The sequence below is a fragment of the Paenibacillus lupini genome, assembly GCF_011761355.1.
In the GTDB taxonomy this organism is placed as follows: domain Bacteria; phylum Bacillota; class Bacilli; order Paenibacillales; family Paenibacillaceae; genus Pristimantibacillus; species Pristimantibacillus lupini.
On sequence record NZ_JAASRW010000001.1, the window covers coordinates 748,894 to 806,564 of the forward strand.

51 protein-coding genes, 1 pseudogene, 1 riboswitch and 1 other annotated feature (1 of these 54 running past the window's edge) are annotated in these 57,671 nt (G+C 44.4%); of the genes and pseudogenes, 41 read left to right on the forward strand and 11 right to left on the reverse strand.

What is annotated here, in order from left to right; all coding sequences use genetic code 11:
* The first annotated feature begins 213 nt into the window (after positions 1–213).
* From FHS17_RS03730 to abc-f, 6 genes are all read left to right on the forward strand, one after another.
* A complete protein-coding gene (locus FHS17_RS03730; RefSeq protein ID WP_167274730.1) occupies positions 214–825 on the forward strand; it encodes a hypothetical protein in 612 nt (203 codons plus the stop codon).
* Between the two features lie 446 nt (positions 826–1,271).
* Positions 1,272–2,261: a phosphotransferase enzyme family protein gene (locus FHS17_RS03735; RefSeq protein WP_167274734.1), complete on the forward strand. Its 990-nt coding sequence runs from the start codon at positions 1,272–1,274 to the stop codon at positions 2,259–2,261.
* Between the two features lie 111 nt (positions 2,262–2,372).
* Entirely contained in the window at positions 2,373–2,816 is a 444-nt protein-coding gene (locus FHS17_RS03740; RefSeq protein WP_167274737.1) for a GNAT family N-acetyltransferase, read from the forward strand.
* Positions 2,817–3,047: 231 nt separating this feature from the next.
* A complete protein-coding gene (locus FHS17_RS03745; protein WP_167274739.1) occupies positions 3,048–3,689 on the forward strand; it encodes an HAD family hydrolase in 642 nt (213 codons plus the stop codon).
* 167 nt (positions 3,690–3,856) lie between these two features.
* Positions 3,857–4,159 (forward strand): Dabb family protein, encoded by a 303-nt coding sequence (locus FHS17_RS03750; RefSeq protein WP_167274742.1) that lies wholly within the window; start codon positions 3,857–3,859, stop codon positions 4,157–4,159.
* Between the two features lie 461 nt (positions 4,160–4,620).
* Positions 4,621–6,378 (forward strand): ribosomal protection-like ABC-F family protein, encoded by a 1,758-nt coding sequence (gene abc-f, locus FHS17_RS03755; RefSeq protein ID WP_167274745.1) that lies wholly within the window; start codon positions 4,621–4,623, stop codon positions 6,376–6,378.
* A 203-nt stretch (positions 6,379–6,581) separates the two neighbouring features.
* Here abc-f and FHS17_RS03760 read toward each other — a convergent pair whose 3' ends face one another.
* Positions 6,582–7,565 (reverse strand): tetratricopeptide repeat protein, encoded by a 984-nt coding sequence (locus tag FHS17_RS03760; protein WP_167274749.1) that lies wholly within the window; start codon positions 7,563–7,565, stop codon positions 6,582–6,584.
* A 146-nt stretch (positions 7,566–7,711) separates the two neighbouring features.
* On the opposite strand from FHS17_RS03760, the gene FHS17_RS03765 reads away from it, so the two are divergent.
* The 18 genes and pseudogenes from FHS17_RS03765 to FHS17_RS03850 all read left to right on the forward strand — a co-directional run bounded on the left by FHS17_RS03765 (position 7,712) and on the right by FHS17_RS03850 (position 19,248).
* Positions 7,712–8,287 carry a TetR/AcrR family transcriptional regulator gene (locus FHS17_RS03765; RefSeq protein WP_167274754.1) on the forward strand — a complete coding sequence of 192 codons (576 nt, stop codon included), beginning with the start codon at positions 7,712–7,714 and terminating at the stop codon, positions 8,285–8,287.
* A 631-nt stretch (positions 8,288–8,918) separates the two neighbouring features.
* Positions 8,919–9,170 carry a hypothetical protein gene (locus FHS17_RS03770; protein WP_167274759.1) on the forward strand — a complete coding sequence of 84 codons (252 nt, stop codon included), beginning with the start codon at positions 8,919–8,921 and terminating at the stop codon, positions 9,168–9,170.
* A gap of 39 nt (positions 9,171–9,209) precedes the next feature.
* On the forward strand, positions 9,210–9,686 hold the full coding sequence (locus tag FHS17_RS03775; protein WP_167274763.1) for a hypothetical protein: 477 nt from the start codon (positions 9,210–9,212) through the stop codon (positions 9,684–9,686).
* Between the two features lie 236 nt (positions 9,687–9,922).
* Positions 9,923–10,492, forward strand: coding sequence for a dihydrofolate reductase family protein (locus FHS17_RS03780; RefSeq protein ID WP_167274766.1), 570 nt, complete (start codon positions 9,923–9,925; stop codon positions 10,490–10,492).
* Between the two features lie 204 nt (positions 10,493–10,696).
* Positions 10,697–11,107 carry a DUF4362 domain-containing protein gene (locus tag FHS17_RS03785; RefSeq protein ID WP_167274770.1) on the forward strand — a complete coding sequence of 137 codons (411 nt, stop codon included), beginning with the start codon at positions 10,697–10,699 and terminating at the stop codon, positions 11,105–11,107.
* Positions 11,108–11,810: 703 nt separating this feature from the next.
* Entirely contained in the window at positions 11,811–12,023 is a 213-nt protein-coding gene (locus FHS17_RS03790) for a hypothetical protein (RefSeq protein WP_167274774.1), read from the forward strand.
* Between the two features lie 60 nt (positions 12,024–12,083).
* Entirely contained in the window at positions 12,084–12,566 is a 483-nt protein-coding gene (locus FHS17_RS03795) for a DUF5412 family protein (RefSeq protein ID WP_167274778.1), read from the forward strand.
* A gap of 55 nt (positions 12,567–12,621) precedes the next feature.
* On the forward strand, positions 12,622–13,437 hold the full coding sequence (locus FHS17_RS03800; protein ID WP_167274783.1) for an ankyrin repeat domain-containing protein: 816 nt from the start codon (positions 12,622–12,624) through the stop codon (positions 13,435–13,437).
* 107 nt (positions 13,438–13,544) lie between these two features.
* Positions 13,545–14,174 (forward strand): GNAT family N-acetyltransferase, encoded by a 630-nt coding sequence (locus FHS17_RS03805; protein WP_167274786.1) that lies wholly within the window; start codon positions 13,545–13,547, stop codon positions 14,172–14,174.
* Between the two features lie 588 nt (positions 14,175–14,762).
* Positions 14,763–14,975 carry a hypothetical protein gene (locus FHS17_RS03810; protein WP_167274790.1) on the forward strand — a complete coding sequence of 71 codons (213 nt, stop codon included), beginning with the start codon at positions 14,763–14,765 and terminating at the stop codon, positions 14,973–14,975.
* 54 nt (positions 14,976–15,029) lie between these two features.
* On the forward strand, positions 15,030–15,341 hold the full coding sequence (locus FHS17_RS03815) for a hypothetical protein (RefSeq protein WP_167274794.1): 312 nt from the start codon (positions 15,030–15,032) through the stop codon (positions 15,339–15,341).
* A gap of 80 nt (positions 15,342–15,421) precedes the next feature.
* A complete protein-coding gene (locus FHS17_RS03820; protein ID WP_243865156.1) occupies positions 15,422–15,613 on the forward strand; it encodes a YciI family protein in 192 nt (63 codons plus the stop codon).
* A pseudogene (locus FHS17_RS30370) lies at positions 15,583–15,663 on the forward strand (TetR/AcrR family transcriptional regulator); the annotation flags it as partial. The gene FHS17_RS03820 and the pseudogene FHS17_RS30370, both read left to right, overlap by 31 nt.
* Before the next feature lie 143 nt (positions 15,664–15,806).
* Positions 15,807–16,472, forward strand: a complete 666-nt coding sequence (locus FHS17_RS03830) for a hypothetical protein (protein ID WP_167274798.1) — start codon at positions 15,807–15,809, stop codon at positions 16,470–16,472.
* A 187-nt stretch (positions 16,473–16,659) separates the two neighbouring features.
* Positions 16,660–17,142, forward strand: a complete 483-nt coding sequence (locus FHS17_RS03835) for a pyridoxamine 5'-phosphate oxidase family protein (RefSeq protein ID WP_167274803.1) — start codon at positions 16,660–16,662, stop codon at positions 17,140–17,142.
* Positions 17,143–17,189: 47 nt separating this feature from the next.
* A complete protein-coding gene (locus tag FHS17_RS03840) occupies positions 17,190–17,648 on the forward strand; it encodes a P-loop NTPase family protein (RefSeq protein ID WP_167274807.1) in 459 nt (152 codons plus the stop codon).
* Between the two features lie 285 nt (positions 17,649–17,933).
* Positions 17,934–18,344 (forward strand): hypothetical protein, encoded by a 411-nt coding sequence (locus tag FHS17_RS03845; protein WP_167274811.1) that lies wholly within the window; start codon positions 17,934–17,936, stop codon positions 18,342–18,344.
* A gap of 505 nt (positions 18,345–18,849) precedes the next feature.
* A complete protein-coding gene (locus tag FHS17_RS03850) occupies positions 18,850–19,248 on the forward strand; it encodes a hypothetical protein (RefSeq protein ID WP_167274814.1) in 399 nt (132 codons plus the stop codon).
* Positions 19,249–19,268: 20 nt separating this feature from the next.
* Here the strand turns inward: FHS17_RS03850 and FHS17_RS03855 are convergent, their stop codons facing one another.
* Complete coding sequence (locus tag FHS17_RS03855; protein WP_167274819.1) at positions 19,269–19,775, reverse strand: hypothetical protein; 507 nt, start codon at positions 19,773–19,775, stop codon at positions 19,269–19,271.
* A 405-nt stretch (positions 19,776–20,180) separates the two neighbouring features.
* Between FHS17_RS03855 and FHS17_RS03860 the strand changes: the two genes are divergently transcribed.
* The 8 genes from FHS17_RS03860 (at position 20,181) to FHS17_RS03895 (ending at position 30,870) form a co-directional block, all read left to right on the forward strand.
* On the forward strand, positions 20,181–21,119 hold the full coding sequence (locus FHS17_RS03860; RefSeq protein ID WP_243865157.1) for a phosphotransferase family protein: 939 nt from the start codon (positions 20,181–20,183) through the stop codon (positions 21,117–21,119).
* A gap of 136 nt (positions 21,120–21,255) precedes the next feature.
* Positions 21,256–24,555, forward strand: coding sequence for a fibronectin type III domain-containing protein (locus FHS17_RS03865; protein ID WP_167274822.1), 3,300 nt, complete (start codon positions 21,256–21,258; stop codon positions 24,553–24,555).
* Between the two features lie 172 nt (positions 24,556–24,727).
* Complete coding sequence (locus FHS17_RS03870; protein ID WP_167274827.1) at positions 24,728–25,252, forward strand: hypothetical protein; 525 nt, start codon at positions 24,728–24,730, stop codon at positions 25,250–25,252.
* A gap of 198 nt (positions 25,253–25,450) precedes the next feature.
* Positions 25,451–25,975 (forward strand): sigma-70 family RNA polymerase sigma factor, encoded by a 525-nt coding sequence (locus FHS17_RS03875; RefSeq protein ID WP_167274832.1) that lies wholly within the window; start codon positions 25,451–25,453, stop codon positions 25,973–25,975.
* Positions 25,976–26,000: 25 nt separating this feature from the next.
* Positions 26,001–27,185, forward strand: a complete 1,185-nt coding sequence (locus tag FHS17_RS03880; protein ID WP_167274839.1) for a DUF4179 domain-containing protein — start codon at positions 26,001–26,003, stop codon at positions 27,183–27,185.
* On the forward strand, positions 27,182–28,147 hold the full coding sequence (locus FHS17_RS03885) for an ABC transporter ATP-binding protein (RefSeq protein ID WP_167274843.1): 966 nt from the start codon (positions 27,182–27,184) through the stop codon (positions 28,145–28,147). The genes FHS17_RS03880 and FHS17_RS03885 overlap by 4 nt, the downstream gene beginning before the upstream one ends.
* Positions 28,144–29,037, forward strand: coding sequence for an ABC transporter permease subunit (locus FHS17_RS03890; protein WP_167274847.1), 894 nt, complete (start codon positions 28,144–28,146; stop codon positions 29,035–29,037). The genes FHS17_RS03885 and FHS17_RS03890 overlap by 4 nt, the downstream gene beginning before the upstream one ends.
* 84 nt (positions 29,038–29,121) lie before the next feature.
* Positions 29,122–29,312: riboswitch (Lysine riboswitch) on the forward strand.
* Positions 29,313–29,478: 166 nt separating this feature from the next.
* Entirely contained in the window at positions 29,479–30,870 is a 1,392-nt protein-coding gene (locus tag FHS17_RS03895) for an amino acid permease (RefSeq protein WP_208420241.1), read from the forward strand.
* A 49-nt stretch (positions 30,871–30,919) separates the two neighbouring features.
* On the opposite strand, the gene FHS17_RS03900 is transcribed toward FHS17_RS03895, so the two are convergent.
* The 4 genes from FHS17_RS03900 to FHS17_RS03915 form a co-directional block, all read right to left on the reverse strand.
* Positions 30,920–32,608 (reverse strand): DUF11 domain-containing protein, encoded by a 1,689-nt coding sequence (locus FHS17_RS03900; protein WP_167274856.1) that lies wholly within the window; start codon positions 32,606–32,608, stop codon positions 30,920–30,922.
* Positions 32,605–39,318 carry a DUF7507 domain-containing protein gene (locus FHS17_RS03905; protein WP_167274861.1) on the reverse strand — a complete coding sequence of 2,238 codons (6,714 nt, stop codon included), beginning with the start codon at positions 39,316–39,318 and terminating at the stop codon, positions 32,605–32,607. The genes FHS17_RS03900 and FHS17_RS03905 overlap by 4 nt, the downstream gene beginning before the upstream one ends.
* Before the next feature lie 209 nt (positions 39,319–39,527).
* Complete coding sequence (locus FHS17_RS03910; RefSeq protein WP_167274864.1) at positions 39,528–40,763, reverse strand: MFS transporter; 1,236 nt, start codon at positions 40,761–40,763, stop codon at positions 39,528–39,530.
* A 101-nt stretch (positions 40,764–40,864) separates the two neighbouring features.
* Entirely contained in the window at positions 40,865–41,734 is an 870-nt protein-coding gene (locus FHS17_RS03915; RefSeq protein ID WP_167274869.1) for an AraC family transcriptional regulator, read from the reverse strand.
* A gap of 138 nt (positions 41,735–41,872) precedes the next feature.
* Here FHS17_RS03915 and FHS17_RS03920 point away from each other — a divergent pair, with 138 nt between their 5' ends.
* From FHS17_RS03920 to FHS17_RS03940, 5 genes are all read left to right on the forward strand, one after another.
* Positions 41,873–43,168, forward strand: a complete 1,296-nt coding sequence (locus FHS17_RS03920; protein WP_167274874.1) for a Gfo/Idh/MocA family protein — start codon at positions 41,873–41,875, stop codon at positions 43,166–43,168.
* A 13-nt stretch (positions 43,169–43,181) separates the two neighbouring features.
* Positions 43,182–44,633: a glucuronate isomerase gene (gene uxaC, locus FHS17_RS03925; protein ID WP_167274878.1), complete on the forward strand. Its 1,452-nt coding sequence runs from the start codon at positions 43,182–43,184 to the stop codon at positions 44,631–44,633.
* Positions 44,630–46,138, forward strand: coding sequence for a tagaturonate reductase (locus tag FHS17_RS03930; protein WP_167274882.1), 1,509 nt, complete (start codon positions 44,630–44,632; stop codon positions 46,136–46,138). The genes uxaC and FHS17_RS03930 overlap by 4 nt, the downstream gene beginning before the upstream one ends.
* Positions 46,135–47,673 carry a UxaA family hydrolase gene (locus FHS17_RS03935; RefSeq protein WP_167274887.1) on the forward strand — a complete coding sequence of 513 codons (1,539 nt, stop codon included), beginning with the start codon at positions 46,135–46,137 and terminating at the stop codon, positions 47,671–47,673. The genes FHS17_RS03930 and FHS17_RS03935 overlap by 4 nt, the downstream gene beginning before the upstream one ends.
* A gap of 128 nt (positions 47,674–47,801) precedes the next feature.
* On the forward strand, positions 47,802–48,110 hold the full coding sequence (locus FHS17_RS03940; RefSeq protein WP_167274891.1) for a hypothetical protein: 309 nt from the start codon (positions 47,802–47,804) through the stop codon (positions 48,108–48,110).
* Positions 48,111–48,149: 39 nt separating this feature from the next.
* On the opposite strand, the gene FHS17_RS03945 is transcribed toward FHS17_RS03940, so the two are convergent.
* The 4 genes from FHS17_RS03945 to FHS17_RS03960 form a co-directional block, all read right to left on the reverse strand.
* Entirely contained in the window at positions 48,150–49,370 is a 1,221-nt protein-coding gene (locus FHS17_RS03945; RefSeq protein WP_167274894.1) for a CynX/NimT family MFS transporter, read from the reverse strand.
* Entirely contained in the window at positions 49,333–50,073 is a 741-nt protein-coding gene (locus FHS17_RS03950; protein WP_167274898.1) for a FadR/GntR family transcriptional regulator, read from the reverse strand. The genes FHS17_RS03945 and FHS17_RS03950 overlap by 38 nt, the downstream gene beginning before the upstream one ends.
* 122 nt (positions 50,074–50,195) lie before the next feature.
* Positions 50,196–51,092, reverse strand: a complete 897-nt coding sequence (locus FHS17_RS03955) for a sigma-70 family RNA polymerase sigma factor (RefSeq protein WP_243865158.1) — start codon at positions 51,090–51,092, stop codon at positions 50,196–50,198.
* Positions 51,093–51,182: 90 nt separating this feature from the next.
* The gene (locus tag FHS17_RS03960; RefSeq protein WP_167274905.1) at positions 51,183–51,632 is read right to left on the reverse strand and encodes a carboxymuconolactone decarboxylase family protein; all 450 of its coding nucleotides are present in this window, start codon (positions 51,630–51,632) and stop codon (positions 51,183–51,185) included.
* Between the two features lie 426 nt (positions 51,633–52,058).
* On the opposite strand from FHS17_RS03960, the gene FHS17_RS03965 reads away from it, so the two are divergent.
* Both FHS17_RS03965 and FHS17_RS03970 read left to right on the forward strand, forming a co-directional pair.
* Positions 52,059–53,255, forward strand: a complete 1,197-nt coding sequence (locus FHS17_RS03965; RefSeq protein WP_167274909.1) for an MFS transporter — start codon at positions 52,059–52,061, stop codon at positions 53,253–53,255.
* Positions 53,256–53,333: 78 nt separating this feature from the next.
* Positions 53,334–54,860, forward strand: a complete 1,527-nt coding sequence (locus FHS17_RS03970) for an FAD-dependent oxidoreductase (protein WP_167274914.1) — start codon at positions 53,334–53,336, stop codon at positions 54,858–54,860.
* A gap of 52 nt (positions 54,861–54,912) precedes the next feature.
* On the opposite strand, the gene FHS17_RS03975 is transcribed toward FHS17_RS03970, so the two are convergent.
* Positions 54,913–55,524, reverse strand: a complete 612-nt coding sequence (locus FHS17_RS03975) for a TetR family transcriptional regulator (protein WP_167274919.1) — start codon at positions 55,522–55,524, stop codon at positions 54,913–54,915.
* A gap of 135 nt (positions 55,525–55,659) precedes the next feature.
* On the opposite strand from FHS17_RS03975, the gene FHS17_RS03980 reads away from it, so the two are divergent.
* Both FHS17_RS03980 and FHS17_RS03985 read left to right on the forward strand, forming a co-directional pair.
* A complete protein-coding gene (locus FHS17_RS03980; protein ID WP_167274924.1) occupies positions 55,660–56,226 on the forward strand; it encodes a cysteine hydrolase family protein in 567 nt (188 codons plus the stop codon).
* Between the two features lie 39 nt (positions 56,227–56,265).
* Positions 56,266–57,471, forward strand: coding sequence for a multidrug efflux MFS transporter (locus tag FHS17_RS03985; RefSeq protein WP_167274928.1), 1,206 nt, complete (start codon positions 56,266–56,268; stop codon positions 57,469–57,471).
* A gap of 56 nt (positions 57,472–57,527) precedes the next feature.
* Positions 57,528–57,671, forward strand: a binding site (T-box leader) (it continues 120 nt past the right edge of the window).

Consider the following 57,671-nt stretch of genomic DNA (forward strand, 5'->3'; position numbering starts at 1 on the left):
TCCTCATGATTCCTTAAACGATCGTAAACGAACCAGGGAGTAGTTTGCCGAAGGCAGGCTGCTCCTTTTTTTTATATAAAATAAAGGTTAGCTTCAACAAAAAGGTATGAGATTTCACCCTTAATGTTGTTATCGTAAGTTGTTTATCAGTAATTTATCATTTGTCTTTTTCCAAATTTGTGAAATAATTGATTGTAGAGGGAGTGAACAAAAGTGAGGATATATTTTAAAGGCATCAGAAAAATAATTGGTGTGGTTTTTATCGGTAGTGTACTGGGAGGTGTAATGGTATACCAAAGCATAAATGCTAAAAGCGATATTTATATAAACCACACAAATCCTTCTAGCTATCCTATAAATTGGCAAACATACGGTCCTTATAATGAAACGGCCTCCCTAGAAGTGCTGCCTGACTTAATTGAAACGGGAAGTATTAATGATATTGCAGGATATGTTCTTAAGAAAGATTATTTAAGTGAATCTGGTCGTGACGTCCCATTGTATGATTTCAATGGGAAAACCATAATTGGATCTATTCATATTGGCGCTAAGAATATGAATTATCCTAAAAATAAAGACGGACAGACATATGGCTCTGCCACAGATACTAATTCTCCCGAGACAGAACCTGAATTAATCAGTGCAATAGGTATTGATGGTACAAATGGATACGTTCTGAAAAAAGATATAGACGGTGAGCTTCCAAAATCACCACAGGAAGCTATTGCGTTACAAAAAAGTAGACCACAAGGCGGTCGTGATATTCCACTCTATGACTATGATGGTGAAACCATAATTGGTTTGTTTCATGTTGGAGATAATTAGCCAATAAGTATCGGTTCAAGTGTTGCGAGAAACGATGGTTCAACGCATAAAAGGTTGTGGAGGAGGTAATAAATGAAGAATCAATTAAAAAGTAAAGTTATTGTTATTTTAATAATAATAACTTGTTGCATCCTCTTACTTTTATTCTGGTGGTTATTTAATATGGTGGATACTCCAAATCCATTGGATCCGTGAATATTGGTCCTATTGCTGCAGCCGGTCAATAATGACCGGCTGCAGTTGTTTCTCAGCAGTTTATCTTACTGGCTAATCAGTTATCATTGACTGTAAAATGTTGGGTTAGTAAAATTGCTATTAAAAGAGATTCAATGAAAGCGAGGCTTCACATGTCACCAGGCAATCATTTTATTAAATTGAGATAACAATCGGAGAAAGTGGAATATTTTATTCGATTGTTCAATTACGACTCATACCAAGGAGAAATTATGGATCCAAAAATAAAATTAATGTTACTGGAAGAACATGTTGTAGAAGGCGCAGTGCGATTTGGTGTGGGTCCTGAGAACATGACTTTCATTGGAGGCTTTCAGAACTTTATTTATTCCTACAATTCTAATGAAATGAAATATATTCTCCGGTTTACTCCTAGCACTCTTCGTACGTCAGAAGGACTTGCAGCTGAATTGGAGTGGATTCGTTTTCTTTCTGGGAATGGTTTAGCGGTTTCAGATCCGGTACTTTCGGTTGATGGAAAGGTCTTCGAACGAATCCATGGACATAAAATGGATTTCTACGTTACCTCCTTCAAACACGCACCAGGTCGTAAAATTGGATACCCTGAATGCCTAGGTAACCACACACTTTATGAGCAATGCGGACGCATGACTGGCTGTCTCCATGAACTGGCAAAACGTTACAAACCTATAGCCAAAAGGCACACGTGGGAGAGCAATGAATACATCTTGCAAGCCAGAAATTATATCCCGTTAGAGCAGCAACCCATTCTTCTAGCCCTTGATGAGCTCAAAGCATATTTGAATAATTTACCTATTACCGCCGATAATTTCGGTTTGATTCACGGGGATATCAATGTGGGCAATTTCACAGTCGATGATTCAGGGGGAATAACACTCTTTGACTTCGATGAATGTCAGTACAGTTGGTATGCTGAAGACATTGCAATCCAACTCTATTACTTACTGTATGTGTTTGGGGAAGATTCGAAGTCCGAACGGAAGGCACAGTACGAACTTTTCATTAAACATTTCGAACAAGGCTATACTGAGGAAGGTCGTCAAATGCCTGTCGGCTGGAAGGATCAACTGAAGCTCTTCCTTAGATTACGAGAAATTATCGTACTCGTTGGTATGCACCGAAGTTGGGATTTGAGTCAACCAGACGATTGGACTCGCGATTTTTTGCGAGATAGTAGAATGCGGATTACAAGAGGAGTTTCTTTAATTGACGAATATTGAAAACCCAAATTGGAGGCGGCAGCTGCTCTATTTTCAATGAGCTAAGGGCAGGATTGCTTCATTAATAATAGAATCCTTTGTTCGCGAATATTTTTAAGATGGGGGAAGGGAATGGAAATTAAGATACGAGAAATTGTGGCAAATGATTATGCTAAAGTTGTTTTTTTATGGAACGATGTACTTGGAGTTCGTAATGTTAATGATGAGAACTTTCGAGTTACTATGGAAGAAATGAATAGGGATGGGAATTACAAAACATTTGTTGCACTATTTGAAAATGATGTGGTTGGTTTTGTAACTATAGTTCAGGCATTATCCGTGGGGTCACCGGTTGGTTATCTACATATTCAAGGGCTTGCTATTAAAAAGGAATTGCAGCATAGTGGAATAGGTACAAAACTACTAAGACACATAGAAAACAATGCAAAGGAAATGGGAATATCAAGTATTATATTATGTAGCGGGTTTAAGCGAACCGACGCCCATGCTTTTTATGTGCATAATGGCTATGACAAAGATTCATACTGCTTCGATAAGGTTATTAAACTTGACTAATGAATAACTATTTTGCATTTCACCTCTAACGAAGAATGTTAGTAGAACAAACCAGGGAGCAGATTGCCGGCAGCAGCACACTATTATTAAAGGCAGAATAGTTCCAATATGAGGTGTTATACCCCCTTGTTATTATTTAGTAGATCCAGCGGACCGGAGGGCAATATGAAATGTATGGTTCATGAGTGATGGCACGTATGCTTGCCGCAGCTGACAAAGGAGAACGAAACAATGAAAAAGTACATCCTTTTCGATCATGATGGTGTTCTGGTTGATACTGAATTCTGGTATTACAAAGCGGGTGAACGCGCTCTGGCTGACATTGGATTTACCTTGGATAAAAATCAATACCTCCGCGACATGACCCAGTCTTTTGGCACTTGGTCCCAAGCTAGGGCGGCAGGTATTGATGAACAGACCATCAGCAAGCAGCGTGAGGTCCGCAACGTCTATTATCAAGAATATCTAAGAACAGAAGCTATAGAGATTGAAGGCGTAGTTGAAACTCTAGCCGAACTCTCAAAGTACGTCCGCATGGCCATTGTAACGACTGCAAAAAGTACTGATTTTCTACTTATTCATGAAAAGCGTCAGATTAGACAATTCATGGAATTCGTCCTTGTTCGCGAAGACTACGAGCGCACCAAGCCGCACCCGGAACCATACTTGACTGGCCTAAAGCGCTTCGGAGCTACGAAAGAAGAGACTCTGGTTGTTGAGGATTCCAACAGAGGGTTGAACTCAGCCGTGGCGGCTGGTATCGATTGTGCTATTGTCCATAACGACTTTACAAAAACACATGATTTCTCACAGGCCAGCTATCGAATCAAGACTCTGGCTGATCTAAAGGACATTATCCTAAATGTAACCTGAGAGAGCAATCACCAGCGTGTCCGTACTCACTTTCAAAGGGGAGAGCTGTGCAGGCGGCGCGGACTCACGTGATGCCCGTGGTTTTCACCTCTGACAGAGGCATATGCTATACTGGAGACGATATTTTACACGATAACAAATTGATAATATTTGGAGGTAAATAGGCTATGTACGAACATCTCGTCGTTTTCAAGTTCAATACTAATATCACACCTGCCAAGCAACAGGAACTTCTGGGGCAATTGCTAGGGTTTCAGGATCGTATCCCCGGAATTCTCGATATAAGTGCAGGACTCAATGTAACTGAAGAAAAGGAAAATATACACGGCTATACGCTCGGTTTACGGGTTACATTCGATAGCCTTGTATCACTTCGTTCATATGGACCTCATCCTGTCCATCAGGAATTTGTAAAATCACTAGATGGTCTGCTGGAAAATGTTATAGTAGTTGATTACCCAAAGGTCTAGTTCACGTTCACAAACGCAATACTGAGTCAAAAGAAGCTCCCTTCCTACTACGAAGCTGCCGGCATTATAGGCAGCTTTGACTAGAGTTTTTTTGGATTTTTTTACAATTAGAAGGATGCAAGCGTGAAGTTGCCATGCTATAATGGATTATCTTGAAAGTTGTAGGAGGTATCCAATAAAACATCATGTGGACCTAATTTCCTGTCGATCATGATTTTCGAAAATGACGATAAGTGATAAGAGCTCAGCCCTTGCGCGGAGCGGATTAGGTTACGTGTGTCTATTGGAGACGACTCCTGCCACCTTGATTGATGCCTTTTGTTGGCGTCTAATGAATGGTGTTTTCACGCTATTCCTATATCCGCATATCCTTAGCCGCAGGCGCGCCCTGCGGTTTTTTTGTCTTCGACAATCATACCCCCCCTGTCAGTTGTTCAACTAAACTAGAAGTGGTGATTGGTATGACATTATTAACATTACGCGGAATTAAAAAAAGCTTCGGCGATACGGATGTACTCGTGAAAGTAGATACCGATTTGGCAAGTCGAGAACGGATTGGCTTGGTCGGGATGAACGGAGCAGGCAAAACCACACTTGCCAATCTGATCTTCGGTACGATTCAGCCTGATAAAGGCAAGCTTACCTTCCATCGGGATCAGCTGCGAATCGGGTATTTGCTGCAGTCGACCTCTTATACCGTTAGTACCTTTAGCAAGATGATGGACCCCTTAGCTGCTGAGTCGTCAGAAACCGAAAAGTTTCTGCAGACTGCGAGCCATCTCGGTTTGCAAAAGGTGAAGGAGTGGGATGGAGCGCGTTTAGCAGGATTGAGCGGCGGAGAGAAGACAAAGCTGGCAATCGCCCATATATGGTCCTCCAAGCCGGATATTCTGCTGCTCGATGAACCGACGAATCACTTGGATTTTGACGGGGTCGATTGGCTCGTTCAAGAGCTTCAACAGTATAGCGGCACGACGCTTGTGATTTCGCATGACCGTTATTTTCTTGATCAAACAGTGGACCGGATTATAGAGCTTCAAGATGGGGTGTCGACGTCTTTTCCAGGCAATTACACATTCTATCGGGAGGAGAAATCCCGTCGGTACCAGAGTCAACTCCATCAGTATGAAGAACAGCAGAAATACGAGCAGAAGATTGAAACGGAGATTAATCGGTTGAAGAATTGGTCAGCTAAAGCGCATCGCGAAGCCGGCAAGGTTGGGAAAATGGCAGAAATGCGTGCAGGCGTGAAGGAATTCTACCGCAGCAAAGCCAAAAGCATGGATAAGCAAATTAAATCCCGCATTCATCGTCTGGAAAAGATTGATCTTGAAGGTGTGAAGAAGCCAAATGAGGAAGCAAAGGTGTCCTTTGGCTGGGATCAACCGGACAAACGCGGCCGTCGAATTGTAGAAGCACAGCGGATTGGCAAGTCGTATGGCGATCGCTCCTTGTTTAAGGATAGCTCATTCTATATGCAACGCGGAGAGAAAATCGGCTTGCTTGGACCTAACGGCTGCGGGAAAACGACGCTTATTCAAATGCTGCTAGGTCAGAAATCAGTTGAATCCGGTCAGCTATGGATTAGTCCAACTGTCAAAGTCGCGTATTTAACCCAGGATGTAACTGATCTCGAACAACAGCGGACCGTAATTGAACTGCTGCAGGAGAGCCTTGAAGTCCGAAGTGATGTTGGGAAAGCGCGGACGCTGTTGGCCAATATGGGCTTCGATGCCTCTATGCTGCAGAAACCGATTGCTCAGCTAAGTCTTGGTGAACGCACGCGGATCAAGCTTTCGCAGCTTATGATGCGCGAGCAGGATCTGCTCATCCTGGATGAACCGACCAATCATCTCGATCTGGCAAGCCGCGAGCAGCTTGAGGAAACGTTATCGGATTATCGGGGAACGCTGATTGTAGTCTCGCATGACAGATATCTAATGGATAAAATCTGTACGAAGCTGCTTGTTTTTGAGGACGGCGGTATTAAGCGGATCGAATCCGGCTACGAATTGTTTCGCGAGCGGCCGCAAAGTATACATGCTGCGAGCGAGATAAACGTGCAGCAGCTGGAAGAGGAGAAGCTGGTTATCGCAAACCGAATGGCGTTTGTGCTTGGGGAATTAAGCTTGATGAAGCCTACCGACATCCGGTATGCGGAGCTGGACGAAGAGTATAAGCAGCTGCTCGCTCGGAATAAGCGGCTGAGTACTCCTTAAAAGTAAAATTCTATACACTATTTTAGTTGTTGATTGTTTTTAGCTAACATAAATCTTTAGTAAAAGAAATAGTGGAGCATTCTGCCGGCAGCAGCTGCTCCATTTAGGGAGGATAGTTTTATATCAGGTGAACCATGCAATAAGTAACGGCAAGTTGGAAGGTGTTCCACGCCATTCTTACCCGATGTACTAATGAATCCTACTTATTGCATGGCCAGCCGGTTAATACGTCCATTCGCCAGTGCTATGAACATGGAATGATGAAGTTCTTGGGCAAGCCATAAAGCACGCTCATAACAAACGCGCGCTTCCTTCTCCTCTTTTTTGGCTAAATAAACATCACCGACACCTAAGAGGGAAGAGATGAGGGCTCCTTTTTCCCCTAATTCTTCAGATATAGAAACAGCTTCACTCGCATATTGAAAAGCTGTTTCCGTGTCCCCTTTCTTCAGGCAGATGTCACAGAGCAACCGATAATCTAAAGGCATGTAAGGTTTGAACCCGTTTTCTTCACGATAAGATAAAGCTTGAAGAGCATAATTGAGTGCCTGATCCAGGTCACCGCTTTGAAAAGAGTGAATGGCCAAATGGCGTATCGGCTCGGTTCTTACATATTGGTGAGAGTGCCGTTCAGCTATCGTAAGAGCCGCTACATGATGCTCTAGCGCCTGGTCTAAGTTCTGTAAACGCTCGTATATTTGGCCGATAAAGAAGTGCGACTCGCTAATTCCTCTCGTATCCTGAATATCCTCTCGAATATTTAGAGCACGCCGTTGTAAATCGAGAAGGGCATCAAATTCCGAAGAATCCACAGACTGTCCCCCATTCAACATTTCAAAATAGCGTCCTTGTCCAAGCAAGCTTAATATATCTGCAAGACCGTGCAGTTCATCGTGTACGGATTCAGCCAGTTCCTTTGTCTTCTGCAAGTGAGAGAACATAAGCTCCGAATCTGCGTTCGTAAGAAGGTGATTGTCTACGAGGATTCTTGCATAATGGAGATATGATTTAAGACGATCATGGGGGTGCACGTCACTTGTTTCCGACAATTGTAAACAAACGCGAGCTATACGATGGGCATCTTCAGATTTTCCGTTTAAGTGGTAGGCTGCAATGATGTCGCAGAGTGCATGTATCGCTGTCGCGTAAGTTTGAGTTAACGATTCGGCGTTTATCGACGATGTCATATCGGAATTCTCCTTTCCGTTCGTTCTGACCATATTTATAATAAATATTAAGAAAGAATAGCGCTACAAACAATAAACGATTTTGCAGTAATGTTGAATATTAAACGAAACGAGGAAACTGTTGAATATGTATAGGAGGAAGTAGGATGAAAGCAATGGAGAAAGGAAAAGATCGGCAAGTTCAGCGTACGCGCCAGCTGCTGCAACAGGCATTTATTGAAATTGTCCGGAAAAAGGGATTCGAGTCGACGCGCATTCACGATATTACAGAGCAGGCGAACGTAAACCGGGGAACTTTTTACTTTCATTATGCAGATAAATTTGAACTATTAGATGAAGTAGTGCGGAATCATTTCCAACAGCAACTTGCTAATACCCTCCCTGTGGAGCCTAAATGGGATAGAAACACGTTAAGGTTGCTCATCCTGGCCGTATTGGACCGCTTCGAGAGCAAGTATGGGCACCGACACCCTTCTTCTCGTATTCCATCCACCCTGCTTGAACGCTCGATTCAGGTAGAAATGACACGCCTCCTAATGACTTGGCTAGGGAGCGATAAAAGCGAACAAGACTTTGCAACATTGGAAACGTCGTCCCGTGTCATCAGTTGGGCAATTTTCGGCCCCGCTTTACAATGGAGTCAAGAGCCGAAGCTAATTAACCGAGAACAGATGGCAGACACGATTTGCTCCGTAATTGCTGGAGGGTTATCAAGTGATTAGGATATTGGATTGGCAGGTTTATTAAGTTAATGGCCATATGAACGTGACAATTTCGCTTTTTGGATATAACTGGAAAAACAAGAATCGGTGTGAATTAGAACGAAGGATCAATAATTTGCAATGGGAGCGAATGGAAGTGACAATAAAAAGATCGTTTGGCTCTGGGTCATTTGCAATAGTTATCTTATTTATGGGGTTCTTATTTAATTTTAAATTTCAAAACGACTTTATGTTAAGTCATTATCTTTTTAAGTTATTCAACTGGGATATATATACGAATAAAAGCCAGGGATATCACATTCCATTTATGGCCGCTAGTGTTTTTTGGTTGCCGGCAGTGATAATTTCAAAGAAACATCCAGATGATTTTGGAACAGCTTTGTGTTATAAGGTTGGAGGAGTTATGTTGATTCTTAGTATTATCGTGTTTACGGTTTACTTGTTAGGAACTCTTCTATAGATACAAAAGAAGCTTAATATTCACTATTTCGTTAAGCTTTAACAGGAGAACGATAGTTCAGAACAACAATATGGCGGCTGATCACAGGATCAGCCGCCATTGTAATTAAGTACTGCAACCCTGATCAAAATGAAGCGTCTAAAATATTAACTAATGATTGGAGGTATTATCTTGTTGAAAATGATGAGAAAGAAGCAAGTATGGATTGCATTATTTTTAATTCTTATTCTTCTATTTATGATCATGAAACCCTCGAAGAATGAATACATAACGCATTGGAAAGAAAACCACAAAGGTATGGAAGCCTATACGGTTCACACAAAGAATTATCTTATATACTCAACTTATCAAATGGGAGGGTATGACGATATAATGCCAATAACGATAGGGATTTGGGGGGAATTAATTGATACGAATATGTAATGAGAATAGGGCCACTGCATGTCGGGGAGCGTTAGTTGAATGTTTAAATGGATGAATATTTGTCGAGTTGGAGTCATCATTATTCTACTCATACTTTTTAGTTTAGGTTGTAGTGTTACACATTCAGTAAACACATCATCAACGGTTTCTTTATCTAATGAGTTAAAAAAAGAAATACCAGCAATTAAAAACATCAAATACACATTCACTAGACCTGTTTTAACAATAAACATTTTGATGGAAAAAGATACTCCTAACGAAGAAGTGGTAAACTCCATATTGACTAAAGTTAAGCACTTCTCAACTATTGAAAACATAAATGAAATTGCAAAATCCGTAAAATGGAAAAGTGAGATTTACGATATAAATCTTACTATTTATAGCCAATCAGAAAAAAAACCTCCCATAAAATATTCTGCAAGTTATTTCAAAACATTTGATGCTTCTAATACTTCGGAAGAAAATATTGATGGTTACAAAACTTGGTCCAAGTATGAGGATCCACAAACCTCATAAGGAAACTGCGTATTATGGACCTTCTTATTAAAAAATCTGCTCGTTCAAAGATATAAAAGAAAGATGTGGGAAAAGGATAGATCTGAAAATATCGCTCTGATAGTAAGAAAATTCAGATTTCCACTTGATCCTTACGTAACGTAATGATTTATAGTGAACGTAAGAGTAGGACGAAACACGAGCCTGCTGCCAAAAAAAATTGAGCAACTAAATTCGAAATTGGAGGAGAAGCAAACATGAGAAAACTCGTATTGTTCATGCATGTGTCGCTAGACGGGTATGCGTCGGATTTGAACGGAGGACTAGATTGGATTCCGTACGACGAGGAACTAGAGAAATACGCCGAGGAGGTCGTAGCCGAAGTCGGTTCTCCTGTATACGGACGCACGACGTATCGGATGATGGAGAGCTACTGGCCCACGATGCTGGATAATCCGAATGCGACGTTACACGATATGGAGCATGCGAAATGGGTGCAGGATGTTAAAAAGATCGTCATTTCCGGTTCGATGGACATTGTGGAATGGAACAATACGATGCTGATCAAGGACAACATCGCTGAGGAAATCAAGGCGCTCAAGGAGCAACCTGGCAAAAATCTCGTTATTTTCGGCAGTCCGGGAGCGGCGAAGACGTTGCTTGAGCTCGGCCTAATCGACGAATTCCTACTGACGATTTGTCCAGTCATCTTAGGTGGTGGGAAATCGGTATTCCACGGCGACGGTGAGAAAAACAAGCTCAAGCTGCTGTCCAGTCGAACGCTCAAGTCAGGTGTTATCGCGACTCGCTATGAGTTGGAAAAATAGCCGTTTCATACAAGGTGTTCCACTTACGGTGAACGATATTCGAATAGCTAAACATAACAAAGCTGCCGATCTTGGGTCGACAGCTTTGTTACGTTATTAGGAGGTTAGTGTAGTAGAGTTAGAATGGCAGCAAGGTAAAGCTGAAGTTGATGACGAATAAATATAACTAGGTGCAGCCAAAAACATTACTAGCAGGAGACAATTATGAGATATAAAAATCTCTTTATTCTAGCCTCACTTTTTATGTTATTAATGGGATGTTCTACGACACCCGATAGAGCTGTGAAAAATGGAAATGTAGTGTCCGACTTAGGTGTCGTAGGGAATATAGAAAAATTAGACTATTTTATTTCAGAAGTAACAAACAAAAAAGACTCCAGAGTAAAGATTACACGGTTCACTAAAGAGGGGGATCCAGTATTCATTCGAATGAGTTATGTTCATAGAAAGATAAAGATAGAAGAAGATCCCTCAAAAGATAAAAATGGTGATAAAGAAAAAAGGAACTATTTTTGTGAGAGTATCACTAAAAAAGAGCAAGCAGATGAAGTTCATTATCTCATTATGGATTGTACCCCTTCGATATCAAGTGAACTAATTGTTGTTCCGAAATAAAACAGACCGACAGTTCAGTTACGGCTGCTGCTGCCTAATACAAGCTACGTTCCATGGGTACCGTAGGTAATGCGGATGTGAAACTAACCTATATTGATAACGATGGCAAATAAAAGGAGGTGGTTAAATGGTAATAAACAGTAAATTAATTAAAACTTTGTTAATGAGCTTTTTTTCAATAACATTCATTCTAAGTGGTTGTAATAGTTCAAAATACGTGAGTTTATCGATGAGTTAAAACCTCAACATAGTAATTATAAGTTACATCTGTTTTATCATAATGGGGATACACCTTCTAATCAGCTGGATGAGGTACAAACTTTCATACATTCTAACCAAGTTATTTTGGATAATATTACGGAAATGCAAGGTCATACTTACAATAGGCAATTGAGTAAAAAATTAAAAACACTGGACATAGGAACGTACCCGATGTATGTCCTAATGGATAACGATGGGTTTGTTTATAAATCCCCTTACTTAAGTGAAATAAAAGCATTTATTAAGAAGGAATTGAAAGTGACGGGAAGTTAAGCAGAACGAGGGACGCTTAAACGCAAACACAACTATGACGAAGCTACCGGCATTATGGGTGGCTTTATCACGTTAATGGGCAGAATAGTTCCAATATGTGGTATTGTTCAAATAGACTAGAACTTAAAAGGAGAGGAATGTTTGTCTACTAACTACTGGAGTTGATTACATGTCTAAATTCTTAAAACTACTAACAAATATCATTTCACTTTACTCAATTGGGTATGTATTATATATTGGCTATTTTGTGCTTTTTGATAAACCAGTTACTAATGAAGACATTACTAAATTATATTCAAAAATGGGATATGCTTTTGTAACACTAGCTGTTTCTTTAATTTTAAGAACTTTTCTTAAGAAGAATAAATTCAATAATATATAATAATCTCATTCCATCGCGAGTTAAATATTAGAGTGATATTTGATTAGTAAGGGGTTTTGTATGAAAAAAAGATATATAATTCTCACATTATTGATTATTAGCTTAATCCTATTAATTGGCTATAACAGATACTCTTATAATTTCAAAAGCCTTGAAAACGCTGAATTATTTGTAGGCCCTTTAGAGTCACCTGGTGGAAAATATAAAGCCAGCGCGTATTATATACTTTATGGCGGCGCAGCTGGTGGAGTTTTGTACATTGTCGAGGTCGAACAAACGCAGACTGGTGAAAAGAAAAAGATATATTCAAGTAACCATAAAGAAAAATTTTCGATGTCTTGGAAAACATCAGATATCCTCTCTATAATTAATGAAAGTCCTAAGTTTGATGAATATAGAAACATAGATTTAAATGTTCAAACGGATATATATGAGGAGTCGGGATCTGCCTGCCGAAGTCTTACACTCGAAGAGAAGTTTGAAAACTGTTATAAGGCTAAGGACAATAAGATGCCTCTCTTCTTAAAGCTACTTGGTTTTTAAATTAATGGAAAGCTTATGAAAAAGTCAGTACATCTATCATTGCAGGAGGTCGACTATGAAGAAGCTAGATAACGAATTTAATGAACCTGATCTGGCCTTAATATACGATGATGAGCCTCTAGCAGACAAAGTTATTAAGTCGATTCAGACTGGCGATCATACTTCGTTGAGGCGAATACTTTCCGAGAATCCGGGTCTGGCTAAGGCAAGAATTATCGAACGCAAAAATGGCATGGTATCTCGAACACTGTTGCATGTGGTGACCGACTGGCCCGGTCACTTTCCGGGCGGTGCGGCAACCGTAGCAGTATTAGTCGAGTTTGGTTCGGAGGTGAATGCTCGCTTCACTGGACAGCACACAGAGACACCACTACATTGGGCTTCGAGCTGCGATGACATTGAAGTGTTGGATGCGCTTCTTAATGCAGGAGCTGACATAGAAGCACCTGGCGCAGTAATCGCTGGTGGCACACCTTTGGATGATGCCGTGGCGTTTGGACAATGGCGGGCAGCGCATAGGTTGATTGAATGTGGAGCGAAACTCGCACTGTGGCATGCGGCTGCGCTTGGATTGATGGATGCAATAGAAGCGGATTTCGCAGGTGTTGAACTTTCGGAGCGATACCCTTGGGGAGCAAATTGCATTTCACCTCCGGATAAGATTACCATCGCCTTCTGGTGTGCTTGCCACGGTGGACAGCTACAAGCAGCTCAGTATCTTCTCAGCCAAGGTGCCGATCTGGACTGGATTTCGGTGTGGGATGGATTAACCCCTTTGGATGCAGCAAAACGTAGTTCCGCTGCGAATCTCCTTCAATGGCTACGTAGTCAGGGAGCTAAATCTGCTAACGAACTGGAGAGTAGTATGTAGATAACTTGAATTAGGATAGTACCAGCATGATAGACTAAGACTTGCTCAGCAATAATATACATCCAGTATACTGTGCGGTATAACCGGACGAGGAGCGTTGAATTATTATGAATATAGCTGAGCTTAAGCGATTTATCATTTCAATTGAGATTAAAGCATTAGAAAAAGCATTAGTTGATGGTGAAGGGAAGAGTCAATTCGTTTCGTTGGTTCGAGACAGGATTGAAAACCTCAAACGAGAAGGAACGTGGATTCATCAGTTTGAAGAGGAGATACCGAAGACTCGATCCCTATCATCTGAACTCGTCATACGGAGCGCTGTTACAGGAGACTTTGACAGATTGCTAGACATCAGGCGCCGAGCTTCGCTAACTAACAAAGGCGACCTCGATCTCATTGCAGCCCATCCCGAGTGGCTCGTATGGGACGACGCATTGCTGCCGTTCGTACAAGTTGCAGTTATAGATGGGAAGGTAGTTGGCTTTGCTACTGCGCTTCCAGTTGAGGACTTTCTAGAACTCGAGGATTTGTTCACAGATCCTGATTGGATGCGTCAAGGCGTTGCAAGTGCACTAATTGCCGACATTTCGCAACGCGGATTGCGTATAGAGGTATCAGCTAATCACCACGCGAAGGCGTTTTACGAATCGGCGGGGTTCGTTGTTGTACATGTCGTCAACACAATTGGCGAACCACAGTTTCGGATGCACCTATATGTAACGAGTAATCGGAATTGATGGGTTACGATAGTGGAGGAGCTTGCCACACGGCAGCTCTTTTTTATTTAATGGAGTAATTTGGAGGATAGTTCTAATAACTCATGTATATCCAAATTTTTATGGTACTATTTTCAGAGTCAAGTTTTTTTAATTCATATTCCAACAGAGGTGTACAAAAGTGATACGATTGTTTAGATTTTGGTTACCATTTCTATCGTTAATCATCATTCTTTTTCATACGAGTGGGTTAGATGCAAAAACAGAATTTGATGACAAGGGGTTGTTAGCTTACTATACCAGCCCCCCATTTCTTATAGTGGACCAGCATTATGCATTTGATCATGAACTTCTTTTTTATTTTTTAACTCTCATATTCTGGTTTTTAATGGGATGGATTTTTGATCGATTAAGAAAAAGAGCATAGCTTGCTGATCTAGAAGCTATGCCGTCGCTTAATCAAAATGACAACATAAAACACTTACATCTTTTCAGCGGTATTCGATTCAAGTGGAGGCTCAGTAGAGCATATACATTTAATAGATATGAGAATGGCTGTTTACTTAAGTTAACTTGGCATAGTCAAATCATACATAGGGAGTTAGTTGCATGAAAAAATCATTACTATTCGCCATAATAGGAGCAATTGTCTGGTTAGGTGCAGCATTTTTAGGTGGACTTTATACGATGCAGGATCATTCTAATTTTCTCGCCGATCCTAGTCCAGTCCCACTCTTTATTTATTCGTTTATTTCTGGAATTGGATTTCTGGTAACAATAGCATCGTTCATCATCTATGTAGTATCACTATTAAAAAAGTAATGGGTTCAGTATCACTACAGCATCTATAAATTATCCCCATGGGAGGTAGGTCAAGTGAGTGTTTCAAATGAATGTCGTAAAGGAGATTCTATTTATGTAATTGAATCATTCATCTCTAAAGTAGTACTAGATAATGACAAATGTATTGATTTATCCAGATCGAAAACCCTAAACGTTGGCGATCGTGTTGTTTACTTAGATTGGAGCTTGAAATCTGTTGGAGACAACTTATTTTATATTATCGAATATAGAGATCAATTCGGCGAGGAACTTGAGGCAACTGAAACTTATTTCGTATCAGAAGAGGTTTGGAGCAATCTAGAGCGATATTTTGAAGAACGTAATCAACTATACGGGACACGTTAATTAAGTAACACAAGGGCAGCAGATCAGAGGATGATCAGCTGCCTTTTATATTAAACGGTTAATATGAGAGGAGTTTTTGAATGAATTACACATTGATGTTTTACGAGAGTCAGGATGACTTTGCGGCAAGAAAGGATCCAGCAAGACAAGAAGAATATTTGGCAAACTGGATGCATTATGTACATGCGTTGCGGGAAGCCGGAGTTGTGGTATTCGGCTCGGGTCTCTACGCTCCTGAGACGGCTGCGACGGTTCATTTGAGTTCGGGTTGAAGTTGATTCTGTTGGGGATTGAGCAGGTAATCAAGGAGCAGGAGAAATAGATGGGAACTAAAGTGTAGTTCAACACGACAGCAGCCTGCAGATCGGCTGCTGTTTTTCATCGTGGAAGAGAAACTTATTTCACATTTTTTACGTCTGAGCAAGAAGAGACAGTCATTAATCGTTCTCTCGGAAGGGGTGTGAAATGCTAAGAAGGTTGGCGTTACCTTTACTTTTATGCCTCTTACTAGCATTAGCTGCTTGCAGCAGTAAACCTTATGGCCATTACAAAGATGACAAAATGATTGGAAATATAGAACGGGTTGAGCTAGAAAACAATGTGGTAGAAGTGGATATTTCAGAATGGTCTAAGAGAGATATTAGAGGTAATGTAGACGACTACGGCGTTACGATCCCAGTTAAAATAACGGACGATTTAATTATTAAGAAAGAGGATGGAACTTTATCCAATATTAATTCCTTAGAAATTGGGCAAAAAGTACTTATCAACCCTCCAAAGATGAGTGATGAAGGTATCAGATATAAAGCTAAGGAGATTATTCTGTTAGAAATGTCGTACGAGGAGAAGTATAAGCGATTGTTATCCCACCAAAAAGGAAAGTATCTGACAACAGTATTTGTTAAAGAAGGGGACTCGTTGCCAGCAACAATGAAAGATAAACTGATGGGCCTATTATCCAAAAGCCCAATAAACTTTGGAGTTTATCAAGAGGACTTTATAGTTGATTATAAACAGGAATTGAATATTGAAAAATTCCCAGTGATACTGGTCTTCGACACTAAAGGATTAGTCTTTAAAACGAATGATGTTGATGAATTGGAAGCTTTTTTTAATTCGCCTACAAATTAGAAGGACCAATCGTCATTGACAACAAGAACAACTCACTAATGGCCGCGCCGATAGCGGCTTTTTATTTTGAGGAAAAGTTATTATCTAATAGCCTGTTCTGAGGGAGGTTAGTAGAGAAAAATACACTTTATTAATTGGATAAAGATATATATGATAAGGACAAAAATAGGGAGGGAGAGGATAGCAGTTGGGCACTTTTTTAAACACAATTACTTCTGATATAAGAGAGTTTATTAACAACCAACATCTTTTCTTTGTTGGTACTGCGCCAACAGAAGCAGGAGAAGTTAGCGTGTCTCCAAAAGGTTACGATACACTTAGAATAATAGGCGAGTCGAAAATTTTATATCTAGATTATTACGGAAGTGGCAATGAGACCGCCATCCATTTAAACCAGAATAAAAAGATAACTTTCATGTGGTGCAGTTTTGAGGAAGAACCTTTAATTCTAAGGGTTTATGGACGAGGTAAAGTCCTTGATAAAGGGACTGAGGGTTTTACAGCAACCTTAAATGAGCAATTCTCAGGATATGATGAAAGAATTGTAAGGCAAATATTCGAAATTGATGTTTTATCTGTCCAAACAAGTTGTGGTTGGGGTGTTCCATTTATGAACTATGATAGAGACCGCTCAAAATTGGATGACATGTCTAAAAAAAGCTTTGACTAGAAGAGCGATGGTCAGCTGAATGCTTCAGTGGACTGGAGAAAAAATGAATGAATCATGAAGGCGGCCGATCAGAGGATGATCAGTTGTCTTTTTTATTGAGAGAAAGGGGGTGCTCAATTATGGGATCGAAACTTATCATAATTGATGGAATGCCGGGTTCTGGAAAAACAACAAGTGCTCAACTAGTCTCTGACCAGTTGAATAATTGCGGAATAACAAACTGCTGTATCCTAGAGGGACAACCTAATCATCCTTTGTTCATTCTAGATCGTGAATTTAATGTAGCAGAGGAACATGAAGCGGATGAGTTCATCCGTATTCTTCAATCAAAATATAGATCCTTCGTTCAGGAACTGTTACGTGCAAGTCACGAAATTACAATCATTGAGAGTGTTTTCTTTCAGGATACTATCAACACATCTTTTCATGGTGGAATGAACAGGACAAATTGCGTGAATTCGCTAATTCGTTACTGGAAATTCTCGCACCATTACAACCAGCTATAGTTTACTACTACCAGCTAGATTCGGAAGCTCAATGGAGATACATATGCAGTGTAAGAGGTAATGTATGGGAGACCAGTCTCATTTGAATCGGACGATGATTTTCGTGAGGCTGGGCTGCTATGGGGAGGTAGTCAAGCGTTTGTACGTTTAATCATAGACGCATTAGATATTCCTAAGTTAGTTATAGAAAACTCGGATTATTCATGGTCAGAATAATCTCGGCAGATTGAGCGATTTGTTAAAGGGCAGCTTTGCTAACAGAACAGTCCATAGAGAGGGATACAGATGCATTTTCGTGGAGAAGTAGACAACTATTTAGTTGAAGAAAATGAAGTTGATTTTGATTACATTGAGATGTTTTTGGAACAGATGAATAATGAGACTAGTTCTTTTTGTACGTTGTCATTAGATGACTTTTGTTACATCCAGTGCGCTGGATCTAAGGAAGAGATGACAATTGAATGGAGATACAAGACTGAGTCAGGATTCCGTCACTTTGTAATTGGTCGCAATCAATTAATTAAAATTAAACGTAAGGTTAAATACAGTGCGGGCGGAATTATCGTTAGATCAAATGAGGTCCATAATTATAAAGATGCACTAATACTATTTCAGGTGTTCTTCCAGCAAAACGATATTCATTCTCTGAAATACAGTTTTAGAGAAACTACAGAAATGTTTCTTGAGCATAATTAAAGCCTGGCGGTAGAGAAAAGAAAAAGCAGCAGATCCTATAGTATAGGATCTGCTACTTAATGCGTCAGATGCTATAAGCGCTAACATTTACGGCAAGTTTAAGGCTCGAGCAGCCAACGGTAAACCTCAGGGAATAGTGAGCTCCACGTGGATTCATGGTGCTTTCCGCCGGGAACGAAATCGAATCGATTCCATAATCATATTGAAATTGAGTTTGTATTGACTCCAACTGGCAGGAGTTTTGAGTGTCGTCTAAAATACCAAAGTCCTTTACACTTAATCTCTTTATTTCTGCCGATAACTCGAACGATAAGGAACCAAGATGAAATTAACCAGTTCGTAAAAAACGCAAGGTATCTTGTTGAGTATCTAGAGGGAACTTTTATTGAAGAGCTTCGCAAGCTGTATGGACCTGGAGTTTCATGGTACCAGTATTACTAATCATTAGAATAGCAAAAATATTGAAGGGGAAAATAACCAAAATGAATTAGGGAGGTTATTTTCTTTGAGATTTATGAACCGGATTTTGATAGGTATGATAACCATATGCTGCATCGTTTCCTTCAAACCTGACACGGAAGTATTAGCCCATACAGACCCGCAATTAGAGGTGATGGAAAAAGCTTTACTGCAGCAATTAAGACCCGTGATAGTAAAGTCACTTCGTGAAATATATAAAGAAAGCTTTCAGCAATATAATTGTGAGCAAGTTCTTTCAATAAACGAAAGATTTACTACTACTAAGAATAAGGACAAAGCTATAAGAGTGGATGCGATACATGGTGGACAATATTTTGAGATTTTAGTAGGGATATGTAGACCGGATGGAACACGAATCGAAATGCTACTTAAGAACGACTCTGTAGATGCTCAATTTTATTTAGTCACCTACAGACTTAAATAAAATCCGGCAACACTCGATTTTCAAGCCATTGAAGCTGCGATTTTAATAATAATCTTTTTCATCTTTGATGTGCTTATAGCTCTGGACCCCATACTAAGCGAGTACAAAAGATCATCATCGTAAAAATATAGTCTTACATAATCCCCATCGGTGGGTACATAGTCGAAGGGGCCTTCCAAACGTTCTTCTTTGAAAAAGGCGGTTTTTCCATTCCCCAGCCTGATTTTAGTTAAGTGAATATCATTTATTACTGCTTCATCACGCAGTTGCAAAGTAATTGTTCCGTCATGCTTTTGCCCTTCTGCGAATGTAATTGCGAGATCGTCGTTGCCTGTAAAACGGATGCTGGCCTGATCATACTGGGGTGGCATCCAGTTAGGAAGAAGGACGTGATTGCCAATACGTCGTTCATAGTCAACAACTATACTTTTAATTTCTGTGTGATTTAGAAGGTCATGTGCAGCAAGAACAGCCTCTGAATGTAAGAGCGACAAAAGTGCAATTATGATCAAGATTCTTTTCAACACTTACCACGCCTCCCGTTATCCCTTGTTGTTATAAACTTAGTCTGTCACTAAATAAAAGAATGAATGTGCCTAGTGAGAAACTTTTGCCTTATCGTGTCGTCTATATATCCATGCCTAAAATAATAAGCGAGGGTTAATAGTGGACAGAGATGAAATGAAAAATTATGAATTTTGATTACACAAATAGTAACAGTAGCAAGATAGCTTCTTTTTTAGTTTTTCTTGCATGGGCAATCGTTATTGTTGGAGTTATTATTCCATTCGTCCCACGAATTGATGGTACACATTTCAGTACGGTAGGTATCTTTATCTTGATAGGTGCTTTCTTTAGAGGAATTGCTGAAATTATTAAATTGCTGCATAGCATCAATAGCAAGTTAAAGTAGCTTTGAGGGGATGAAAGAAATGATGGAAGACGCTGTAATTTCACAAGCAGAACGAATTGCAGGCAATTTTCTTCAGGAACAGGTAAAGAGTGCATACCAGATCATAGGAAAAGGCTTCGTCAACCAGGTCTGTGTAGTCGAAACAGAGAGCAGTAAAGTCGTTGTTCGTATGAATCATACAGATACATATCCAAGCTATGTGAAAGAAAAATGGTGTATGGAACAAGCTGCTGCAATTGGCATCCCTGGACCTGAGGTATTGACTATTGGTATAGCTGATGAAACTGCCTATATGATTCAAGCTTTTGTTGAAGGAGACAATGGGTTAGACAGTACCGTTCTCAAGTCCGATATTTGGAGACAGCTCGGCAAGTATACCAAGCTTATTCATTCAATCCCTGTTAAGGGTTTTGGGGAAAATCTAATCGATCCCGTCCAAGGAGAGTTTCGTTCACCTTCTCATGCGGGATCGGACGGCAGTTGGCTAGGGTATGTGCAGTATAATATCAATAGTTTGACGGAGAATGATCGGTTGATTGGGCTTGGTGTTATCACTACTGTGCAATCGCAGAGAGTTAGAAAACGGTTTGAGAATTTGAAGGAAAAAACGTTCCGCTTTGGTTTAATCCATGGAGATCTCTCACTGAAGAATGCGATGGTCAATCGTACCGGACAAGTCATCTTATTGGATTGGGGCAATGCAGAAGTAAGAACGGTACCGCATGGAGATATCATTTCGGTGATGCAGGGACAAATCCAAGATGGTAATCCGAATAAAGAGGATTTCAAAGCATTTTTAGACGGGTACGGTATAAGGGAAGAAGACACTGTTGATATGAATAGTTTGCTGTTATTGAAAGCGCTCGACAACCTCAGGTGGGCTATCGATCAAAGTCAGGATCGGATTGAATCCTATGCTGCGTTTGCGAAACAAGTTGTTGATATAATTATGGAATAGTGTGAGAAATGGTAATCGTGGGGTGAAAATGTCTATTCCCTCTGGTTGTGGGAGCTTGTCATTCGGCACACAATGAAGGGGAGACAAGGTCAAACCGTCTCGTATTCGTGAATAATATGAGGGGGAATTGAAGGTAATGATACGCATGAAACACAGTTTGTTATGCTTATTGGCAGGTTGTTTACTTGTAACGATGCTTGGAGGTGGGTTTGTAAACACTGGTTATGCAAGCGCTTCCGCGAACACCACTTCAACTGCGATTACGAATGTGAAATTAAATACGGATAAACCGCCGCAGTACTCGAAGCTTGAAGCAACCTTTAATCTGGGGACGACGTACTCGAATCCTTTTGACCCGGAAGAAGTGGATGTTGTTGCTGAAATTACGACACCTTCGGGTATCGAAGAAATCGTTCCTGCCTTTTACTCCTCGCCCACATCCCCAAGTTGGACGGTCCGTTATTCTCCACGCCAACAGGGCAAGCACGAGTTAATCATCGTAGTGAAAGATAAAAATGGGATTTCCAGATCGGGGAATATGAAGTTTAATGCGAAAAAGCCGGATTCCGGCCGTAGATTCATGAATGTATCTGGCGATCGGTTCGTCGATAGCTACGGGGAGCAAATTACGCTGCTGGGAACGAACTACGCTTGGGGAAATCCGCCGGAGACGCTAGCTGCCATGCCTGGATACAAAGCTGCCGGGATGAATCTCATTCGGGTATGGCTTTCCACGTGGTGGGGGAACTATTCGCCTGAGTATGGCCCTGTCTCGACGACTCAGAATGGGATTACGATGACGTACGATGGAATCGGCAAGTACAATTTGGACAATATGGAGCGCATGGATACGTTAATCGAGACAGCTAAGGATAACGATCTGTATGTCATGTTGACCTTAAACAGCTTTGGGGATTTCTGGTACGATTGGGCTTACCACGCATACAATCGCGATAACGGCGGAACCTCTCAATGGAAAGAGAATCAAACGGACTTTTGGTATAATCCTGAAGCAATCGACTATCAGAAGAAATTGCTTCGTTATGTGTTCGCACGCTGGGGCTACAGCACATCGCTAGGCATGCTCGAGTACTGGAATGAATCCGATAACCGGGTAGACACTACAGCGGAGATCCGTGACGGCTGGCATGCTGCACTTGATGAGTATTGGAAAAGCTGGGATTTCTACAAGCATCCGTCGACAACAAGCTTCGCATGGAAAGATCATGTTGAGCAGCACGCGACCCAAGATTCTTGGGATGGGCTCGAAAGCTTGGATGCGGTTAATATGCATTTGTATGCTGCAGACTCCGACATTACAGGCGTATGGGAGGCGAATCTAAACGCGTTAAAAACGTTCGGAGACCGTCCAGTATTTATTGGCGAAGCCGGCAAAACGGGCAACGACGTAAGCACGGACGCCAACTTGATGAACTATGTTCATGACGGCGTTTGGGCGCCAATATTCCGGTCGGGAGCAGCCGGATCAAACGTCTGGTGGATTTTCGAGAACGGATTTAATATGCCAGAGGCCTATAAGGAGCAATATGCGAATTTGGCACGTTTCCTCCAGCCGGAAGAACAGCATCTGGTGAACATGAGCTTTAAGGATTATGGCACCCAAAATAACGGGACAAAAGCTGGTGTATATCAAGACCAAACAAGAGCGATTGGCTGGATCAACGATACTCAGTACCCGTATGATGCGGTTAGCGGAAGAACGGTATCGGAGATGCATCTTAACCTAACCGGGCTGCAGGCGGGCAAATATCAGGTATCTTTTTATAATACTTATACGGGAACTACTCTAGCAGCAGCAACGGTAACAATGACGGCTGGTAATCAAGGCTTAAACCTTGCAATTCCGGCGTTTTCCCGGGATATTGCATTCAAAGTCGTATTAACGGGTAAATCTGACAAGGATAAACAGGCTCCTTCGGCTCCTTCCCAGCTTGAGAGCACAGTGACAACTGAACATACGATAAAATTGACTTGGAATGCTTCTTCAGATAACGTGGCCGTCACCGGATACGATGTATATCGGAACGGAGAGAAAATAGGAGCTGTCAGCGGGTTAACGAACTCTTATCGGGACGTTGCGCTTCATCCGGGAACCACTTATCAATATGTGATTCAGGCACATGATGAGGCTGGTAATGAATCATCCAGAAGTACGAAGCTAATGGCAACTACGATAGCTGTGGATTCGTTGCAACCATCGACACCGCTCAATCTTGCGGTAACCGATACCGGAATTAATACCATTGCATTAGAATGGTCAGCATCCTCCGATAACACAGGTGTAACCGGCTACCTTATTTATCGGGACACGATTCTGATCGGGATGACGACCTCAGATACTACTTTCCAAGATGGGGACTTACGTCCAGGTACTGGCTATACGTACACGGTAAAAGCTAAAGATAAGTCTTTAAATGTATCTGCTGCAAGTGTTGCGGTCACAGCGACGACCAAGAGTCCGTCAATGACCGACAACTTGCTGCTCAATCCAGGATTTGAGACGATCGAAAGCGGCATGCCTGGAGGCTGGACTTGCGAACAATCACAATATTGCGCGAGTGATTTGGCGGAGAAAATGTCCGGAGAAGCTTCGCTGCGTATCAACGGAGATACTGGCGCTTGGTTTGGCGTCGTATCCACAGCTGCGCCAGCCGTAGCAGGCAATACGTACATGATGGACAGCTTCGCGAATGTTTCGATCAATAATGGTTCTACCATTAAAGTCAGAATGCAGTTTTTGAACGCGGTAGACAGCATCCTGGATGATAAAACGATTAAAGTCTACAATGGCACGACGAGTGGATACGACAATATTTATGGATCGTTGGTAGCTCCAGCTAACACGGCAAAAGTGAGAGCTTATATTTACATTGAAGGGTTAAACGCTGTCATTAACCTGGATGACTTCTCAATCAGAGGTTACGGGGATGGCGTCGTGACGCCGGAAGAGCCTTCGGCCAATCTGCTGCTTAACCCAGGATTCGACGATCATAACGATTCTTGGAAAACAGCCATTTGGACATGCGAAAAAGAATGGTTGTGCCAATGGACGGACCAGACAAAACGATCGGGAATCGCATCAATGAAAGTAAATCCTTCGAATCCGGACTGGTTCTCCGTCTATCAGGACGCGCTTGTAACCCCTGGGAAATCATATACACTCGATGGATTCATTCAATTAACCAAGCAGGGGAGTGACGGTAAGCTGCAGGTTAAGCTCATCTTCTATGATTCGGCAGGTGGACAGCTATCTGAAGAGTGGCTTAAGGATTATGACTCGACTACAAGTGGATTCGAAAACGTTCACGGAACAAAAACCGCGCCTGCAAACGCTGCTAAAGTAAGAGTTCAGCTCTACGTGAATGGTTTGGCAGGCGAGATGTACTTCGATGACTTTTCAGTGAGCGAGAGTTAAGACAGATTGACCAATAAATGGCAGCCGGTCATATGATCGGTTGCCATTTTCATTTAAATAAAGTTAAGCTGCGAAACATTACTTTGTAGTTTCCGTCTAAATGATTAAGTAATTTTCAGTATTGAGATAGACCATTTGGTGAGAGGTGATTTTTATTAAAAGACTTGGACTCATGCTTTTCTTAGTAGCATTATTGTTAGTCACTGGATGTCAAAGTAATAATTCCAACAACGAATTAGAGGAAGCTCAGAAGAAAATCGACAAATTCAATCTTACTTTTGAAATCCCGAGGCTGGACGGATATGAAGTAAGTTATGTACATCATGTATTTCCGCCAAAAGATAAACAAGGAAATGCCCTTGGAAATAAACAAGAAGTATTCATTACTTACACGGACAATAAAGGGAAGTTAAATAAGCTAACAAATGAACAGAAAATGAATGATGAAAGAGAAATTTTATATGGACCTTATCAAGGTGATACAAAGATTGAACTAACTTATAGTACAATTCAATCTAATTTAGACAGGAGCGATATCGTTGAAATAGATGGTGAAAAAGTTCAGAAAGTAAAAATTGGTGAGCATACCTTTTTCCTATTCAACGGTGATAAAGGTTCAATTACCATGGATTACAGTAACTTAGACGAAGCAACCATGACAAGCATTACGCAGCAGGTAATGAAGGAAAGTAAATAAACAAAAGTCTTATCAATCTTCTTTCATTAAACCGCCTTTTTACTAAGGTGGTTTTTTTTTTTTATCGTGAATTTTATTTAAATCTATTCATATCTGTGATTAAGGTGTTACAAAATAGAGTTGTTAACCGTCTTATAAATGTCAACGTTAAGCCCGGGGCAAGCGTAGAGGCAATGAATAATAAGGAGGCAATGGACAATGATCAATCAAGATCCGGCGCCGGATTTGTTTAAAGATATCTTTCATAAGCATTATCCGTCCGTACTTCGAAAACTAATAGCGTTGCTGCGAGACAAGGCGGCCGCTGAAGATTTGGCTCAGGAGGTATTCCTGAAGCTATATAAGAACCCTCCCGAAAAGCCTGATGCTGTTGGAGCATGGCTGCATCGGGTGCTTACGAGAAGCGCATATGATTACTTGGATCAAAAGGCCCGGGAGCGCTCGCTGGTACAGCGGCAGGAGAGACATATGCTGACGGAGCCGCAGTCACACCAATCCGGTGAATATGCCGTGATTAAGCAAGGTGAAGAGGAACAATTGCAAGGCTGGCTGAACTCGCTGCCGGATAGAGACAGAGAGATGCTGCTGCTCAGATATTCTGGCTACAGCTATTCCGAAATTGCGCAGGAGCTGGAAGTTCAGCAGCCTCAAGTAGGTATGCTGCTGAAGCGGGCTAGCGAACGGTTAAGAAAACAAGCAATTAAAAACGAGAATCAATGGTAGTAAGATGAAGGAGGATAAGAATGACATGACAAATCATCCGATAGATAAAATGGACTCTTTGGACCGGAAGCATACAGGTTTGCCGACTGATGAGCAAACAAACGCGGCATGGGAGAAGCTTACAAGTAAGCTTCAACAACAGGAAGCATCTCCTGTCTGGGAAGCATGGAGCAGGGAAGGAATAACGGCTGAGGAGTCGGAGCCAAAGTCCGCTCGCGCTGCCCAGGAGAATCTCGTAGAAGAACACGATGCCTTGAGAAAGCATCTGAATGCAGCAAGCACTGAACACCATCAAGCAAAGCCTGCACCGGCGGCTTACAGAAGCTGGCTAAAGAAACATGGCATGAAAACAGGGATTGCTGCAGCTGCTGTACTAATCTGCGCAGTTATCGCTACACCAACAACGAATAATGCTCTGGCTGCTATTCTGAGCAAGTTCAAGATGAATCAGGTCGCGGTTGTTCAGGAGGACGATTTCAGGACGGCATTAGAAGGCTTCTTCGGAACGGATGTGTCGGTGGAGTCTACGAATAAATACGGCAAATTCGAACGCTCGGTAATTGGGAAGGGCTACCCTGAATTAACGGCTGATCAAGCCCTTGAGGATTACGGCATCCAGGTTCCGGAAAAGCTGTACACACCGATTGGCGAGCAAACTGAGCTTCAAATTAATGCTCAACAAGGTCAAGCCATTACATTCCGATTGGATGTCGATGCAATCAATGGTGTTATGAAGAAGCTAGGAGCAGAAAAATTACTGCCTGCTTCTGTTGATGGGAAACCGATCACGCTGCGAATGGATCAAGGCGTGAATGCTGATTACCACATTGTAGACAAGGATGACAATGATCATTTTATCGGGCTTTCCATCACTCCTGCACCGGTTCTGGATATGGACCCGTCCATCGATGCAGAAGATGCATATGAAGCTTTGATCCGTTTTCCCATCTTGCCGCAGAACTTGAAATCCGTTCTGATGCAAAGCACACGGATCTCCGAAGGGGAGATACCTTTCCCGCTTATTGCGGATGGAAAAGTGACGAAGACGGTATTAAAAGGCACGGATGTCTACCTCGAGAACAGTGTCAGCAATGGCGGCGGCTGGAGTGCCACTTGGCTTGAAGAAGGTCTTGTTAAACGTGTTAGCCTATATGATATCAAATCCCGCGAAGATGCGGAAAAGATCGTGAAGGAATTGATAATCGGATGAGTTATGCGATTGAAACGTTCAGCTTAACGAAAAACTACGGGAACGGACGTGGCTGTCATGATGTCACGCTCCGTATTCCTGCCGGGGAAGCCTTTGGCTTCCTTGGCCCTAATGGGGCTGGCAAAAGCACCATCGTCAAGATGCTCGTAGGGTTGACAACGCCAACGGACGGGAAGGCGTTATTGTTCGGCCAACCTGCAGGCTCAGTGGAAGCAAGGCGCCGGATCGGCTACTTGCCGGAATTATTCCGATATCCCGGATGGTTAAGTGGGGAAGAAGCATTGCAGTTTCACGCGAAGTTATGCGGCATGAAGGGAACATCAGTCAAAAGCCGGATCGATCATCTTCTGGATGAGGTTGGTATCGGGCATCGGGGACGAGACCGTATTAAGGGTTATTCCAAAGGGATGCAGCAGCGGCTTGGTCTTGCCTGTGCCCTGTTATCAGATCCTGACATTGTATTTTTGGATGAGCCAGCTTCAGCACTGGACCCTGTTGGTCGTCATGAAGTGCGAGAGCTGCTGCAACGTTTGCGTAAGGAGGGCAAAACGATCTTTCTGAACTCGCATCTACTCGAGGATGTCGAGCAATTATGTGATCATGTTGCCTTGTTAAATAACGGTCGAATATTGGCGGATGGACGAGTATCAGATGTGCTTCGGGCGTCCTCAGCACGATGGCACTTCCGGGTTGGCGGAATGACACCGGATATGCTGGATTATCTTCGGGAAATCCTTATTGCCCCGGTTCATCTCCTGCCTTGGCAAGAAGGAGAAACGCCAGCATGGGGAGAGCATTGGCTGGAGGTCGAGCTTGAAGAGGATGAGCAAGTTGGTTATTTCAACCGTCTGCTCATTGAACAAGGTATAACTTTATATGAAACACAGAAAGTGAAATCAAGCCTGGATGAGTGGTTTTTGCAGGCAGTATCGGGTTTGGAGCATAGGGGGGAAAACCGATGATTGCCGTTTGGATGTTAACCTGGAAAGAATTAATACGCAAAAAAGTCACCCTGATCACATTGCTGCTTACCGTCCTATTTTGGATCGCATTTTATTTCATCGCAAGCAGCGCAGGCAGAGGTGCTGGAGATACAGATTACGCTTTATCCAGCTTTTATAGTTTAGTCGATCGCTTCAGAGGAAGCGCTATTTTGCTGTGGGTCGGATTTTTCTTCGGATCCTTTGCAACGGGGTTCCTGGCCATCTTTAGTTCGGTTGCCGCCGTTAGCGGGGAAGCGGAGCACGGAGTGCTGCAATCGGTATTCGCTAGGCCAATTCCGCGTACCCGCTGGTATATGGGACGATGGTTTGGCTTTGTTACCTTTTGTCTGACTTATGCGCTCATTCTATTTGTGTCCATCATCGCTATTGTGTATCAAGCGACAGGTGTTCACCCGGATTGGACCAAGATGGGTCAAGCGATTCTCTTGTTCATCAGTCCTGTTCTGCTGCTGGTTACCCTGACGATGCTCGCCTCTTGCTGGCTTGCGCCGCTTGGTAATGGGGTAGCCATGGTAATGCTCTTTGGTATGGGCTGGCTGGGGACCATGCTCGACCGGGTAATTGAGGCAGGGATGTTCGCTTCCGATGAAGCGGACAAAACGTCTCATACGATGGAGATCGTGTCCGGTCTTATTCGCTTGCTTATTCCAACCGATGCGCTTCAGCAGCGGATGTTATCTGAAATGTTTATGGTAAAGGAATTAGGAGATGAGTTTTCTTCTAGAGATACATTAGGCTACTTTTCTATCGTGAATCCTCCCTCAAACGCTTTTTTATATTATACCGCGGTTTACTTTTTGATTTTCTTCGTCGCAGGGTTATATGCAATCAGGCGGAAAGATTTTTGACAACTGGTTGGAATATCCATTGATTTATTACAAGAAGATAATTATTATAATAAAATCAAATTAAATAGTAAATCCTCATCACCAAGATGAGGTAGAGGTCGCGATGTTGATGACTACATCGGAGGAGGTCCAGTAGAGACCATAGATTCCGATGGAAAGGCAACACCGCCGAAGCTGTCCAGTTTACTGACTGTGATGGGCTGGGGCCGTACCCGAATAGGGGCGGAACTGTCATATGGCTGTAATCAACAGCGGTATGTTGTGCTATCTTGATACATGGAAAGTGGGGAAGATAAGGCGGTCTTTCTTCAATACTTGAGAAAGACGGCTTTTTTGCGTTTTAATGCAGCTATTTATTGGGACACTAATGGGAAAAGAGATAAGGGGAGAGTTCAGTTCGTGGAAGAGAACAAATTACGCAGAGGCCTAAAGTCGAGACATATGGCGATGATTTCCCTCGGCGGATCGATTGGAACAGGACTATTCCTGGCAAGCGGCGGAGCCATTCATGATGCTGGTCCAGGCGGTGCCCTGCTAGGTTATTTTATTATTGGTATCATGGTTTATTTCTTAGTTACCAGCCTCGGGGAAATGGCAACTTATATGCCGGTATCCGGAACATTTAGTACTTATGCAACAAGATTCGTAGATCCATCCTTTGGTTTCGCACTAGGGTGGAACTATTGGTATAACTGGGCGATTACGATTGCAGCTGAGCTGTCTGCGGCAACATTAATTATTAAGTTCTGGCTGCCAGACAGTCCGTCATTTATATGGAGTGCCTTATTCCTTGCCTTGATGGTAGGACTTAACTTGCTTTCTGTAAAAGGATACGGGGAATCGGAATATTGGTTTGCTATGATCAAGATTATTACGGTCATAGTCTTTATTGCTATCGGTCTGCTCATGATCGTTGGGATCTGGAAAGGTGATGCGGTAGGCTTCAGTAACTTTACTGCTGGCGATGCTCCGATCTCAGGCGGTTGGCTTGCAGTACTTGGTATTTGTATGGCGGCAGGCTTCTCGTTCCAAGGAACGGAGCTCGTTGGTGTTGCAGCAGGGGAATCCGAGAATCCTCGGGAAAATGTTCCTCGCGCGATTCGCAGCGTATTCTGGAGAATTCTGTTGTTCTACATCTTGGCCATCTTCGTAGTAGGTATGCTTATTCCATTCACAACAGATACACTTGCTGAAGGAAGTGTAGCGGCAAGTCCGTTTACGATTATTTTTGAAAAGGCTGGCCTGAGTGTAGCTGCATCCGTTATGAATGCGGTTATCTTAAGCTCAGTATTGTCTGCCGGCAACTCAGGGATGTACGCATCCACTCGTATGCTATGGGTATTGGCGAAAGAGGGCAAGGCTCCGAAACTCTTTGCTAAGCTTAACAAACGGGGGATCCCGGTCTATGCCTTGCTTGCTACTGCAGCAATTGGTATGCTCGCTTTCCTGGCTTCCTTCTTCGGTGACGGTCAAGTATACATCTGGCTGCTGAATGCATCCGGCATGTCCGGTTTTATCGCTTGGCTTGGTATTGCGGTGAGCCATTACCGTTTCCGCAAAGCTTATGTTGCTCAAGGGAATAAAGTAGATGACCTGCCATACCGCTCGTTATGGTTTCCGATTGGTCCAATTCTTGCAGGCATCATGTGTATGATTGTCATCATTGGCCAGAGTCTCAGCGCTTTCTCAGATGGTAAGGTTGATTGGGTGTTCATGCTTGCTTCGTATATCGGTATTCCGTTCTTCCTGGTCATCTGGCTGGGATACAAATGGAAATATAAAACCAAAGTATTAAAGCTTGAAGAATGTAATCTCGATCCTACAGTTGATTAGGAACATGCAAAAAGCAGAGGCGGCCCGCCTCTGCTTTTTTTATTGCCAATTATTCGATGTTCTGGTCAAGCGGTAAAACAAGTTCATTAGACAAGCTTTCATCGGAATAGAGAGTATCTTCATAATAATAGTGATACCGTGCAATGTAGCGCGAAATCACCTGGGTTAAGGTTTCATCCTGAATCTCCTCCGAGTCCGATACATAGATCCAATAGGTCACTCTAACCGTTGCTCCTGGGGAGAGCAAACCAAGATACACTCCTTCCTCGAGCGTAAAACCAAGTACTCGAATATCATCAACCTGCGGATCCAGCAAGTAAAAGCCTTGCGGATTTCCCGTACGGAACAACGTGACCTCTGCAGAGAGATTCCCAGTGTTCTGAACAAGTATGGTAAAGGCCACGGATTCTTCAACTTCATAATACATAGGCTGAGCAGTTGCCGTGACCTTGATTTTTGGTGCCAGTATTACGGTTACAACGGAATTTGACAAGGCATTTTGTTTGACAACTCTACCATCTGACAGCCGATACGTATAATCCACCTGTACCTGATTAATTATTTGCCCATACTCAATTACTGCTTGCAGCTTCTGTACGACAACCTGGTAACTGACGACGGTACTTGAGCCAGCTAACAAGGTACCAAGCGAGATACCAGGACCAAGCGATGTACCTTGTCTTGGCACGCCTCCAATCACTATACTGTTTGGAACAAATACAGTTCCCGGCGGGAGAAGATTCGTCAATTGTGCGTCAACCGCAAAACTGCTGTCATTTGTGACCGTTGTCGTATACGTCAGCGTTGAACCAATCGTATCTTGGGAATGATTGACGGCTAGGTTAACTGTCAAAGTCGGGGTAATGACACTAAGCACAAGCAGGTTGGCAAGAGTACTGTATGAGGTGCCATTCACCGTATAGTCGACAATAGCTTGGAAAGTGACTTCCGAATCAAGCGGCATTTGAGCGAGTCGAATACCAACTCTAACGGTTACCGTAGCACCAGGAGCGAGATAACCAATAACAATACCATTATTCGGATCAATCCATGGAACAAGTACACCATCAATAACGACACTGCCAGGTATGAAGGTGAAGCCTTCAGGCAGCGGGAGGCGAATCACTACATTCTCCATTGGCAATAAACCTTCATTGTGTAAGACAAGATCATAGAAAATAACATCACCAAGGAACGTAACTGGCGTGCTTAATCTGGCATGGACATTCAATAGGAAAGGCACGACTTCAAGGGTGATTCGGTTCGACTGAACCGTATCCGATACGACTCTCCCATCCTGCGTTGTAAAGCTGTAGTTGAGCGTCGCCTCGTTTTGAAAGATATTAGCAGGTGGGAACGATATGACAATCGCTTGGAATATAAGCTGAACGGTACTTCCAACCGGGACACTCCCAATCAAAATGCCTGAGGCTGGTGACGCTCCCGGCAGGGGAGCGCCATCCAGCAGGACGCTGTTGGGGATAAAAGATAACCCTGTTGGCAGAACGTCAACCAGAGTTACATTTGCAGACCGATTGCCAGTATTGCCTATTACAATCGTAAAGGTCACGGTTTGATTAAGGATGAGCTTCGAGGGAGCTGCGCTTTTCTGTGCGGTTAATATTGGCCCTACCAAAGGCGTCAGTACCGTATTGGAATAAGCGACACTTTCATAAGCACCACTTCTGAACCGGACAAGAGTCTGGTTCAGAAGCTTGAAGTTATGAGCTGGGGTCATATCGTAACCACCAGCACATTAAACGTAATAGTTGAAGAGGCCCCTGCTGCTATAGAGCCAATTGAAATACCGGTATTAGGATTACTTGACGGTCTTGGCGTACCATCAACTATAACACTGCCGTCTACAAAGACGGTGCCGACAGGAACAGGGTCAACCAGGATGACATTATTGACGGTGGCAATACCGAGATTAGTGACCACAATCGAATACGTAATCGTATCTCCTACCACCGCATCAATAGCCGTTGTGCTCTTCACAACGGATACATCCGGTGAGGAGACTGGGATGGATAATGTATTCGAAGTTACAGTACCTGTAAATATCCGGCCGTCCGGTGCGGTATAAGAATAGCTTCCAGTTGCCGTATTCACAAGCTGCTGAGAAGGCGGCAAGGTTTGAATAACGACCTCATAGGATACGGAAACAACGACCAATTGTCCTGGATTAACGGTGCCAATCGAGAATCCAGCTGCCGGAACAGCACCAGGCTGAGGAACACCGTTTACCTGTACGCTGTTTGGAATAAATGCTCCACCGGATGGTACCGGATCGGTTATCGTTACTTCGGCCGGGAGATTGCCGGTATTGGTCACATGCAGATCATAAGTGATTGTATCGCCAACTGTTGCATTCACCGTATTGGCTGTTTTTTGGATGGCATTAATCGCCTGATAGACTGGTAAAATGACGGTATTCGAGAAGGTTGACCCGGAGAACGCACCGGAAGTAAAGGTTGCACTTGCCTGATTGCTGAGCTGAGCAGGTGTTGGCAGACTTGTAATCGTCAAGTTAAAGGTTATGGTTGATGTTGCCCCCGGAGCAATGGTACCAATCGAGATTCCAGCATTTGGTGAAGCTCCTGGGCGAGGCAGACCATCTACAGTGACACTATCGGCAACAAAGACGGAGCCGGCAGGGATGGCATCTACAACTACAACGTTATTTATTGGTGCTATACCGCTATTGTTAACTGCAATCGAGTAGGTTACGGTATCGCCTACAACTGCTGTTGTAACGCCGGCAGATTTGACAACTGCTACGTTTGGTGCGGAGACTTGAATATTGAGCGTATTGGATGTAAGTGATCCGCCTAATGTACGTCCATCTGGCAAGATGTAGGTATACGTTGCAGATGCTTGGTTCGTAAGCTGCTGTCCAACCGGTAAAGTCTGGATAATGACAGAGAAGGAGACCGTTGAAGTTGAAGTTACATTGCCGAGCGGTATTCCTGTTGAAGGATCAGCCCCCGGAACGGGCTGGCTATTAACGATAACGCTGTTTGGAACAAAAACGGTTCCTGCCGGTATAGTATCGGTTAGTATGATATCTGCGCCATAGTTGCCGGTATTAGTTAGAGCTACTGTGTAAGTTACGGTATCGCCAACCGTTGCGTTTGAAGTGCTTCCGGTTTTTACGGCGCTTAAGATCGGCTGATAGACGGATGTTGTGACTGTATTCGAGAAAGTAACCCCTGAGAAAGCGCCGGAGGTGAAAGTGACAGAAGACTGATTGTTAAGCACGGCTGGAGAAGGCAGCGAAGTCACGATTACATTAAATAAAATTACTGTTGATCCCCCTGGAGTGATGGCATCAATAATGATGCCAGTTGCTGGATTTGCAGCAGGTCTTGGGACACCATCAACCGTAAGGGATCCTGCAACAAAGCTGGATCCGGTTGGAATAGGATCTGTAAATAAGACATTGCTAATGGATGCAATTCCTGTATTCGTAATAGTTGTCGAGTAAGTAATCGTATCTCCAATTGATACGGCAGTTGAAGGTGTGCTTTTCACAACGGATGCATTAGGAGCAGATACCGGGAAAGTAACCGTATTGGATGTGGCTGTCTGGTTAAAAGGCCTGCCGTCTGGCAAGGTATATGAAATGCTGGCAGTACCTGTGTCAGATAACTGCTGAGGATTTGGCAAAGTATCGATAACGACAGAGAACATGATTCCCGTTGATGCACCTGCTGCAACAGAACCAACCGGAATTCCAGTTACTGGATCAACGCCTGGGACAGGGTTTCCTCCGACAATTGCACTGTTTGGTACAAAGGATGTTCCCGCAGGTATATTATCGGTCAAAATAATCGTTGCCGGATAATTACCGCTATTCGAAACGATAAAGCTGTAGGTTACGGTTTGGCCGACGGAAGCATTAGAGGTACTGGAGCTCTTCGCTACTGCGATAACCGGCTGATACACAGGTGTAGATACGGTATTCGAATTGGTTAGACCAGAGAACGCACCAGACGTGAAGGTAACCGTACCTGTATTGTTCAGTACGGCAGGATCAGGTACTGTGTTAACACTGTTGCTGTAGATAATTGTCGTAGTCCCGCCAGGTGCAATGGGACCAACCAGAACACCTCCCGTCGGATTTGCTGCTGGTGCAGGAACTCCATTAATCGTAACGGTCCCAGGTACAAAAGAAGATCCTGTTGGAGAAGGGGCGGTAAACTGGACATTATTAATGGTTTCGATCCCGCTGTTTGTGATTACGGCTGTATAGACGATCGTATCTCCAACGGTAACTGATGTGTAGTTTGCACTTAATACTACCGCGACATTGGGGGCGTTAACGGGAAAGCTGACTGTATTGGAATTGACGGAACCGGTAATTGTTCGGCCATCTGCTGGTGTATACGAGTACGAAGCTATTCCTGTATTATTCAGAACTTGTGGGGATGGCAGTGAAGTAATAACTACCCCAAAGGTAACCGTCGTTGTTCCGCCTGGTGCTAGACTGCCAATATCGATTCCTGTAACGGGAGAAATGCCTGGAAAAGGCACACCGTTGACGATTACGCTGTTTTCCGTGAAGGTGGCCCCTGTTGGGATTGTATCTGTGACGATAACGGCAGCAGCTAGATTACCCGTGTTGGAAACAATAAGGGTGTAGATAATCGAATCACCCAGAGTGGCATTACTCGAGCTCGAACTTTTGACAACTGCAATTTGTGGCTGCGTAACCGGTGTTACTGTCGTATTCGATGCCGTAGTAGCTGAGAATGTACCGGAAGTAAAGCTGGCTGTCGATTGGTTCGTAATCTGTGTAGGGATTGCCATCGTAATGATCACCTCGAATGTTACGGTAACCGAGGCCCCTGGTGCCAGGCTACCGATAGATATGCCGGAATCTGGGGAAGCCCCCGGCAGGGAAACACCTTGAACCAAGACACTTCCGGGAACAAAGGCCGTACTTGCTTGAAGTTGGTCGCGAAGGACGATGTTGTTTGCAGTAGCAATACCATTATTCGTCAGTACGGAAGAATAGGTCATCGAATCACCAACGACAGCGACTGTCCGGCTCACGCTTTTAACAAGAGACACATTAGGCAATGCAACCTGAACCGTAACCGTATTGGATACGGCGGAGCGATTAACGATATTTCCGTTAGAGAGAGTGAAGGTATACGCTGTCGTAGCCTGATTCACCAGTTGTCTGGTTGCCGGGTAGGAAACAATATTGACGACATAACTGACTACCGCTGATCCGCCTGCAGGAATGGCTCCTACAGGAATACCTGTTACAGGACTTACACCTGGAGTAGGGACGCCATTGATCAGTACGCTGTTCTCGATAAAAGAGCTGCCGTCGGGAATAACATCACTTAAGGTAACCGTCGCCTCTGCATTTCCAGAATTCGATAAGGTGAAGCTGTACGAGAACGTATCTCCAACCGTTGCATTCAATGTACTTGCTGATTTGACAATGGATACGACCGCTTCTGAGACCGGAGTGGAGACGGTATTCGAGACAGATGTGCTTGTGAAGGCTCCGGAAGTAAAACCTACGCTTGCGATGTTGCTCAGTGACCCGGACGATGGGAGCGAGGTGACACGAATCTGAAAGGTAACGGTTATCGTAACTCCCGCATTAATCGTACCCAATGAAATCCCTGCGTTTGGATTTGCAAGCGGTGAGGCAGTTCCGTTAATCGTCACACTGCCGGAAACGAAACTGGCGCCTTGCGGAATCGGATCCGATAGAACCACATTCGTAACGGGAGCAATACCATTGTTCGTTAAAAGCAGCGTATAGGTAAGTACATCCTGCACTGCTGCTGCCGTAACGCTAGCCGTCTTCGTAATCGTTACATTCGGAGAGGAGGCTGTAATGGTTACGGTATTCGAACTGCTGCCGCCGCTCAGGCTTCTTCCACTTGGCAGAGTGTACGTATAGGTTGAGGTCGCCTGGTCGATGAGCACAGCAGGAGACGGCAGGATGTTCAGCAGCGTTTGGAAGGTAACGGTTGTTTGACCTGCAGGTGCCAAACTTCCAATGGCGATTCCAGTTAATGGAGAGGAGGCAGGGCTTGCAGCTCCATTAATCGTGACCGAGCCCGGCACAAAGGTTGAGCCTGCAGGAATATTGTCCAATAAAGTGACAGTTGCTGCTCTATTGCCTGTATTTCGGGCGAGAATTGTATACGTAATCGTATCGCCGACTGTGGCTGAAGTTGTACTTGCTGATTTGGTTAATGGGATGACCGGTTGATAGACTGGAGTAGTTGTGCTGTTAGAAGCTGTCGTACCGGAAAAGGTGCCAATGGTGTAAGAAACATTGGACTGATTGATGAGCTGTGCGCTGGCTGGCATCGTGGTAACCGCGGCTTGTAAAGTAACGGTAACGGAGCTGTTAGCAGCAACTGTTCCTACGGCAATGCCTGTTCCAGGGTTAGCAGAAGCATTTGGTGTTCCGCCAATCGTTACGCTGCCTGCTACAAACGTTGTACCAGCCGGCAGTACGTCAGTCAGCGATACATTCGTAACAGCTTCAACTCCATTATTGGTGATGACTGATGTATAGGTAATGGTCTCTCCCACCGCGACATCGGTCACATTTACGGTTTTGGCCACCGTCACATTCGGCAGCGACACAGGAAGCGTATACGTATTCGATGCCGCTGAACCGGATATCGTACGACCGTCAGGTGGGGTGTAAGTATAGGTGGCCGTGCCTTGGTCTACGAATTGTGGCGGTGAAGGCAGGGAGTTGACCTGTACATTAAAAGTGATGGTAGAAGTCGCGCCGGCTGCAATTGATCCAATAGCAACACCTGCAGGCGGATTAGCACCTGGAATGACCGTTCCGTTAACCCGGAATGTACCAGCAATAAAGGAGCTTCCCGTTGGAATGTTATCTGCAAGGGTCACATTCGCTGCAATATTACCTGTATTCGAGACTAATAGGGTATAGGTAACTGTACTTCCTACTGTTGCGGTTGTGCGATTTGAGCTTTTGGCTATCCCGATGATTGGGGAGTATACCGGCGTAGATACCGTATTGGATGGGATTACCCCAGTAATATTGTCGCCGCCAGCTACCATCTGGAACGTAAAGGCTGCTTTGGCGTTATTGGGCAGCAAAAAAGTACTCGGCAGCGAAGATACGACTGCTCGATAAGTTACGATAACAGAGCTGCCTAGATTTAAAGGTCCTAATGGAACGCCGGAAAGAATATCGTTCGTAGGCCTAGGGATTCCACCAACCGTAACACTTCCGCTGACAAATGTAAGTCCTGCTGGAAGGGCATCCGTTAGAACAACACTGGCTGCATTGGCCGTACCTGTGTTGCTGACCGTAACCGTGTAAGTAATCGTATCGCCAACAACTGCACCTGCTACACTTGCGCTTTTAACGACATTAATGGTCGGCGAGTTGATATTAATTTGTATCGCATTGGCATTGACGACATAAGCATCACCGGATGTCGTCAGGATGAGAACGGCAGAAGACTGGTTGTTAACGAGGCGTGCGGAAACATCGACATTCGTAATATCCCAGCCTTGCCTGCCAGCTGAGATATTCGAGCCTGGTGCACCGTTCGTCTGATTTCGATTGCCAAATGTACCTGTTGTATTCAATGCACCTGCATCGTTATTGATCTGTGAGGCAAAAAAGTTGGCTGCAAAGTTATTGGTGCCTGATAAGGCAACCGCTGTACCTGTTGTAGGGCCAAATAACGCCTGATCACCGGTTCGGTTCGCATCACCTTCCTGTGCACTGAATAACGCTCTTCCTCCAAGTGCACCTGAGATTGGAGTTGCAAATCCGGTTAAGGTGGTTGATACCGGTCCCGATGAAGCTTGCACAAGCACAGCACCTGCGCGGAGCGACATGTTACGGAAGGGAAGTGTGGGATTCTGATAAATGACGCCAAGAGTCCAACCGCAATGATTGGCCGTTGAATCTCCGGGAATAACGATTGTGCCGACTACATTGCCTGTCGTATAGGTGCCTGCTCCGCCCTGTGAGATAAGTGTCGTTACATTGGCTGAACGCGTATAAGCAAATGCTCCGCCACCGAGGTCAACTTGATTTCTGGTTGCTGGATCTGATGTAATACTAGACGTTCCTGCCGGCGTTGTGAACGTAACGGGATTATTAATAAACGCACTCAAATCAACGGCTCCGTTAATGTAAGAGCCGCCCCAGATCAGTTCCGCGTACAGGATGGTGCTCCCAGCTGGTAAGGTCAAGATAGCTGAGGAGCTGTTACTTGTGTATAGACTTGTCGTACCGGCAGGATATGTACCATAGACGGATCCGGTGTTTGTCGTTGTGAAAGCACCAATACTATCTTGAGTACCTGGTACGCCTGGTGTATCCGAACGGCTTAAGCCTAGTGTATTACCGGTAAAAGTAATCGCCCCGGTAGCGTTAAACGTCGCCCGAGTGATAAGAGGAATTGGTTTCACCCCCTGCGTTGTAGAAATTTAGTCCATGAGGGCAGTAACGGCTAATTTATTTCTTCCTTTCATACATATGTGTTAGATTCCATGTTAAAACGAATCGTCTGCATTTTCTTTCCCATACTGTAATGAAGATCTCCATTTGCTAACTAAGCTTAGAAAAAAGGCTTGAACCACAGGAAAATGGTTCAAGCCTTTTCTGATTTGGGATCTTATTAAGAACTAACTGGACTCTGCAAGTTAACCGGGACTGAATTCTCCTTATTAGCTAAAGTATGAATGATGAATGATATAACGGAAATGGCTGCGGTCAGGACGGCCAGCCAAGCAACGGGAGTTAATCCTCCGCCGTCATAGAATCCGCCCATCATATAAGGGCCGATCACCCGTCCTACCGAACCGATTCCGCCCGTTAGGCCAAGATAGAATGGCGCGTTTTTGCCGCTATTTTCACTTAGGAATGCCGGCATAGCAGGAGCGATCAGCATCTCACCCAAAGTCGTAAGGATCATCCCAAGCACCATTCCGGCAAAGCTGTGCATCGCGAGAATAACAACATAGCCGCTCATATAAAACACGGCACTTGCGGTCATTTGAGCTTTTATGGAGCTTGCTGCAATTCGCTTAATCATATTCGTTACCGGCTGGGCGACGAAGATCAGAATCCCATTCAGCGTCCAGAGGTAGCCGAACATTTGCTTCGACATGCCATGCTCGATAATAAAAGGTGAGACACCTGTATTCCAGATACTGTTGCCTAAATTGATCAACATGCCTCCGAGTGCCATGAACAAGTAAAGCCGGACATCTTTTACAAGCAGCCATAGACTTGTCCCGCTTGAAGCACGTTTCTTCAGCTTTATCGCTTCATAGTCGCTACTGCCTGTCCCAACTCGCTGCAGGTAGACAAGGAAGAATAGCGCGAAAACACCTGATGTCACGCCATTTAATATAAAGCTGAGTGAGTAGGAGACATCCGCAAGGAAGCCGCTAAGTGCGGTACCCACCGCAACACCAATATTGTTGGCGATATAGACGATATTGAACAATTCTCCACGTTGGTCGGCAAAGCGGAAGCCAATAAAAGCTTGAATGGCCGGCATGGAAAGGGAATTAAACAGCCCAATTAAGCCCATCATGGCGATAAACACGGACCATGACTGGCTAAGTGCCGGCAATAAGAGCAGCCCAGCAGCGTTTAATGCCAATGCCCCAATAATGAGCTTTTTGACACCAACCCGGTGATAAAGTGCACCTCCGAGCAGCTGTCCGGCGATGCCGCCAATGGATTGTACAAGAATGACAAGTCCAGCGTCAGACATCGTGCGTCCAAGCTGATCGAAGACGAACATAGTGACAAGCGGCCACATGAGGGCACTGCCAATCGCATTAATAAGACTGGCTAACAGGAAAACTTTAATTTCTTTTGGATAATTCGCTAACATTCTCATGATTTCGTTACTGGCTCCCGGATGTTTAACTTGATGTAAGCCTCTATTATACCTTACTACTTAACGAAAAGACGAAGGGTAATTTTTGACGCAGCATGCCCCTAGCGTTTTTGTCCATATTGGTTACGGTAGTCCCGCGGAGAGAGGTGGACATGAGTTTTAAACACACGTTCGAACTGCGATAAACTTTCGAAACCTACGTCTGCAGCAATCTCCGTTACACGCTCGTCCGTTTCTCGCAGCTTTAGCTGTGCTTCCTTCACACGGGTAATACCGATATATTCGGTTAGACCAAAGCCAGTAAATTTCTTGAAGGTTCGGCTCAGGTAACTGGTACTCAAATGAAACTGGCGGCTAAGCTCGTCCAGTGTCAAAGGCTCTCGGTAATGCTCAGCAATATAGCTGGCAATCTCCATGGCTTTGGCGGCAGCCGGCGAGGGAGGAGAGGATCCTTCGTTTGGTTCTGGTTTGCTGTTAATCATATGACGGGCTGCAAACAACAACGCTTCAGCTGCCGCATGACGAATCGGCAGTTCATGACCGGCAGTTTGTTCCTGCACCTCTTGCAGAAGACCGTACAGCAGCTGCTCAAAGCGTAATCTTTCCTGATGGGTAAGACGCAGTACACTGCGCAAACCAAGAAAGGGAGACCGGAGAAGCGCAGCTTCTTCCTTCGAAAAGCTGTCGAAATAACGTTCATTGTAATAGAGGACTATCCTAGCATGATTAGGTACGCCAGTGTCCGAGGTCTTATGCAGCTCATTGCTTGGGATCAGAACCAGATCACCAGCTTGAATCGGGTAAGTACGGTCTTTAATAAAATACTGCCGTTCACCGCTAAACAAATAATAAAGCTCATATTGCCCGTGAATATGGTCGATGGACATCGTGAAATGCCCTTTGCGCTTGTTATATTCGAGGAAAAATAAATCCTCCGAGTTACCATAGGTTAATTCGGTTCCTAGATTCATGATAGATGTACCTCCAAAAGACAAAATTTGCGGCATCGCTATAATTCTAGCATATATTGCGGAGATATTGAGCAAATATTGCTGTATCTTTTTAGATATAAAGCGATTACAAACCAGCTAATAAGGAGAGGTATATTCATGACTTCGAAAAAAACATATGTGCAAGTAGGAACGGGCGGAAGAGCGGAATTTTTCTATCAGGCGATTGCGACCAGATTCCGGGAAACATCGGAGCTTCTGGCTTTTTGCGATATTAATCAGATTCGTATGGATTATGCCAATAAGCTTTTGAAAGAAAAATACGATTATCCGGAAGTCCGTACTTATAAGAGTGATGAGTTCGAGCGTATGATCGAGGAAATCAAACCAGATTACGTAATTGTCACAACTGTTGACCGTACGCATCACCAATACATTATTCGTGCGCTTGAACTTGGCTGCGATGTCATTACCGAGAAACCAATGACGGTTGATGAAGAGAAATGTCAGGAAATTCTTGATGCTGTTGAACGGACAGGTCGCCAAGTACGCGTAACATTTAACTATCGCTATGCTCCGCATCATACGAAAGCTCGTGAATTGATTGAAGATGGCACGATTGGCGATATTACATCCGTTCACTTCGAGTGGCTGCTAAATACCCAACATGGTGCGGACTACTTCCGCAGATGGCATCGCGACAAACGCAACAGCGGTGGACTATTGGTCCATAAATCAACGCATCATTTCGACCTCGTTAACTTCTGGATTGGCTCGGAGCCGGAGTCTGTATTTGCAATGGGGGATTTGCTCTTCTACGGACGTGAAAATGCGGAGAAGCGTGGAGTAACGAAGTTCTATGAGCGTGCAACAGGTAATCCGAATGCCAAAGACGATCCATTTGCGCTTACGCTTGATGATAATGAGCATCTGAAGGCGATGTACCTGGATGCAGAGTCAGAAGACGGCTACCGCCGCGACCAAAGCGTGTTTGGCGATGGCATCTCGATTGAAGATACGATGAGTGTACTTGTACGCTATAAGAACAAAGCTTTGTTGACGTATTCGCTTAATGCCTACCTGCCATGGGAAGGCTACCGTATTGCTTTTAATGGAACAAAAGGCCGTATCGAGATGAATGTCATTGAACAGTCATACGTTAACTCTGGCGGCGACAAAGCGCTTGAAGGCGCGGTTCAAGGCGTTAACATTATTGTCTTCCCGATGTTTGGCGAAGCTTACACAGCACAATTTGAAGAAGCGGAAGGCGGTCATGGCGGTGGTGACCCGGTACTCTTGAACGACATCTTCGGCGTGCCAGTTGAGGATCGTTTCAAGCGTGCGGCTAACCATATCGACGGTGCACGCTCCATTCTGACAGGTATTGCAGCGAACAAGTCGATCCGCACTGGTCAAGCTGTAAAAGTTGATGAGCTTGTAAAATTTTATAAATAGGAGTGTGGCATGAATGAGAGCGTTTATGGATGATCAATTTCTTTTGAATAGCGAGACAGCTGTCCACCTGTACGAACAGTTTGCCAAAGCAATGCCGATTATCGATTATCACTGTCATCTTGATCCTAAAGCGATCTATGAAAATGCACCATTCCGTAATCTGACGGAGGTATGGTTGTATGGCGATCATTATAAATGGCGTGCGATGCGGGCGAATGGCATTTCGGAGGAATATGTGACCGGCGGCGAGGGAGTAAGCGATTATGATCGTTTCCTTGCCTACGCACGGACAGTTCCAATGGCAATTGGAAATCCGTTATATCATTGGTCTCATCTGGAACTTAGGAGACTATTCGGGATTGAAGAACTTATTAATGAGAAAAACGCACCGGTCATTTGGGAGAAAGCGAATAAAGTGTTCGAAGGTAATGGAATGACGCCTCAAGACTTGATTCGAGTATCGAATGTCCGTGTCGTTTGTACAACGGATGATCCTGCGGACTCGCTGGAATATCATATTAAGCTCATCGAGGAAGACCGCCATGGTTTCCAGGTTCGGCCTTCGTTCCGTCCGGACAAAGCGCTTGAGATTAACCGCGCGACTTTCCTGCCATGGATCAGCCGTCTGGAGGACGTAAGTGGTTATAAGGTTTCGGATTACAGCTTGCTGCTTAAAGCACTGAAGGAGAGAGTAGAATTCTTCCATCAGACTGGATGTCTGTTATCTGACCATGCCATCGATACGGTCATGTATGCAGATTCCACTGAGGAGCAGGCGGCAGCTATTTATGCCAAAGCGCTTCGTGGCGAAGCTGTAAGTCTGGAGGAAGAGGCACAGTACAAGACTTATACCTTGGTGTACTTGTCTCGTCTGTATGCAGAGCACGGCTGGGCGATGCAGCTTCATATTCATGCTCACCGTAATAACAATACAGCTATGATGAAGCGTCTTGGTCCAGATACGGGCTATGATTCGATTCATACAGGTGTATTAGCAGGCCCGCTTGTTAGACTGCTGGACAGCATGGAAAGCAATGGCGGTCTGCCGCGTACCATCTTGTATTCGCTGAATGCATCGGATAATGATGTGCTGGCGACGATCATCGGCAGCTTCCAGGATGGCACGATTGCTGGCAAAATTCAGCTTGGTTCCGCTTGGTGGTTCAATGATACGATTGATGGCATGCTGGCACAGATGAAGTCACTCGCGAATATGGGGCTTATTAGCCGTTTTGTTGGTATGCTAACGGACTCCCGGAGCTTCTTGTCTTACCCACGCCATGAATACTTCCGCCGAATTCTTTGCAATTTGCTCGGAGATTGGGTGGAATCTGGTCAAGTGCCGGCAGATATGGAGCTGCTTGGACAAATCGTGGAAGGCGTATGTTACCGGAATGCGGAACAATATTTCCGTTTCGGCTCAGAATCGGGCAGCATTAAAGTTCAGGCGGAGGTTTCACGATGAGCCAGCTGCAAAATGGTGTTCAACCTCTGAACTATGCAAGGCTGACGGCCGAAGAAGCAGCAGCCTATGATCGAATGAAGACTTATCCGGTGAAAGTACTGCAAATTGGCGAAGGAAATTTCCTTCGGGGGTTTGTCGACTGGATGATTCATCGCTGTAATCAGCAAGACTTATTCCAAGGCAGCGTCGCGGTGTCCCAACCGCGGCCTGCTGGCGCTGCCAAGCTGAAGGAGCTTGAGGAACAAGATGGTCTCTATTATCAATGGATTAGAGGATTACATGAAGGAGAGCTTATCGATCGGCGGGAGCTTATTTCTGTTTTCTCTGCATGTATAGACCCTTATAAGGAATGGGATCAATTCTTGGCTATGGCAGAGAGCTTAGACCTAGAACTGATTGTATCAAATACAACGGAAGCGGGACTGGTCTACACGCCATCCGAATGGGCGCCAGATCAGCCAATATTATCTTATCCGGGCAAGCTGACGCTGCTGCTATTCCGCAGATTTGAGCATTTTGGCGGTGATCCGGGCAAGGGGGTCTTATTGCTGCCATGCGAGCTCGTTGAACGGAATGGAGATAAGCTTCGGGAGATCGTCCTGCAGCATGCTGCGGATTGGCAGCTTCCTGAGGCATTCGTGGATTGGATTCGAGATCATAATCGTTTCCTTAATTCACTTGTCGACCGAATTGTGACGGGTTTTCCTGCTGAGGAAGCTGATGATCGTTATGCGGAATGGGGCGTCAAGGATCGGCTGCTTAATGCAGCAGAGCCTTACCATATCTGGGCGATTGAAGGCGAAGAGGAGCTGGGTCAACGGCTGCCATTCGTACAGGCAGGATTAAATGTCGTATGGACCAATGATCTTAAGCCGTATCAGCAGCGTAAAGTCCGTATTCTGAATGGTGCGCATACCTGGATGGCGGTACTTGGAGTGCTTCATGGATTAAGCGAAGTAAGAGAAGTCGTCGAGCATCCGGTATACGGTGAGCAGCTTCGCAGCGTAATGTTTGATGAGATTGTCCCTTCTGTCCCTCTGCCAGAAGCAGAGATGCGAGTCTATGCAGAACAAGTGATTGAGCGCTTCGCCAATCCTTATGTCCGGCATAAGCTGACGGATATTGCGATGAATACGCTTTCCAAGTTTAAGGTCCGGCTGCTGCCGACGCTTATGGCATACCATGAACGGACAGGCGAACTGCCGCCGCTTATTATGAAATCCTTTGGTTCCCTTCTTCGGCTCTATCGTGTTCAGCAAACGGAAGATGGTGGGTATGCAGGCAGCAAGCTTAATGGTGAGAGTCAGGTCATCAGAGATGATGCAGCCGCACTTTCGGATCTCGCAGCATTGTGGAGGAAAGTCGACAATGGCGAGCTGCAAGTGAAAGAGCTGATTGCTGACGTTCTTAGCCAAACTTCGTGGTGGGACAGCGATCTGACTGAGATACCGGGATTGCTGGATGTATTGACGGATGAACTCGCGCAGTTGGAGGAGAGAGCATGAGAAATTCAACCGTAACGAACGCAACACTTCTTCATCCCCAGGATGATGTGGTCATCGCGCTGCGCGATATTGAGCCCGGTGAGATCGTCAGATGGCCTTCGTCAGATAGCAGCGAGCACGAGCAATCCGTTGCGGTCGCTGAACCGATACCACGTGGTCATAAAATTATTATCCATCCAGTAGCTGCAGGTGAGCATGTTCATAAATTCGGCTATTCCATTGGGGTCGCCAAAGAGGATATTACGACCGGCCGCTGGGTTCATACCCATAATCTCCGTACTGGATTAGGTGAAGTGCTGGAATATGAGTATAAGCCTATGGTGGAGTCAAAGCCAACTGCACCAGCCTTGTCTGTGAAACCAAAAACATTCCAAGGGTATGTTCGTGAAGACGGAGAGGTTGGGATTCGGAATGAAATCTGGATCATCAACACAGTAGGATGTATCAATAAAACCTGTGAAACCATTGCCAAGCTGGCTAATCGCCAATTCGAGGGGAAAGCCATCGACGGTGTACATCATTTTCCACATCCATATGGCTGCTCCCAGCTGGGAGATGACTTAACGGCTACGCAAAAGCTGCTCTCCGCATTGGTCCGCCATGGCAATGCGGCAGGCGTTCTGGTCATTGGACTAGGTTGTGAGAATAACCAAATCGATTCTTTCAAGAAGGCGATAGGGGATTATAACCCAGATCGTGTGAAGTTTCTGAAATCCCAAGAGGTTGAAGATGAACTGGAAGAAGGAGTTAAGTTAATTGGCGAGCTGGTGGAATATGCGGAACGCTTCAAACGGCAAGAGCTTCCACTTTCTAAACTTCGTATCGGCTTGAAATGCGGCGGTTCTGACGGCTTCTCCGGGATTACGGCGAATCCTCTTGTAGGCCGAATTGCAGATGCCATTACCTCTGCAGGCGGCACGGCGCTGCTGACTGAGGTGCCTGAAATGTTCGGCGCAGAGACGATTCTGATGGATCGTGCAGCGGATGAGCAGGTGTTTAACGGGATAGTTAACCTCGTTAATGATTTTAAAGCCTACTTCATTCGGCATGGGCAGGAGATCTACGAGAATCCGTCACCGGGCAATAAGGATGGAGGCATTACAACTCTCGAGGAGAAGTCGCTTGGCTGTACTCAAAAGGGTGGACACGCAACGGTAACGAATGTTCTGCAGTACGGAGAGCCGTCCAGAAAACCGGGATTAAATCTGATCCAGGCTCCTGGCAATGATCTTGTATCGGTTACGGCACTTTCCGCTGCTGGAGCGCATATCGTGTTGTTCACGACTGGCCGCGGAACACCATTTGGTGGACCTGTGCCAACTGTCAAGATTGCTACGAATACGCAGCTTGCCGAGCGTAAGAAGAATTGGATAGACTTCAATGCTGGTCAATTAATTGAAGGCAAGACAATGGATGAATTAAGGGATGATCTGCTTGGGCAAATCGTTGAGCTTGCCTCCGGAGATCGTCAGACGAATAATGAACGTAATGGATTCCGCGAAATAGCTATTTTTAAAGACGGCGTTATTTTATAGCATTAATTAAATAACCTAGGCTGCTCGCGATTAGCGGCTTCCTAGGTTATTTGCTTTTGATGAGAAAGGGGAAGTCATGTATAATAATAGGAATGTTTATGACTATGGATGAAATAGGAGGCCTTATAATGAGCCAACGTTATCGCATTACTAGATCACTTAAAGAATCGGGCAATGTGCTTGACCTTACTATAGAGGAATGCAAGGAGCTGTTTGCTGCCAAGCCGGATTTTGAATATAGTCCTGTCTTTACGGTGAAGGGTCCTGAAAGCACAATGTCTATAGATGGAGATTTCTTTATGTGGAGCCTTGGAGAAGTGAAGATCCCATTCCGGCTTTATGATGGAGACCTGTACGTGTCCGGTACTAACGAAGCAGTGATTCCGAAGATGCTTGAGATCGCAAGCGAGCTGGAAGCTGATATTGTAGAAGGTTAAACAAAAAAACAACTCCGGCGTTCGGAGTTGTTTTTTTGTTTATTTGGCTTGATCGCCAACATATCGATCACGTGCTGCTCCCATGCCAAAGATAAAGATAAGCAAGCTTGCCGCAATCAGCATCAGAATAGATACCGTCCAGTGATGCGTTGCGTCATGGATGACACCAAAAAGTAAAGGGCCAATGGCTGCAAGCAGGTAACCAACGGATTGTGCCATACCGGATAGCTCTGCAGCGGTTTGTGCTGTACGAGTCCGCAAGGTGAAGAATAACATAGCGAGACTGAACGAACCTGCACCTGCAATACCGATAAGAACGGACCACAAAGGTACGAGCGTATTTCCATCGATCAAGAGTCCACCAATGCCTACGAGATAGAGAAGAGTAGTGATAATAACAAGAACTCTCTGGTTTTTCATCCGGCTGGCAATGATCGGAATAAGGAAAGTAAAGGGCAGCATCGATAGCTGAATAAGCGACAGCATCCAGCCGGCTGTGTCATCACTCATCCCACGGCTGTTTAATATTTCAGGAAGCCAAGCGACCAGATTATAGAAGATAAACGATTGAAGTCCCATAAAGAAAGTAACCTGCCATGCTAAAGAGGAACGCCATGGTCTAGCTGCGACAGATTTGCTGTCGGAATGAGAAATAGCTGCTTTCAATTGAGCCTGACGGGTTCGTGGAAGCCAGCATACAATGGCAATCGCTGTGAGTACCAGCCAGCAGGTTAAAGCACCTTGCCAGCCAAGTCCCGCATCACGTGCAAGTGGCACGCTGATCCCCGAAGCAAGCGCTCCGCATAAATTCATGGAGACAGAGTATATGCCGGTCATCAGACCCACTTTATTCGAATAATCCCGTTTAACGAGACCAGGTATCAACACATTGCATACCGCTATCGATAAGCCAATCAGCATCGTCCCGCCAAATAACGCAAATGCACTTGAAAAGGAACGAATGACTGTACCTGCCGCCAACAGCAGCAGGGCATACAGGATGACACGCTCCATGCCATAACGTCTCGCAAGCTGCGGGGCGAAAGGGGACATGAAGGTAAAAGCGAGCAAAGGAACTGTAGTTAGAAGTCCGGCTACGGTATGAGTAATACCCGTAGACTCCCGGATGTAATTGACTAGTGGACCAACCGATGTTATTGGTGCTCTAAGGTTGGCTGCAACAAAAATGATGCCTAATACGAGCAGAAATCCGGAAGTTTTTTTAACCTCTGGTCTGATCAGGCTGTTTAATTGATTCATGAAGTTGTCCTCCGGTTCCGGTCGTGTTGTCACTCGTAAGATGTTGTTGAGATTCTTGAATGAATAGATGAGCGATTTCAACCGCCTTATCACTGTCTCGTTCTGTAATAGCCTTGAGAAGCTGTTCATGCGTGAAATAGTACTTTTTAAAATCAGCTTTTTCGAATAATTCCACTACAATGTGCTGCAGGCTTTCGGAGATATAATCATATAGCTCTATAAGTAAGTCATTATGGGAAGCAGAGACAACGGCCTGATGGAACTCAATGTCCCATTGGGCATAGGTTTGGGGATCCTGCGTGTTAATCGCCAGCTTACATTGCTCAAGGCAATGGGTTATCTTCACCAGATCCTCTTCATCTCTGCGTAAGGCGGCCAGCTTGACGGCTTCTTGCTCTAAGGCCTGCCTGACTTCAAGTGTCTCGAGCATTTTGGAACGCATAATTCTCTTCTTCAGAACAGGTCCAAGCGCACTTGATGAGCACACGTATGTACCGTCGCCTTGTCTAGTTTTTAACAAACCAGCATGCGTTAGTGCACGAATGGCTTCTCTTAATGTGTTACGACTTACCTGAAGCTGTTCCATTAGTTCAGGCTCAGGAGGGACACGTGAACCAACGGCCCAAATACCAGATGTGATCAAATCTTCGATCTGCTCAGCGACTTGCTCGACAAGCGTTAATCGTTTTGTTTGCTTTAACATGGTCATGCTCCTTCTTTAAACGTAGGATGTTTGGTTATTTTAACGCTAAAGAAAGAAAATTGCAAAGTTTAAATAAAAAAAGACCCTTCTCATGGTTCGAGAAAAGGTCTGTTGTTATAATGCTATCGGGTCAGCTTCTCCGGATTGGAGATTACATAAATAGCTCGAATTTTATTGGATTGTTCATCAGGCTCGAATACATAGGCTTTCACAATCTGATTGTTATGCATAAGAAGAAGGCCTTGCTGACCACTGATTGATGCTGATTGCCAGGTCCCTTCGAATGCCCCTTTCTTTGCAATGCCATCGAAAAAAGCGACAATTCGCTGTGGACCCATAATGGGATTAAGAGCAGACCGAACAATTCCTCCGCCGTCGGTAAGCAGCACAGCATTATCAGTAAGCAGATGGATAAAGCTGTCTAAGCGTCCGGTATGAATCGCTTGCGAGAAGGATTGAACAAAGCGATTCATGGAGTCATCGAGAGAGGTCTTATTCTCTATTGTAGAAGAATGGCCAATCTTCGCTGAGGCGCGGCTGAAAATTTTACGGCAGGCAGCTTCCGATTTATCCAGCAACGCCGCAATTTCGGCATAATCATAACCGAAGGACTCCCGTAATACAAATACCGCACGCTCAGGCGGGGTACAAGTCTGTAATAACACAAGTAGGGCATAGCCCAGCTGCTCATGTTGAATAACACTTTCGAGAGGCATAGACTCCGTATCGAACTCGATAACCGGCTCGGGAAGCCATTGCCCGGGATAGCTTTCCCGCTGGCGGGGGGCAGATTTCATGAGATTCAATACGCGGTTCGTTACGAGTTTGACAAGATAAGCTTTGGGATGTTCGATGTCGATTCCGTCGAGCTTACTGACCGTGACGAACACATCCTGGACCGCGTCCTCTGCTTCACTCATGGAACCAAGCATGCGATAGGCAATTGAGGTAAGCAGGGGCTTAAATTCCCGGTATAGTTGTTCCACTTCCATTGTCATTTCGTTCGACGTCAAGTACATCGACCTCCTAATCTTAGCTAAATTGATCATAACGTAACGAACAACAAGAAACCACTCTCCATGGAGTGGTTTCTTTGGGACAAGCTGTTGTTAAGCCTCGTAACAACCTGGGAACATGCCAGTAGCAATAGCGATTCGATTCCAGCTGTTGATGGCGTTAACCGCCATGATCAAGCCGACATATTCCGCTTCTGTAAAGTGTTTACGAACCTCTTCATAAATCTCTTGCGGAACACCAGCGTTTGCTACAAGAGTGAGTGCTTCCGTAAGTGCAAGTACAGCGCGTTCCTTCTCGGTAAACAAAGGTGTTTCCCGCCAAACCACGATCAGATTAATACGCTGCTCCGATTCCCCAATTTTTCGAGCATCAGTAGTGTGCATATCCAGACAGAAAGCACAGCCGTTAATTTGCGATGCGCGAATTTTGATTAACTCGTACAGAGTTTTGTCCGGGTTCATTTGCATGGCTGTACCTTCCAGTTTTATCAAAGCTTGAAGAGCAGCAGGGTTAGCCTCGCGGTAATCTAAACGTAATTTCATATGATATTCCTCCAATATAATCGTATTGTGTTGTTCTCGTTATCTAAGACAATTGAGTGACCGGTTTTGTGACAGGTGAGCAGAAAGTTTTTTGTTTTTCTTTTGTATGCGCGGAATTGAAGGGTTTACAAGGTTCAGGGCAATTTAGGAAAGTAGCCAAATAAGTCGGAAAAACCGTGCTGCAGCAGGCAAGAACGAGGTCGGTGGATAGAAAGCAACTCTATCAGTCATTAAAAACGGGTTGACGTATAAAGAAATCCAAGATACACTGACACCAGTTATTTAGTAAATTAGTAAATAAGTAATCGAGTAAATCCGAAGTTGGCGAGGTGAAACAGAAAAAGCAACCTATCGCTGTAATTGGAGGGAGTCTATTGCGACCTCCATGTTTATTTTTAAAAAATAAAAAGATAAGAGGTATTTAACATGTTTGCCAATCGTTATGTTCGAACGATTATTTTCTCCCGGGTGCTTCTGCATTTGGGAATATGGATTCGAAATTATGCCGTCCTCCTCTATGTGACGGACCTTACGGATAATAATCCGGTCTATGTTTCCCTGATCTCGGTAGCGGAATTTGCTCCGATCTTTCTATTTGCGCTTATTGGTGGGACTTTAGCAGACAGATGGAAGCCAAAGCGGACCATGGTCGGGAGTGATCTGCTGTCCTCCATATCCGTTGTCGCTGTTCTGATTGCTCTTATATCCGGCGGATGGATGGCGCTGCTCATTGGATCATTCATTTCTGCCAGCTTGTCACAATTTTCACAGCCATCAGCAATGAAGCTGTATAAACGGCATGTGCCGGGTGAGCAGTTACAGAGTGTGATGGCAATGTCTCAGACACTCGCCGCGATCTTTATGGTGCTTGGACCTGTTATTGGTACAGTCATTTTTATCAAGCTTGGTATTCATGTCTCTCTAATCCTAACGGCTGTTCTATTCCTAGGTTCATCGTTTATCTTAGCGACGCTTCCTCGAGACGCAGACGAACCAAAGTCTAACGAAGAAAGCAGCTTTGCCAAAGAATTAACTGCCGGTCTGAATTACGTCTGGTCAAATCAGTCCTTACGAACACTCATCCTAACCTTTGCGGTTGTAGGGTTTGCCTCAGGTCTAACGCAACCGCTTCAGATTTTTATCGTCGTTGAGCAGTTAGGGCAAGAAAAATCTTTTCTTCAATGGCTGGTGATGACAAATGGTGCTGCTATGCTTCTAGGAGGAGCTGTAATCATGGGGGCAGCGAAAAAGGTAAAACCACAGCTGCTCTTTGTTTCGGGCTTGCTCGTCACTGCCGTCTGTACGATTGGAATTGGAGCATCAACGCTAATTTGGATGACACTAGTCTTATTAATTATTAGCGGATTCGTTTACCCTGCCATTCAGGGCGGAATTCAGACGCTTATTGTCCGGAACACAGAGATGGACTATATCGGGCGGGTATCTGGAGCGATTATGCCTGTATTTATGGGGATGATGGTGATTGGGATGTTTTTGTCCGGTTATTTGAAGGATACATTCTCCCTTCTTACGGTGTATGTGATCAGCGGTGTAATGATCATTGCGGGTTCTTTCTTCATGCTTCCTCTCCTAAGGGAGACAAGAAAGCGATCAACTCTTTGACAGACTAACGAATATAATCCTTCTCTAGGTGCAAATTAAGGAAATATGTATACCGACGAGAGAGAGAGGACTATTCACATGACCTATCATAAGCAGCTGCCGCAATTTCCCGAGTCCTATTGGACTGCATCACAAACGGAACGCCCGAAATATCCGAAGCTTGAGCAAAATAGTGAAACCGATATTGTTGTCGTAGGTGGCGGAATCTCCGGGATTACTACAGCCTATTTACTCATCCAGGAAGGATTCCGTGTTGCATTATTAGAAGCCGGAGAGATTTTGAACGGAACGACCGCTCATACTACAGCCAAAATAACGGCACAACACGACTTGATCTACGATGAACTAATTCAATCCGAAGGGAAAGAGAAAGCTTCACTGTATTATCAAGCGGCCAAAGAGGCCATGAGCTTTATCGAGCAAACGATCGACAAACATCAAATCGAATGCGGCTATACAAAGCAGGATGCCTATGTATACAGCCATAATGTGGACTATATCGTGAAGGTTGAGAAAGAAGCGAAGGCTTATCAGGAATTAGGCATTCCAGGAGCTTATCTTGACAAAATGCCATTGCAGCTTCCGATGTTTGGTGCTGTGAAAATGGAAAGCCAAGCGCAGTTCCACCCATTAAACTATCTGATTAAGCTCGTAGATGAATTCATCAAGCAAGGCGGCAAGATCTATGAGCAGACAACGGCTGTCGATGTAGAACAAGTCGATACACCAAAGGTAATGACAAGCGACGGGCACAGAATCGAATGCAAATATGTCGTTTCATGCACCCATTTTCCTTTCTATGACGGGCAGGGGTTTTATTTTGCTCGCATGCATGCCGATCGTTCATATGTGCTTGGGCTCAAGGTAGAGGATGATTACCCCGGCGGCATGTATCTAAGCGCAGAGGATCCCAAACGTTCGATTCGTTATACCGAGCTTGAGGATCAATCTAAGCTCATTATTCTAGGCGGTCAGAGTCATAAAACTGGTCAAGGCATCTGCACCATTAATCATTATGATGAGCTGAGGAGATTTGCGGAAGATCAGTTCAAGCTAACGGAAATTGCCTACAGATGGTCCGCGCAGGATCTAGCGACGGGAGATAAGCTTCCTTTCATCGGACGAATCACCGCTTCAACCCCTAACATCTATATCGCAACAGGTTTCAGAAAATGGGGGATGACGAATGGAACAGCGGCAGCTCTTCTTATTCGGGATTCGATCTTGGAAAAGGATAATCCTTATGAATCGCTGTTTGCTCCATCTCGCTCATTATCCTGGAAGACGGTAGGCAAGCTGATTACTGATAATGTCGATGTTGCCAAACATCTGATTACCGGTAAGCTCGAGCATGTTAAGAAACGTCCGGAACAGCTTGAGAAGGATGAAGGCAGCGTGGTACAAATCCATGGTCGCCGGGCTGGCGCATACCGGGATAAAGAAGGACAGCTTTATCTAGTCGATACGACCTGTACACATATGGGTTGTGAAGTAGAATGGAACAATGGGGAACGTACTTGGGATTGCCCATGTCATGGTTCACGGTTCGATATCTCAGGTGAAGTAATGGAAGGTCCAGCAGAGAAGCCATTGAAACAGTTATAGACAAGCATAAAAAACCAGCAATCCAGTTCCATGGATTTTGCTGGTTTTTTGCTTAATTTTCCGAAATGAAGGTTGCGCAAAGCTGCTCCAGGATGATTTCTGGTGTATACCCGCGAACTTCACGCTGGAATAAATAAGAGTCACTGCTTACACCGCTAAGCAGCATATCGGCACGGAAAACGCTGTTTGGCTGTGTTTGACCTGATGCAGCAAGCATTTCATCGAAAAGCTGTACCAGCAGCTCATGCAGTTCGTGGTAGAGAGGTCCTTTTGTTCGGGAATTTGGCCGATTCATAGCAGAGGAGTCTTCAACCCCTTTCAGCAGTTGAGCTTTCTTCTCCCGAAACACGATGAATAAGCTCAGAATACCTTTCAGCCTCGAGCTTGGTGAATGTGCACGTTGCTGCTCCAGATAAGCATCAATATCCTCAAATAGGATCACAAGATTATCTTTCATTAAGTCCAAACATAGCTCACTTTTATTCCGGTAACGACGATATAAGGTGCCAGGACCGATCTGTGCTAATGCTGCGATTTGATTCATACTGACTTGTTCCACACCATGCTGTTCAAACAATTGAAGGGCCGCATTCAAGATCCGCTGACGATTCTCGGCAGCATCCCGGCGTTCCGCTCTTGGGGGAGTGATGTCTTCTTCTTTCACGACCGTTTCACTTCCTATCCTGGTGACTATTTCCCACCTTTGTTGACAAACGGAGAGATCTCCGTTTAATATCAAGAGGTCAAGTGGAGAGTTCTCCGCTTAATATTATCATACAAACAAAGAGTGGTACAACGTATGATTAACCACAACAACACAGCACTATTAGTTATGGATCTGCAAAATGGATTCGTATCGCGGTTTGCACAAAATGAGGAAGTTTTACATCCGTTCCAAAAGGCGATTGAGGCTGCTCGTCAGCATAAAATACAAGTTATTTATGTTCGTGTGGCTTTTAACGAGGGATATCTCGAAGTCAGTCCACGCAATAAGGCATTTTCTGCCCTTTCTAAGCACGGCGGAATGACCTTCACGGATGAAGCAACACAAATTCATGAATCCGTAAAACCAATGCCAGGCGAGCCGTTAGTAACGAAGTTCCGGGTGAGCGCTTTTGCTGGCAGCAATCTCGATGTTCTTTTACGAGGTCTTCAGATCGATACGCTAATTCTAAGCGGTATCGCTACGAGCGGCGTTGTGTTATCCACTTTGCGGGAAGCAGCTGACAAAGATTACTCGGTTACTGTCCTTAAGGATGCTTGCCTTGATGCAGACCCTGAGGTTCACCGCGTCCTCACGGAGAAAGTATTCCCTCGTCAAGCTGAAGTTCAGACCGTTGATGCTTGGACCCAGACGCTGTCTTAATCAACAAGAGGGCTTTAGGTAGAAGGAGGCCTGGCAGAAATGCCAATTTGGAAAAGAAACCTGTACGTCTGTTGGTTCGGCGTATTTGTTTCAAGTATCGGTATGAGCCAGATTGCACCGGTGCTGCCGCTGTACATCAACCATCTTGGTGTTTCTGATACCCATTTGGTGGAGCAGTATTCCGGTCTTGCGTTTGGTATTACCTTTATCCTGTCCGCTGTGTTTTCTCCAATATGGGGAATCGCAGCGGATAAATTCGGGCGGAAGCCTATGCTGCTAAGGGCAAGTCTTGGCATGGCAATCGTCATCTTTAGTATGGGCTTTGCACAGAATGTGTATGAACTGATTGGCCTGCGCTTGCTGCAAGGCATCATTACCGGATACGCGTCAGCCTGTACAGCTCTGATTGCAACACAGACCGACAAAGCACATGCCGGCTGGGCGCTTGGTACGTTGTCTACAGCCGGGATCGCGGGTTCCTTACTCGGACCGTCCATCGGCGGCTTTATTGAACTGCATTTTGGTATGCGGAATGTTTTCTTTATTACTGGCGTGCTTTTATTGTTCGCTTTTATTACAACGCTGTTGTTCGTGAAAGAGAATTTCACCAGAGTAGAGAAAAAAGCGCAGAGTACCAAGGAAATATGGAGCAGTATCCCTGAGAAAAACCTAATCATCACTTTGTTCGTGACGTATTTTGCCTTGACGATGGCGATGTATTCCATTGAGCCCGTCTTAACGTTGTATGTCACAAGTTTAACAAGCAATACCGAGCATGTTGCTTTACTGGCCGGTTTTATTTTCTCTTCATCTGGTTTGGCGAATATGATAGCTGCACCAAGACTCGGCAGGCTATCGGATAAGATTGGTGCACACAAAGTAATGCTTATCGCGCTCATTGTTGCGGGGTTGTTGTTTATTCCGCAGGCTTTAGTCCATCAGCCATGGGAGCTTATGGTTCTCCGCTTCTTGTTAGGGCTGGCAGCAGGAGGACTTAATCCGTCAGTCAACATTCTACTCAAGAAAATTACACCGGATACGCTGACCGGCAGAGTGTTCGGTTTTTCCATGTCGGCAGGATATCTTGGAGTATTCATCGGCTCAATTCTTGGCGGTCAGATTGCTGCATGGTTCAGTCTACGCGCTGTATTTTTCACAACTGGAGCCATTCTGCTTCTTAACGCAGCTTGGGTCTATTTCAAAGCCTACAAACAACTAAATGTGATAGCGGCTGAAAGCCGTTAATTTTTTTGTGAAATGGGTTTACCTCAGGTAGGATTTTTGTTATTATAATCGCAATATGAAATGCAATGAAGAGACGAGTAAATAAATGAATTCTTTCCCAGAGAGCTCCGCTTGCTGAAAAGGAGCAAAGAATAATTTATTGAAGAAAGACTCTGAGCAGCACATCGGAACCGATAGGTAGGGGATGGTGTGACAGGAGC

What these genes read in the sequence shown, in the direction of transcription:
- FHS17_RS03735 (WP_167274734.1), top strand. Translation starts at nt 1,272, where the DNA reads ATGGATCCAAAAATAAAATTAATGTTACTGGAAGAACATGTTGTAGAA.
- FHS17_RS03740 (WP_167274737.1), top strand. Translation starts at nt 2,373, where the DNA reads ATGGAAATTAAGATACGAGAAATTGTGGCAAATGATTATGCTAAAGTT.
- FHS17_RS03745 (WP_167274739.1), top strand. Translation starts at nt 3,048, where the DNA reads ATGAAAAAGTACATCCTTTTCGATCATGATGGTGTTCTGGTTGATACT.
- FHS17_RS03750 (WP_167274742.1), top strand. Translation starts at nt 3,857, where the DNA reads ATGTACGAACATCTCGTCGTTTTCAAGTTCAATACTAATATCACACCT.
- abc-f (WP_167274745.1), top strand. Translation starts at nt 4,621, where the DNA reads ATGACATTATTAACATTACGCGGAATTAAAAAAAGCTTCGGCGATACG.
- FHS17_RS03760 (WP_167274749.1), bottom strand. Translation starts at nt 7,565, where the DNA reads ATGACATCGTCGATAAACGCCGAATCGTTAACTCAAACTTACGCGACA.
- FHS17_RS03765 (WP_167274754.1), top strand. Translation starts at nt 7,712, where the DNA reads ATGAAAGCAATGGAGAAAGGAAAAGATCGGCAAGTTCAGCGTACGCGC.
- FHS17_RS03775 (WP_167274763.1), top strand. Translation starts at nt 9,210, where the DNA reads ATGTTTAAATGGATGAATATTTGTCGAGTTGGAGTCATCATTATTCTA.
- FHS17_RS03780 (WP_167274766.1), top strand. Translation starts at nt 9,923, where the DNA reads ATGAGAAAACTCGTATTGTTCATGCATGTGTCGCTAGACGGGTATGCG.
- FHS17_RS03785 (WP_167274770.1), top strand. Translation starts at nt 10,697, where the DNA reads ATGAGATATAAAAATCTCTTTATTCTAGCCTCACTTTTTATGTTATTA.
- FHS17_RS03790 (WP_167274774.1), top strand. Translation starts at nt 11,811, where the DNA reads ATGTCTAAATTCTTAAAACTACTAACAAATATCATTTCACTTTACTCA.
- FHS17_RS03795 (WP_167274778.1), top strand. Translation starts at nt 12,084, where the DNA reads ATGAAAAAAAGATATATAATTCTCACATTATTGATTATTAGCTTAATC.
- FHS17_RS03800 (WP_167274783.1), top strand. Translation starts at nt 12,622, where the DNA reads ATGAAGAAGCTAGATAACGAATTTAATGAACCTGATCTGGCCTTAATA.
- FHS17_RS03805 (WP_167274786.1), top strand. Translation starts at nt 13,545, where the DNA reads ATGAATATAGCTGAGCTTAAGCGATTTATCATTTCAATTGAGATTAAA.
- FHS17_RS03810 (WP_167274790.1), top strand. Translation starts at nt 14,763, where the DNA reads ATGAAAAAATCATTACTATTCGCCATAATAGGAGCAATTGTCTGGTTA.
- FHS17_RS03820 (WP_243865156.1), top strand. Translation starts at nt 15,422, where the DNA reads ATGAATTACACATTGATGTTTTACGAGAGTCAGGATGACTTTGCGGCA.
- FHS17_RS03830 (WP_167274798.1), top strand. Translation starts at nt 15,807, where the DNA reads ATGCTAAGAAGGTTGGCGTTACCTTTACTTTTATGCCTCTTACTAGCA.
- FHS17_RS03840 (WP_167274807.1), top strand. Translation starts at nt 17,190, where the DNA reads ATGAATCATGAAGGCGGCCGATCAGAGGATGATCAGTTGTCTTTTTTA.
- FHS17_RS03845 (WP_167274811.1), top strand. Translation starts at nt 17,934, where the DNA reads ATGCATTTTCGTGGAGAAGTAGACAACTATTTAGTTGAAGAAAATGAA.
- FHS17_RS03860 (WP_243865157.1), top strand. Translation starts at nt 20,181, where the DNA reads ATGATGGAAGACGCTGTAATTTCACAAGCAGAACGAATTGCAGGCAAT.
- FHS17_RS03865 (WP_167274822.1), top strand. Translation starts at nt 21,256, where the DNA reads ATGATACGCATGAAACACAGTTTGTTATGCTTATTGGCAGGTTGTTTA.
- FHS17_RS03870 (WP_167274827.1), top strand. Translation starts at nt 24,728, where the DNA reads ATGCTTTTCTTAGTAGCATTATTGTTAGTCACTGGATGTCAAAGTAAT.
- FHS17_RS03875 (WP_167274832.1), top strand. Translation starts at nt 25,451, where the DNA reads ATGATCAATCAAGATCCGGCGCCGGATTTGTTTAAAGATATCTTTCAT.
- FHS17_RS03880 (WP_167274839.1), top strand. Translation starts at nt 26,001, where the DNA reads ATGACAAATCATCCGATAGATAAAATGGACTCTTTGGACCGGAAGCAT.
- FHS17_RS03885 (WP_167274843.1), top strand. Translation starts at nt 27,182, where the DNA reads ATGAGTTATGCGATTGAAACGTTCAGCTTAACGAAAAACTACGGGAAC.
- FHS17_RS03890 (WP_167274847.1), top strand. Translation starts at nt 28,144, where the DNA reads ATGATTGCCGTTTGGATGTTAACCTGGAAAGAATTAATACGCAAAAAA.
- FHS17_RS03895 (WP_208420241.1), top strand. Translation starts at nt 29,479, where the DNA reads ATGGCGATGATTTCCCTCGGCGGATCGATTGGAACAGGACTATTCCTG.
- FHS17_RS03900 (WP_167274856.1), bottom strand. Translation starts at nt 32,608, where the DNA reads ATGACCCCAGCTCATAACTTCAAGCTTCTGAACCAGACTCTTGTCCGG.
- FHS17_RS03910 (WP_167274864.1), bottom strand. Translation starts at nt 40,763, where the DNA reads ATGAGAATGTTAGCGAATTATCCAAAAGAAATTAAAGTTTTCCTGTTA.
- FHS17_RS03915 (WP_167274869.1), bottom strand. Translation starts at nt 41,734, where the DNA reads ATGAATCTAGGAACCGAATTAACCTATGGTAACTCGGAGGATTTATTT.
- FHS17_RS03920 (WP_167274874.1), top strand. Translation starts at nt 41,873, where the DNA reads ATGACTTCGAAAAAAACATATGTGCAAGTAGGAACGGGCGGAAGAGCG.
- uxaC (WP_167274878.1), top strand. Translation starts at nt 43,182, where the DNA reads ATGAGAGCGTTTATGGATGATCAATTTCTTTTGAATAGCGAGACAGCT.
- FHS17_RS03930 (WP_167274882.1), top strand. Translation starts at nt 44,630, where the DNA reads ATGAGCCAGCTGCAAAATGGTGTTCAACCTCTGAACTATGCAAGGCTG.
- FHS17_RS03935 (WP_167274887.1), top strand. Translation starts at nt 46,135, where the DNA reads ATGAGAAATTCAACCGTAACGAACGCAACACTTCTTCATCCCCAGGAT.
- FHS17_RS03940 (WP_167274891.1), top strand. Translation starts at nt 47,802, where the DNA reads ATGAGCCAACGTTATCGCATTACTAGATCACTTAAAGAATCGGGCAAT.
- FHS17_RS03945 (WP_167274894.1), bottom strand. Translation starts at nt 49,370, where the DNA reads ATGAATCAATTAAACAGCCTGATCAGACCAGAGGTTAAAAAAACTTCC.
- FHS17_RS03950 (WP_167274898.1), bottom strand. Translation starts at nt 50,073, where the DNA reads ATGTTAAAGCAAACAAAACGATTAACGCTTGTCGAGCAAGTCGCTGAG.
- FHS17_RS03955 (WP_243865158.1), bottom strand. Translation starts at nt 51,092, where the DNA reads ATGTACTTGACGTCGAACGAAATGACAATGGAAGTGGAACAACTATAC.
- FHS17_RS03960 (WP_167274905.1), bottom strand. Translation starts at nt 51,632, where the DNA reads ATGAAATTACGTTTAGATTACCGCGAGGCTAACCCTGCTGCTCTTCAA.
- FHS17_RS03965 (WP_167274909.1), top strand. Translation starts at nt 52,059, where the DNA reads ATGTTTGCCAATCGTTATGTTCGAACGATTATTTTCTCCCGGGTGCTT.
- FHS17_RS03970 (WP_167274914.1), top strand. Translation starts at nt 53,334, where the DNA reads ATGACCTATCATAAGCAGCTGCCGCAATTTCCCGAGTCCTATTGGACT.
- FHS17_RS03980 (WP_167274924.1), top strand. Translation starts at nt 55,660, where the DNA reads ATGATTAACCACAACAACACAGCACTATTAGTTATGGATCTGCAAAAT.
- FHS17_RS03985 (WP_167274928.1), top strand. Translation starts at nt 56,266, where the DNA reads ATGCCAATTTGGAAAAGAAACCTGTACGTCTGTTGGTTCGGCGTATTT.